The organism is Mycobacterium sp. ML4 (genome assembly GCF_054515735.1).
The window spans coordinates 1-57,671 of record NZ_JBTNSY010000027.1 but is presented as its reverse complement, the minus strand read 5'-3'; the positions used below and the strand labels follow the sequence as shown (position 1 = coordinate 57,671).

Annotated in this window: 46 protein-coding genes and 4 pseudogenes (1 of these 50 running past the window's edge); 32 read left to right on the top strand and 18 right to left on the bottom strand. The window is 67.4% G+C overall.

Annotation, left to right across the window (positions count from 1 at the left end; all coding sequences use genetic code 11):
* The 9 genes and pseudogenes from ACX9NE_RS24745 to ACX9NE_RS24705 form a co-directional block, all read left to right on the top strand.
* Positions 1-955, top strand: partial view of an NAD(P)/FAD-dependent oxidoreductase gene (locus ACX9NE_RS24745; RefSeq protein ID WP_459364380.1) — the 3' portion only. The gene continues 221 nt to the left of window position 1, outside the view; the window shows 955 of its 1,176 coding nt (coding positions 222-1,176); the start codon falls outside the window, past its left edge; its stop codon occupies positions 953-955.
* Positions 956-1,025: 70 nt separating this feature from the next.
* Positions 1,026-1,796, top strand: a pseudogene (mddA, locus tag ACX9NE_RS24740) (methanethiol S-methyltransferase).
* Between the two features lie 127 nt (positions 1,797-1,923).
* Positions 1,924-2,298, top strand: coding sequence for an ArsR/SmtB family transcription factor (locus ACX9NE_RS24735; RefSeq protein WP_459364379.1), 375 nt, complete (start codon positions 1,924-1,926; stop codon positions 2,296-2,298).
* Complete coding sequence (locus ACX9NE_RS24730) at positions 2,295-2,999, top strand: cation transporter (RefSeq protein WP_459364378.1); 705 nt, start codon at positions 2,295-2,297, stop codon at positions 2,997-2,999. The genes ACX9NE_RS24735 and ACX9NE_RS24730 overlap by 4 nt, the downstream gene beginning before the upstream one ends.
* 1,200 nt (positions 3,000-4,199) lie before the next feature.
* Positions 4,200-4,630: pseudogene (locus ACX9NE_RS24725) on the top strand (ArsR/SmtB family transcription factor).
* The gene (locus tag ACX9NE_RS24720; RefSeq protein ID WP_459364377.1) at positions 4,627-5,673 is read left to right on the top strand and encodes a cation diffusion facilitator family transporter; all 1,047 of its coding nucleotides are present in this window, start codon (positions 4,627-4,629) and stop codon (positions 5,671-5,673) included. Before ACX9NE_RS24725 ends, ACX9NE_RS24720 begins: the two are co-directional and overlap by 4 nt.
* Before the next feature lie 586 nt (positions 5,674-6,259).
* Complete coding sequence (locus ACX9NE_RS24715; RefSeq protein ID WP_459364376.1) at positions 6,260-10,363, top strand: PE family protein; 4,104 nt, start codon at positions 6,260-6,262, stop codon at positions 10,361-10,363.
* Positions 10,364-10,467: 104 nt separating this feature from the next.
* Positions 10,468-11,025: pseudogene (locus ACX9NE_RS24710) on the top strand (NUDIX hydrolase); the annotation flags it as partial.
* A 99-nt stretch (positions 11,026-11,124) separates the two neighbouring features.
* A pseudogene (locus ACX9NE_RS24705) lies at positions 11,125-11,198 on the top strand (hypothetical protein); the annotation flags it as partial.
* 13 nt (positions 11,199-11,211) lie between these two features.
* Here ACX9NE_RS24705 and ACX9NE_RS24700 read toward each other — a convergent pair.
* On the bottom strand, positions 11,212-12,186 hold the full coding sequence (locus ACX9NE_RS24700; RefSeq protein WP_459364375.1) for a carbohydrate kinase family protein: 975 nt from the start codon (positions 12,184-12,186) through the stop codon (positions 11,212-11,214).
* A gap of 189 nt (positions 12,187-12,375) precedes the next feature.
* Between ACX9NE_RS24700 and ACX9NE_RS24695 the strand changes: the two genes are divergently transcribed.
* Complete coding sequence (locus ACX9NE_RS24695; RefSeq protein WP_459364374.1) at positions 12,376-13,035, top strand: Rv0361 family membrane protein; 660 nt, start codon at positions 12,376-12,378, stop codon at positions 13,033-13,035.
* 4 nt (positions 13,036-13,039) lie between these two features.
* Here ACX9NE_RS24695 and ACX9NE_RS24690 read toward each other — a convergent pair whose 3' ends face one another.
* The gene (locus tag ACX9NE_RS24690; RefSeq protein WP_459364373.1) at positions 13,040-13,396 is read right to left on the bottom strand and encodes an iron-sulfur cluster assembly accessory protein; all 357 of its coding nucleotides are present in this window, start codon (positions 13,394-13,396) and stop codon (positions 13,040-13,042) included.
* Positions 13,397-13,473: 77 nt separating this feature from the next.
* Positions 13,474-14,550 carry a glycerate kinase family protein gene (locus tag ACX9NE_RS24685; protein ID WP_459364392.1) on the bottom strand — a complete coding sequence of 359 codons (1,077 nt, stop codon included), beginning with the start codon at positions 14,548-14,550 and terminating at the stop codon, positions 13,474-13,476.
* Positions 14,551-14,708: 158 nt separating this feature from the next.
* Between ACX9NE_RS24685 and ACX9NE_RS24680 the strand changes: the two genes are divergently transcribed.
* Genes ACX9NE_RS24680 through ACX9NE_RS24665 form a run of 4 tightly spaced genes read left to right on the top strand, consistent with a single transcriptional unit; the run spans position 14,709 to position 17,705 of the window.
* Complete coding sequence (locus tag ACX9NE_RS24680) at positions 14,709-15,377, top strand: DUF3043 domain-containing protein (RefSeq protein WP_459364372.1); 669 nt, start codon at positions 14,709-14,711, stop codon at positions 15,375-15,377.
* Positions 15,378-15,391: 14 nt separating this feature from the next.
* Entirely contained in the window at positions 15,392-15,925 is a 534-nt protein-coding gene (locus ACX9NE_RS24675) for a bifunctional adenosylcobinamide kinase/adenosylcobinamide-phosphate guanylyltransferase (RefSeq protein ID WP_459364371.1), read from the top strand.
* A complete protein-coding gene (gene cobT, locus ACX9NE_RS24670; protein ID WP_459364370.1) occupies positions 15,922-16,968 on the top strand; it encodes a nicotinate-nucleotide--dimethylbenzimidazole phosphoribosyltransferase in 1,047 nt (348 codons plus the stop codon). The genes ACX9NE_RS24675 and cobT overlap by 4 nt, the downstream gene beginning before the upstream one ends.
* Positions 16,965-17,705: an adenosylcobinamide-GDP ribazoletransferase gene (locus ACX9NE_RS24665; protein ID WP_459364369.1), complete on the top strand. Its 741-nt coding sequence runs from the start codon at positions 16,965-16,967 to the stop codon at positions 17,703-17,705. Before cobT ends, ACX9NE_RS24665 begins: the two co-directional genes overlap by 4 nt.
* Before the next feature lie 72 nt (positions 17,706-17,777).
* On the opposite strand, the gene ACX9NE_RS24660 is transcribed toward ACX9NE_RS24665, so the two are convergent.
* Positions 17,778-18,884: a branched-chain amino acid aminotransferase gene (locus ACX9NE_RS24660; protein ID WP_459364368.1), complete on the bottom strand. Its 1,107-nt coding sequence runs from the start codon at positions 18,882-18,884 to the stop codon at positions 17,778-17,780.
* A 52-nt stretch (positions 18,885-18,936) separates the two neighbouring features.
* Positions 18,937-20,040 carry a glycine cleavage system aminomethyltransferase GcvT gene (gene gcvT, locus ACX9NE_RS24655; protein ID WP_459364367.1) on the bottom strand — a complete coding sequence of 368 codons (1,104 nt, stop codon included), beginning with the start codon at positions 20,038-20,040 and terminating at the stop codon, positions 18,937-18,939.
* Positions 20,041-20,117: 77 nt separating this feature from the next.
* Between gcvT and ACX9NE_RS24650 the strand changes: the two genes are divergently transcribed.
* The gene (locus ACX9NE_RS24650) at positions 20,118-21,227 is read left to right on the top strand and encodes an adenylate/guanylate cyclase domain-containing protein (RefSeq protein WP_459364391.1); all 1,110 of its coding nucleotides are present in this window, start codon (positions 20,118-20,120) and stop codon (positions 21,225-21,227) included.
* A gap of 31 nt (positions 21,228-21,258) precedes the next feature.
* On the top strand, positions 21,259-22,809 hold the full coding sequence (locus tag ACX9NE_RS24645; protein WP_459364366.1) for a leucyl aminopeptidase: 1,551 nt from the start codon (positions 21,259-21,261) through the stop codon (positions 22,807-22,809).
* A gap of 12 nt (positions 22,810-22,821) precedes the next feature.
* Here ACX9NE_RS24645 and ACX9NE_RS24640 read toward each other — a convergent pair whose 3' ends face one another.
* Both ACX9NE_RS24640 and ACX9NE_RS24635 read right to left on the bottom strand, forming a co-directional pair.
* Positions 22,822-24,417 carry a phytoene desaturase family protein gene (locus ACX9NE_RS24640; RefSeq protein WP_459364365.1) on the bottom strand — a complete coding sequence of 532 codons (1,596 nt, stop codon included), beginning with the start codon at positions 24,415-24,417 and terminating at the stop codon, positions 22,822-22,824.
* 2 nt (positions 24,418-24,419) lie between these two features.
* Positions 24,420-24,884 carry an SRPBCC family protein gene (locus ACX9NE_RS24635; protein WP_459364364.1) on the bottom strand — a complete coding sequence of 155 codons (465 nt, stop codon included), beginning with the start codon at positions 24,882-24,884 and terminating at the stop codon, positions 24,420-24,422.
* 143 nt (positions 24,885-25,027) lie between these two features.
* Here ACX9NE_RS24635 and ACX9NE_RS24630 point away from each other — a divergent pair, with 143 nt between their 5' ends.
* A complete protein-coding gene (locus ACX9NE_RS24630) occupies positions 25,028-25,372 on the top strand; it encodes an aminopeptidase (RefSeq protein WP_459364363.1) in 345 nt (114 codons plus the stop codon).
* On the opposite strand, the gene ACX9NE_RS24625 is transcribed toward ACX9NE_RS24630, so the two are convergent.
* Positions 25,369-27,150, bottom strand: coding sequence for an SDR family oxidoreductase (locus ACX9NE_RS24625; RefSeq protein ID WP_459364362.1), 1,782 nt, complete (start codon positions 27,148-27,150; stop codon positions 25,369-25,371). The two genes, ACX9NE_RS24630 and ACX9NE_RS24625, sit on opposite strands and share 4 nt — an antisense overlap.
* Before the next feature lie 239 nt (positions 27,151-27,389).
* Here ACX9NE_RS24625 and sucB point away from each other — a divergent pair, with 239 nt between their 5' ends.
* From sucB to ACX9NE_RS24595, 6 genes are all read left to right on the top strand, one after another.
* Complete coding sequence (gene sucB, locus ACX9NE_RS24620; protein WP_459364361.1) at positions 27,390-29,189, top strand: 2-oxoglutarate dehydrogenase, E2 component, dihydrolipoamide succinyltransferase; 1,800 nt, start codon at positions 27,390-27,392, stop codon at positions 29,187-29,189.
* 4 nt (positions 29,190-29,193) lie between these two features.
* The gene (locus ACX9NE_RS24615; protein WP_459364360.1) at positions 29,194-30,105 is read left to right on the top strand and encodes a TIGR01777 family oxidoreductase; all 912 of its coding nucleotides are present in this window, start codon (positions 29,194-29,196) and stop codon (positions 30,103-30,105) included.
* A 91-nt stretch (positions 30,106-30,196) separates the two neighbouring features.
* A complete protein-coding gene (locus ACX9NE_RS24610) occupies positions 30,197-30,949 on the top strand; it encodes a flavodoxin family protein (RefSeq protein ID WP_459364359.1) in 753 nt (250 codons plus the stop codon).
* The gene (locus tag ACX9NE_RS24605; RefSeq protein WP_459364358.1) at positions 30,946-31,827 is read left to right on the top strand and encodes a hypothetical protein; all 882 of its coding nucleotides are present in this window, start codon (positions 30,946-30,948) and stop codon (positions 31,825-31,827) included. Before ACX9NE_RS24610 ends, ACX9NE_RS24605 begins: the two co-directional genes overlap by 4 nt.
* Positions 31,828-31,843: 16 nt before the next feature.
* The gene (locus tag ACX9NE_RS24600; RefSeq protein WP_459364357.1) at positions 31,844-32,503 is read left to right on the top strand and encodes an RraA family protein; all 660 of its coding nucleotides are present in this window, start codon (positions 31,844-31,846) and stop codon (positions 32,501-32,503) included.
* Entirely contained in the window at positions 32,500-34,167 is a 1,668-nt protein-coding gene (locus ACX9NE_RS24595) for an acetolactate synthase large subunit (protein ID WP_459364356.1), read from the top strand. Before ACX9NE_RS24600 ends, ACX9NE_RS24595 begins: the two co-directional genes overlap by 4 nt.
* Position 34,168: 1 nt before the next feature.
* On the opposite strand, the gene ACX9NE_RS24590 is transcribed toward ACX9NE_RS24595, so the two are convergent.
* The gene (locus ACX9NE_RS24590) at positions 34,169-34,525 is read right to left on the bottom strand and encodes a DUF1622 domain-containing protein (RefSeq protein ID WP_459364355.1); all 357 of its coding nucleotides are present in this window, start codon (positions 34,523-34,525) and stop codon (positions 34,169-34,171) included.
* Between the two features lie 58 nt (positions 34,526-34,583).
* On the opposite strand from ACX9NE_RS24590, the gene lipB reads away from it, so the two are divergent.
* The 4 genes from lipB to ACX9NE_RS24570 all read left to right on the top strand — a co-directional run bounded on the left by lipB (position 34,584) and on the right by ACX9NE_RS24570 (position 39,702).
* Positions 34,584-35,282, top strand: coding sequence for a lipoyl(octanoyl) transferase LipB (gene lipB / locus ACX9NE_RS24585; RefSeq protein ID WP_459364354.1), 699 nt, complete (start codon positions 34,584-34,586; stop codon positions 35,280-35,282).
* Positions 35,279-36,214: a lipoyl synthase gene (gene lipA, locus ACX9NE_RS24580; protein WP_459364353.1), complete on the top strand. Its 936-nt coding sequence runs from the start codon at positions 35,279-35,281 to the stop codon at positions 36,212-36,214. Before lipB ends, lipA begins: the two co-directional genes overlap by 4 nt.
* A 26-nt stretch (positions 36,215-36,240) precedes the next feature.
* Positions 36,241-36,993 carry a DUF4191 domain-containing protein gene (locus tag ACX9NE_RS24575; protein WP_459364352.1) on the top strand — a complete coding sequence of 251 codons (753 nt, stop codon included), beginning with the start codon at positions 36,241-36,243 and terminating at the stop codon, positions 36,991-36,993.
* A gap of 369 nt (positions 36,994-37,362) precedes the next feature.
* Positions 37,363-39,702, top strand: coding sequence for a PE family protein (locus ACX9NE_RS24570; protein ID WP_459364351.1), 2,340 nt, complete (start codon positions 37,363-37,365; stop codon positions 39,700-39,702).
* A 3-nt stretch (positions 39,703-39,705) separates the two neighbouring features.
* Here ACX9NE_RS24570 and ACX9NE_RS24565 read toward each other — a convergent pair whose 3' ends face one another.
* Entirely contained in the window at positions 39,706-40,128 is a 423-nt protein-coding gene (locus tag ACX9NE_RS24565; protein ID WP_459364350.1) for an RDD family protein, read from the bottom strand.
* 226 nt (positions 40,129-40,354) lie between these two features.
* Between ACX9NE_RS24565 and glnA the strand changes: the two genes are divergently transcribed.
* The 3 genes from glnA (at position 40,355) to ACX9NE_RS24550 (ending at position 44,567) form a co-directional block, all read left to right on the top strand.
* On the top strand, positions 40,355-41,791 hold the full coding sequence (gene glnA, locus ACX9NE_RS24560; protein ID WP_459364349.1) for a type I glutamate--ammonia ligase: 1,437 nt from the start codon (positions 40,355-40,357) through the stop codon (positions 41,789-41,791).
* 212 nt (positions 41,792-42,003) lie between these two features.
* Positions 42,004-42,552, top strand: a complete 549-nt coding sequence (locus tag ACX9NE_RS24555) for a serine/threonine protein kinase (RefSeq protein ID WP_459364348.1) — start codon at positions 42,004-42,006, stop codon at positions 42,550-42,552.
* 131 nt (positions 42,553-42,683) lie between these two features.
* Positions 42,684-44,567 carry a PPE domain-containing protein gene (locus ACX9NE_RS24550; protein ID WP_459364347.1) on the top strand — a complete coding sequence of 628 codons (1,884 nt, stop codon included), beginning with the start codon at positions 42,684-42,686 and terminating at the stop codon, positions 44,565-44,567.
* A gap of 25 nt (positions 44,568-44,592) precedes the next feature.
* Here the strand turns inward: ACX9NE_RS24550 and pdxR are convergent, their stop codons facing one another.
* Positions 44,593-46,002: a MocR-like pyridoxine biosynthesis transcription factor PdxR gene (pdxR, locus tag ACX9NE_RS24545; RefSeq protein ID WP_459364346.1), complete on the bottom strand. Its 1,410-nt coding sequence runs from the start codon at positions 46,000-46,002 to the stop codon at positions 44,593-44,595.
* 47 nt (positions 46,003-46,049) lie between these two features.
* On the opposite strand from pdxR, the gene ACX9NE_RS24540 reads away from it, so the two are divergent.
* On the top strand, positions 46,050-46,943 hold the full coding sequence (locus ACX9NE_RS24540; protein WP_459364345.1) for a class I SAM-dependent methyltransferase: 894 nt from the start codon (positions 46,050-46,052) through the stop codon (positions 46,941-46,943).
* A 10-nt stretch (positions 46,944-46,953) separates the two neighbouring features.
* Here the strand turns inward: ACX9NE_RS24540 and ACX9NE_RS24535 are convergent, their stop codons facing one another.
* The 7 genes from ACX9NE_RS24535 to ACX9NE_RS24505 form a co-directional block, all read right to left on the bottom strand.
* Positions 46,954-47,175 carry a hypothetical protein gene (locus ACX9NE_RS24535; protein WP_459364344.1) on the bottom strand — a complete coding sequence of 74 codons (222 nt, stop codon included), beginning with the start codon at positions 47,173-47,175 and terminating at the stop codon, positions 46,954-46,956.
* Between the two features lie 22 nt (positions 47,176-47,197).
* Positions 47,198-48,058 carry a TIGR03619 family F420-dependent LLM class oxidoreductase gene (locus tag ACX9NE_RS24530; RefSeq protein WP_459364343.1) on the bottom strand — a complete coding sequence of 287 codons (861 nt, stop codon included), beginning with the start codon at positions 48,056-48,058 and terminating at the stop codon, positions 47,198-47,200.
* Positions 48,055-48,708, bottom strand: coding sequence for a PaaI family thioesterase (locus ACX9NE_RS24525; RefSeq protein WP_459364342.1), 654 nt, complete (start codon positions 48,706-48,708; stop codon positions 48,055-48,057). Before ACX9NE_RS24525 ends, ACX9NE_RS24530 begins: the two co-directional genes overlap by 4 nt.
* Positions 48,705-51,629, bottom strand: a complete 2,925-nt coding sequence (locus tag ACX9NE_RS24520) for a bifunctional [glutamine synthetase] adenylyltransferase/[glutamine synthetase]-adenylyl-L-tyrosine phosphorylase (RefSeq protein ID WP_459364390.1) — start codon at positions 51,627-51,629, stop codon at positions 48,705-48,707. Before ACX9NE_RS24520 ends, ACX9NE_RS24525 begins: the two co-directional genes overlap by 4 nt.
* A gap of 231 nt (positions 51,630-51,860) precedes the next feature.
* The gene (locus ACX9NE_RS24515) at positions 51,861-53,201 is read right to left on the bottom strand and encodes a glutamine synthetase family protein (protein WP_459364341.1); all 1,341 of its coding nucleotides are present in this window, start codon (positions 53,199-53,201) and stop codon (positions 51,861-51,863) included.
* 67 nt (positions 53,202-53,268) lie between these two features.
* Positions 53,269-54,834, bottom strand: coding sequence for an alpha/beta hydrolase (locus ACX9NE_RS24510; RefSeq protein ID WP_459364389.1), 1,566 nt, complete (start codon positions 54,832-54,834; stop codon positions 53,269-53,271).
* Between the two features lie 152 nt (positions 54,835-54,986).
* A complete protein-coding gene (locus tag ACX9NE_RS24505) occupies positions 54,987-56,546 on the bottom strand; it encodes an alpha/beta hydrolase (protein ID WP_459364340.1) in 1,560 nt (519 codons plus the stop codon).
* A gap of 258 nt (positions 56,547-56,804) precedes the next feature.
* Here ACX9NE_RS24505 and panB point away from each other — a divergent pair, with 258 nt between their 5' ends.
* The gene (panB, locus tag ACX9NE_RS24500) at positions 56,805-57,647 is read left to right on the top strand and encodes a 3-methyl-2-oxobutanoate hydroxymethyltransferase (RefSeq protein WP_459364339.1); all 843 of its coding nucleotides are present in this window, start codon (positions 56,805-56,807) and stop codon (positions 57,645-57,647) included.
* Positions 57,648-57,671 lie beyond the last annotated feature (24 nt).

The window sequence follows — 57,671 nt, the reverse complement described above, 5'->3', positions numbered from 1 at the left end:
GACGGCGGAAGTGGACCGCATCGACGACGCTGAGCAGACGGTGCACTGCCACGGCGCGGGCCCGATCCGCTACGACGCTCTGGTGATCGCCCTCGGCGCCGCCCTCGACGTCGCGGCCTTGCCCGGCCTATCGGACGCGCTCGAATCTGGTGTCGCGGACCAGTTCTACACCCTCGACGGTGCCGCGGATCTGCACCGCAAGATCGGGGTGATGGAGTCGGGACGGGTAGTGGTGCTCGTCGTCGGGGTGCCGTTCAAGTGCCCGGCCGCACCATTCGAGGCGGCGTTCCTCATCGCCGACCAACTAGGCGCCAAGTACTCCAGCGGCGCGGTGCGAGTTGATACGTTCACCCCGGATGCGCTGCCGATGCCGGTCGCCGGTCCGGAAGTCGGCAACGCTCTACTCGCCATGATGGAAGCGAACGGTATTGGTTTCCATGGTGGTAAGTCCGCGACTCGCATCCATCCGGATACCCGCAGCGTGGAATTCGCCGACGGCACTACGGAATCATTCGATCATCTCGCAGTGGTTCCGCCACACCGGTCCCCAGCCGCAGGGGTGATGTCGACTGGAATCGGCCCTACCGGCTGGATCCCTGTCGATTCGCAAACCCTCGCCACCAGCATTCCGAGTGTTTGGGCGATCGGTGATGCCACGGCACTGATGCTGCCCAACGGTAAACCGCTACCGAAGGCGGCGGTCTTCGCGCAAGCCGAAGCCGAGGTCGCCGCACACCAGGTGGCCCGTCATTTGGGTTATGACGCGCCCGACACCCGCTTCACCGGCGAGGGCGTGTGCTATGTCGAGATCGGCGGCGGCCTGGCTGCTAAGGGTGAAGGCAATTTCCTCACCCCACCCGCACCCCAGATCGCATTGCGCGGCCCATCACCGTCGTATCACGCGGAGAAGGAGCAGGAGGAGCGAGATTGGCTGGCGCGCTGGAACGGTGGCTAGGCCATCCCGAGACATCGAGGCGACAGAGGTCGCAACCCGAAACCGTATGAACCGGAAAACGGAGGACATGATGAAGCGCTTACTCACCATCGCTTATGGCGTCGCGTGCTATCTCATCTTCCTGGCGGCGTTTCTATACGCCATTGGCTTCGTGAGCAACCTTGTCGTGCCGCGCAGCATCGACAACGGTGTTGCGGCGGCGATCGGGGAGGCGGTTGTCGTTAACGTAGTCCTGCTGGCTTTGTTCGCCGTCCAGCACAGCGTGATGGCACGACCGGCGTTCAAGCGCCGGTGGACGCGGTTGGTACCCGAGGCTATCGAGCGCAGCACTTATGTGCTGTTGTCGAGTTTGGTTCTGTTCCTGTTGTTCTGGCAGTGGCGGACGATGCCGGCGGTCGTCTGGAACGTCACATGGCCACCGGGACGGATCGGACTGCAGGTGCTGTTCTGGCTCGGTTGGGCTACGGTCCTGGCGTCGACGTTCATGATCAGTCACTTCGACCTGTTCGGGCTGCGGCACGTGTAGCTGGCGTGGCACGCAAAACCGTACAGCCACATTGCATTTCGTGCCCCCCTCTTATACCGAGTGGTGCGGCACCCTCTGATGCTGGGGTTTGTCATCGCTTTCTGGGCCGCGCCCAGGATGACGGCGGGGCACTTACTCTTCGCGCTCGCGACAACCGGCTACATCCTCATTGCGCTACAACTAGAAGAGCACGATCTAATCGCGGCGCTCGGCGATCAGTACCGCCAGTACCGCCGTCAGGTGCCAATGCTCATCCCAGGGCTTCAACGGCCCGGCCGCCGTACCGCTGCAGAAAAGAGTACTAAACCGATTTGACGCGACAGAATCCGAATTAGCCGGCACTGCTTGCCTATGAGTGGCCGCCGCCGCCAACCCGGCCCTGCTCTGGCCTACTTGGAAAGGTTCGCCGGACGTTGGGTAAGTTTGGCGATAATATCGCTAGATGGCAATGACTACCACAACAGCTTCAGTGGCGCGGGTGGAGCTGGCGCCGGCAGCGGCCTTGTTTCGTTCTCTGGGGGATCCGACTCGGCTGGCCATCGTGCGACGGTTGGCGGAGGGGCCGGCGCGGGTGGTTGACCTTGTCGAGGCCGTTGGGTTGGCCCAGTCAACCGTGTCAAAACACCTTGCCTGCCTTCGAGACTGTGGCCTCGTAGCGTTCGATCCAGTCGGGCGCGCGTCCCTGTTCCGTTTGAGTCAACCTGTGCTCGTCGATGTGCTCACCTGCGCCGAGAAGGTTTTGGAGGCCACCGGTCAAGCGGTGGCCCTTTGCCCGAATTACGGCATGGCCAACTGTTCACAGGAGAGCATCCGATGACTGCTACCGGACCCCCGAGCAACCAGGCTGCGATCGATCACCACATCTGCTGCGAGGCAACCCCGTCCGCACCGTCGAGGCCACTTGCACGGGATGCGCAGTGGCACCGCGCAGCTCGATCGGCGCGATGGCTGTCATGGGTCAGCCTGATTTGGATGCTCACCGAGGCTGCAATCGGGCTGTGGCAGGGCCTGATCGTCAGCTCGATCGCCTTGACCGGGTGGGCACTGGGCAGTGCGGTCGAGGGTCTAGCCAGTGTGATTGTGATATGGCGATTCACCGGCTCGCGCACTCTGTCGGAGACCGCCGAACGGCGCGCCCAACGCGGCGTCGCAGTGTCGTTTTGGCTGCTGGCCCCCTACATTGCCGCTGAATCCATCCATCATCTGCTTGACGAGCACCGCGCGGAACCCACCGTGATTGGCATCGTGCTTACCGCTATCGCGCTACTTGTCATGCCGATCCTCGGCCGCGCCAAACACAAACTCGGCACACAGCTGGGCTCGAGCGCCACCGCCGGCGAAGGCACCCAGAACTACCTATGCGCCGCCCAGGCCGCCGCAGTCCTAACCGGCCTCGCGATCACCGCCGTCTGGCCAGGCAGCTGGTGGCTCGACCCGGTTATCGGACTAGGCATCGCTGCCGCCGCGGTATGGGAAGGCATCCAATCCTGGCGCGGCGACGACTGCTGCGCCTGCTAATCCGCACACCCTGGAAACATCCGGCCGCCGTTAAGGAATCCTCGACCAAACCGACACTAGAAACGCACTGCGCGCATGGAGGCGGGATTAATTCCGGCCGTCACGCCGGAGCCGCCCCGAGTTGACACTGCGACTACCGAGAAGTTACCAACCCAGGGAACGGGATCAATTTTCGCCCGTCGCCCCTAAATTGCGCTCGTTGCCAATCGACGTCCGCGACTAAGTTGGAGGTGTCTGGATTAAGGAATCGGGTGGGTCGATGAATGAGACGAGAGACGCGGTAAGGGCCGAATTAGCATGGTTTGCTGGGGATTTCGCTTTTGTACTTGGCTCGGCCCAATTCAATGAGCTTGATGCCCCGAGTCTAGGAACCCGTTGGAGCAACAGACAGCTGTTGTTCCATACTCCTCGGCCAACGCATCACACGAATCGTCATCGTCATTACGGGCGGCTTCTCCCGCCTGCCACCCGGAGCGTCTGAGGGCTTTAGCCGGGTCCTGGCTGCCTCCACCCGAACCTACAACGAGCTCAACTGGTTTGGTGGTGTCGTCGGCGGACGCATCAACAGTTTTGCGTCGACGCGGCGACAGATGTACCGGGGCACACGCGCGATCCTGGATTGGTATGACCATGCAGATGCGCAGGCCCTTCACAGCGGAATGACAGTCCCCTCGTCCTGGGACCCCTGCTTCACGCTGTGGATGGACCGCGCTGACCTGCTCCAATGGGGCACCGCGGCACTACCGCCACCATCGCGGGCAGCTCTCGCTGGGGCAGCATCCCGCTGAAGTCCCCAATGAGGGGAGGGGGCGCACAGGGGCACACCGGGTCGCCAGACCAAGGTCGTAGCCCGGCATCGGGCAACCCGCGCCTATGAGCGAACCGGCCGGGCTTCGAGACACACAGGCGGTCCTCGAGGGGCAGCTGCGGCGCGGCTGACTGCCGATTGTCGATTCCCGGGGACAAATGATGTGCGTGAGATCGATTGCAGCACAAGATCTTGGTGCGTTACCTGCACACTGACGTATGCGGCCTCAGTGCCGCTACGTAGGGCTCGACGTGAGCCGCGGAAATGCCGGATGGCAGCCACCAGGTTTTCGAGGTGGTCTGCTCGGCCCGCGTGATGCCAGCCGACGAAGCCCTCCTCCCCCTCCCCTTTGCCCGTTGCCTTGAGGTCTTGGAGCCGCCTATTATCTGCGTATGAATGCAGGTACGGAAGCGTTCAGGTGCAGACTGCCCGGCGATCAGGTGGATCTGGTGGTCGAGGTGTTCCGGATGCTGGCCGATGCCACCCGCGTCCCGTTGCTGCGGGCGTTGCTGAAAGGCGCGAAATGTCGGTCAACGACCTAGCCACCCATATCGGCAAACCAGCACCGTCGGTGTCGCAGCATTTGGCGAAGTTGCGGATTGCGCGGCTGGTCCGCACCCGCCGCGAAGGCACCAGGATCTTCTGCGGCCTGGACAACGACCACGTCGGGCCGCTCGTCACCGACGCTGTGTTTGACGCCCAGCATGCCGGTCCGGGTGTGCCCGGACATCACCGAGAGGCCACCGAGCTCGCCACCCTGTGCCCCGGTGCCACCTTCACCGCCGATTCGACTCCGATCCGATCGGCAGGACGCCGCGCATGATCCACGATGCAGGCCACACGGCCGCGGGCAGCCACGACCACTTGCGCCACGGCCACACTCACGGCCACGGCCACGGCCACGGCCACGGCCATCCGCAGGGTCTGCTGGGGGTGATCAAGGCGACTTTCACTCCGCACAGCCACGACGCGTCCGACAGCATCGACGGGGCGCTCGAGTCCAGCGCCGCCGGGATCCGGGCGGTAAAGATCAGCCTGCTCGCTCTCGGCGCGACCTCGATTGCGCAGCTGGTGATCGTGGTGATCTCCGGGTCGGTCGCGTTGTTGGCGGACACCATCCACAACTTCTCGGACGCGTTGACCGCGATCCCGCTCTGGATCGCGTTTGCCTTGGGTACCAAGGCCGCCACGCGCCGCTATACCTACGGGTTCGGCCGGGCCGAGGACCTTTCCGGGTTGTTCGTGATTGCGATGATCGCCCTCTCGGCCATCATCGCCGGGGTCGAATCGGTCCGGCGGTTGATCAATCCGGTCCTTATCCAGCATGTCGGCTGGGTCGCGGCGGCCGGGTTGGTCGGGTTCATCGGCAATGAGCTAGTCGCCGTATACCGGATCCGCGTCGGGCGGCGCATCGGATCGGTCGCCCTGATCGCCGACGGCCTGCACGCCCGCACCGACGGCTTCACCTCGCTGGCCGTACTTTTCGGCGCCGGCGGCGTCGCGCTTGGATTCCCGCTGGCTGACCCCATCATCGGGCTGCTCATCACGGCGGCGATCCTCGCCGTGCTGCGCACCGCCGTCCGCGACGTGTTCTGTCGCCTCATGGACGGTGTAGACCCTACGCTGGTCGACACCGCCGAAGCGGCGCTGGCCGCCGAGCCCGGCGTGACAGGGGTTCGCAGTGTGAAGATGCGCTGGCTCGGCCACCGCTTGCACGCCGATGCGGAACTCGACATCGATCCGGCGACCAGCCTGTCTGACGCCCACCGGATCGCCCATCAGGCCGAGCACGCGCTCACCCACGCAGTGCCCAAGCTGTCGAGCGCACTCGTCCACGCCTACCCCACCGGCGTCGATAACCCGTGAGCGATCGACGGCCGATGAGGTCGGGTTGGCACGAGTGGACTGTTCTCGCCGTCGGTCGCTGTGCGCCGCGCCCTACCGTGCCCAGCACGGGTGGCGCCCCAAGCGGCCCTCGAGAAAATTCTTCTACCGTTCGAACTGCGCGCTGTGCGCGACACGATCGGTAAATCAACTTCTGACATCTGTTGGCAGCCTTGTCAATCGTGCAAATGCGCGTCGCCTTACGACGATAGTCAAGCGAGCAGGTCCGCCTGCGCTAGCGACGGGCCAGTCTCTGTCGAGGAGCGTTCCGGCCGCTAAAGACCTCCGGTTGGTTTGCTGTTGGGGCTCGATACCCCTGAAGTGGATCGTGCTAGGCGATCATTTCGACCGGAGTTTTCGCCCAACAAGTGTCGCCTCCCGTTTACCTGGCGACGTTGTGAAGGTTGCCGTGACGGCAACGGAGTCGGCTGCTGGCGGGTGATCGCTCCAATAAGGCACGCGGAAAATCGAATTTCTCGACCAAGAACGATATTCGCGCTACGCTCACGATCTTTCGTTCTTGACCTTGTCAAATTATTTCGCAAATTTCTCCGGCGGGAGCCCCAGTATGTCGTATGTGATCGCAGTTCCGGACCTGTTGGCCGCGGCGGTAGCGGACCTCACGGGGATTGGGTCCTCGTTGGGCGTGGCCAATCTCGCGGTGGCGCTGCCCACCACCGGGGTGATGGTTGCTGCCAGCGATGAGGTGTCGGCGGCGATCGCCTCGTTGTTTTCCGGCCACGCTCGGGAGTATCAGGCGCTCAGTGCGCAGGTGGCGGCGTTTCATGATCGGTTCACGCAGGCGTTGACGGGGGTCGGGGGGTCGTATGCGGCCGCGGACGCGGCCAGTGTGTCGCCGTTGCAGATGCTCGAAGAGGGCTTGTTCGGAGTGATTAACGCGCCTACGAATTTGTTGTTGGGGCGTCCGTTGATTGGTCCGGGCAGCAATGGGGCGCCGGGGACGGGGCAAAACGGTGGCGGTGGCGGGATTTTGTGGGGTAACGGCGGGAATGGCGGGTCGGGGGCGCCGGGGCTGGCCGGCGGTGCTGGTGGAGCGGCCGGGCTGATCGGCGCCGGCGGTCTCGGGGGTGTCGGTGGGGTCGGTGGCGGGGCTGGTGGGGTCGGGGGCGCCGGCGGGTGGCTGTGGGGCAACGGCGGTGTTGGCGGTACCGGCGGGATTGGGAGCGCCACGATAAGCGGCGGCATCGGCGGTGCAGGTGGTAGTGCGCTGCTGTACGGCAACGGCGGGGCCGGCGGAGCGGGCGGGGCGGGTGCGGCAGGTGCTGCCGGCACCGCCGGGGCGCCGGGCAACCCGCTGGTCTCGAGTGGTGGCACCGGTGGCCCCGGCGGCGAGGGCGGTAACGCGGGAATTGGTGGGGCGGGCGGTAACGGCGGACTGGTACTGGGTGCTGGCGGGGCCGGCGGTCAGGGCGGCGTCGGTGGGGCCGGCGGTGTTGGGGGGGTCGGCGGAGCCGGCTGGGACAACCCGCTTGTTGGCGCCACCGGAGGTCACGGCGGCAACAGCGGCACCGGTGGCCAGGGTGGTACCGGGGGTATGGGCGGGGCCGGTGGGCAGGGTTCGGCGGTGTTCGGCCAGGCGGGCGCAAACGGGTATGGCGGGGCAGGCGGTGCCGGCGGCAACGCCGGAGCACCCGGTGACGGCGGCATGGGCGGGCCCGGCAGCGCCGCCTCCCTCGGTGGTATCGGCGGCAACGGGGGCGACCCCGGCACCGGCGGCGTAGGCGGCACGGGCGGCGCAGCCGGTGGTCCTGGCGCCGGTGCCGGAGCGACCGGCGCACTCGGCTCAATAATCCCCGGTAACGGGGGTAAAGGCGGCACCGGTGGCCACGGCTTTGACGCCACCGACGCCATCGCCCTCAACATACCGGGCGGCACTGGCGGCGCGGGCGGCGACGGTGGCAGCTACGGCAACGGTGGCACCGGAGGGGCCGGTGGCAACGCCGGGCCCAGCAATGCGGCCGGCGGCAACGGCGGCGCGGGCGGCACGAGTGGGGTGATCGCCGGGGTCGGCGGCACCGGCGGTCACGGCGGCAATGGCAGTGGCAGCGGCGCCGGCGGGACCGGCGGGATGGGGGGAGCCGGGATCAATGAAGGACCGGGGAACGCGGTAGGCGGCGACGGCGGGGCCGGCGGTGCCTCACCCAACGGCCTCGGTGGTAACGGCGGGGTCGGCGGTGCGGCGACCAACGACGGCACCGGCGACGCGAGCGGCGGCAGCGGCGGGGTCGGCGGCACCGGCGCTGCGGGTGGCGGGAATGGCGGTGCCGGCGGACTTGCGACCAACATCGGAACCGGGAACGCCACCGGCGGTGCGGGGGCCGACGGCACCAGCGGCGGGGTCAGTGGCGGTAGGGGCGGGACCGGTGGCATCGCGAACATCACGAACGCCGTCTCTACGGGCACCGCGACCGGCGGCATCGGCGGCGCCGGGGGTGACGGGACCGCCGAAGGCGGCTCCGGCGGTTCTGGCGGGGCGGCGATCACATCCGGAACCGGGAACGGGATCGGCGGCGCCGGGGGTGACGGTGGCAGTGGCGGCACCACCGGCAAAGGCGGCATCGGCGGAAGCGGCGGCGAGGGGGGCATCAACAACGCATTTTCTTCGGGTACCGCAATCGGCGGCAATGGCGGGGCCGGCGGCGACGGCATCATCGGTGGAAATGGCGGAACCGGGGCTTCGGCCCAGATCGCAATTGGGGGCTCCGGGGACGCCATCGCCGGTGCCGGGGGAAACGGTGGCGCTGGTCCCAGTGGTGGCGGGCGAGGCGGGGACGGCGGTAGTGCGGGAGCGGGTTCATTCGTCGCTCCCGCGAGCGGCAAGGCGATCGGCGGCAGCGGTGGGGCGGGCGGCAGCGGTGGCACCACCGGCGCCGCGGGCATCGGCGGTACCGGCGGCGGCGCCAGCGTCAACGGCATTAATTCGACGGGTACCGCCACGGCCGGCAACGGCGGGGCCGGTGGCGACGGCACCAGCGGTGGAGTGGGTGGTAACGGCGGTTCTGCATCGAACCAAGGATTCGGGGTCGCAAGCGGCGGCGCCGGTGGTGCCGGCGGCGACGGCGCGATCGGTGGGTTGGGGGGCGCAGGCGGTGCTGGCGGCGGAGCGACCCTCAGCAACATCGCCGCCACAGGTACGGCCCAGGGTGGCAACGGAGGGGGCGGCGGCTCCGGAGCCGCCGGGGGTAACGGCGGGGGCGGCGGTACTGCGACGCACTCAGGAACCGGGAACGCCGTAGGCGGCGATGGCGGGCTCGGTGGAGGCGGCGCCGCCGGAAAGGGCGGGGCCGGCGGGACGGGCGGCAGCGCGGTCACCGGTAACACCGCCTCCACGGGTACCGCCACCGCCGGCGACGGCGGAGCCGGTGGCGACGGCACGAGCGGCGGCAACGGCGGTGGGGGCGGCTTTGCATCCACTACCGGACTCGGAACCGTCACGCCCGGCAGTGGCGGGGCCGGCGGCACGGGCGTCGCAGGTGGCGGAGGCAGCGGCGGCCGGGGCGGCAATGCGGTCGTCGGCAACAGTGCCTCAACGGTGGCCGTTGTCGGGGGCACCGGCGGTGCGGGCGGCCGGGGCGTCGACAACGTCGGGTTCACTTTGGGAAGCGGCGGTGCCGGCGGCGATGCACAGACGATCAACGCGACGGCGCAGTCCGTCGGCGGAGCCGGCGGGGACGGCGGGGACGCCACCACCGGCACCGGCGGACATGGCGGCGGCGGTGGTACGGGGTTCAACTTCGCGAGCCAACCCGGAACTGGGAAAGCGATCGGTGGCGCAGGGGGCTCGGGTGGCAGTGGCGGAACCATCGGCGCGGGTGGGAACGGCGGCGCGGGCGGCGCCGGGGACATCGCTAACACCGCTTCTGCGGGCACCGCGGTAGGCGGCGACGGCGGGGCCGCGGGCATCGGCGCGGCAGGCGGCGGGTCCGGCGGCAGCGGCGGCGCCGCGATCAACAGCGGAACCGGAAACGCGATGGGCGGCGCCGGGGCGGACGGCGCCAGCGGCGGCACCGGCACCGGAGGAAACGGCGGCGCAGGCGGTACCGCGACCATCGGCAACGGGTCGTCTGTGGGTACCGCCACCGGAGGCAACGGCGGGGCCGGAGGTGGCGGCACCCTCGGCGGCACCGGCGGAGGTGGCGGTACGGCCCAGGTCACCGCGGGTGGGTCCGGAACCGCGCTCGGAGGCCTCGGCGGGAGCGGCGGCGACGGCGTCAGCGGCGGAATCGGTGGAAGCGGTGGCGCAGCCACTACGAACGGAATCGGTGCTGCCACCGGCGGACACGGAGCTGCGGGGGGCGCCGGCACCACAGGCACCGGCGGCAAGGGCGGTGCCGGCGGGGCCGCAACCATCTCGAACGGAACCTCGGCTGCTGCCGCGACCGCTGGTGCCGCCGGGCACGGCGGCTCTGGTGCCGCCGGTGGGGCGGGTGGGGACGGCGGCAACGCGTCTACCAGCGGGACCGGAATTGCCGGTGGAGGCGATGGCGGAGACGGCGGCGACAGTTCGGCAATCAACGCCCAGGGTGGGGCGGGCGGGGATGGTGGCGACGCCCACTCCGCTGTTCTGGCCAACGCAACACCCGGCGTCGGCGGAACCGGCGGACTGGGCAGCCCCCCAGGCGTAGATGGGTCGGACGGATTGGCGTCGTGACGAGTCGTCGCCGAGCAGGCGCCCGGGAGGATTCCCATGGGTACAGGTGCGTTCCGTGCGGCAGATGGTCGAGCGGTGACCATCTCCTACGACGACGTGCACAGATCCGGGTGCGCTCAGCTGGCCACGACCGACGTACCGTGACGGACCCGACGAGGCGGCACGCGGCCGTCGCGGTGGTGCTGGCGGATTCCGAGGTCGGTGAAGGCCGCGTGCATACCGCTCCGGTGGACGATTGAATCAGCGGCCGCCGCCTGCCCGAGGAGGCCCTCGACGGCCAGCTGATCGACGTGGCGGGAGGTGCGGCATTCCTGTTGTGCCGCACAGCATCCCGTTTGAGATATCACGCCGCGCAAGTGGGCACTGCCGGGGCGGCGGTCTTGATCCGGGCGAAACGGCGACCCACGCCGCGTTGGGGGAATTGGACGAAGAGGTCGGGGTGCGGCCGCCGGAGTCCGCGGTGTTGGCTCTGCTCGACGACCATCCGACACGGTCCGGATACGTCATTACGCCCATCGTCATCTGAGGAGGCGGCCGGCTTGATGTGCGCCCGGCGCCCGATGAGGTGCTGGCCCTCTACCGGGTGGGATTGCACCAACTTCAGCGAGACGACTCGCCGCGCTATCAGCATCGAGGAAAGTCGCCGTCCGGTCGTGCAGATCCGCCAACAACTGTCAGCGGCATGTGGGGCGCGGGCCGGGCTGGGACCGGCGTCGCTGGTGCTCTACGACGTCGCCGACTCCCCGATAAGTCGAGGCCGGCTGTGGCACGCGATCTTCGTCGAGCACAGCGTTGTGCCCCAGACAGCGAGCCGGTGTACCCGGTCGAGTTATGACGCCCAGCGGGACTTAAGCGAGCACTGCGGCGATCTCGGACGCCGCCTCGTCGCCGTAGGCGCCGGCCAACCGCGCGTTCGCGCTCGCACGGTCCCACTCCCAGTTCTGGGTCCCGGTCGACTCGAGCACCAGCACGGCAACCAGCGAACCGAGCTGCGCCGAGCGTTCCAGGCTCAGCCCCGCGCTGCGTCCGGTCAGGAAACCGGCCCGGAAGGCGTCGCCGACGCCGGTCGGGTCAGTCTGACTCGTCTCGGGCACCACGCCGACGTGCACGGTCGTGCCGTCACGCTCGAAGATGTCGACTCCGTCGGCACCCAGCGTGGTGACCCGCAAATCCACCTGAGACATCACGTCGGCTTCGGTCCAGCCGGTCTTGGACAGCAGTAGGTCCCACTCGTAGTCGTTGGTGAACAGGATGGCGGCACCGCCGATCAGCCGCCTGATCTCTTCGCCCGACAACCGGGCCAGCTGCTGGGAGGGGTCAGCGGCGAACGCCAGCCCGAGCTTGCGGCACTCCTCGGTGTGCAGGAACATCGCCTCGGGGTCGTTGGCGCCGATGATCACCAGCTCCGGCGTGCCGACGGCAGACACCACGTCGGCGAGTTTGATGTCGCGGGCCTCCGACATCGCGCCGGGGTAGAACGACGCGATCTGCGCCATGTCGACGTCGGTGGTGCAGGTGAACCGTGCGGTATGCGCCGTCTCGGAGATCAGCACGTGATCGCAGTTGACGCCGTGGGCTTTCAGCCAGTCCCGGTAGTCGGCGAAGTCGGCACCTGCCGCACCGATCAACGCGACGTCGCTGCCGAGCACACCGATGGCGAACGCCATGTTCCCGGCCACTCCCCCGCGGTGCACGACCAAGTCGTCGACCAGGAAGCTCAGCGACACCTTGTGCAGGTGTTCGGGCAGCAGTTGTTCGGAGAATTTGCCGGGAAAGCGCATCAAATGGTCTGTGGCGATAGAACCGGTCACCGCGATGGTCACGAAAAATCCACCCTTCGTTTATTCAGTCGTCTAGCTTCTCATGTATGGCAGCTTGGCGACCAACGCTGTCGCCGCGAGGCAGCGCGCAGCCGTTGCGCTAGCCTGCCTAGAGACTCATGTGGCTGCCGCGGCTGGACATCCGGACGGCAACCCGATCTCGCCTCGTCCCCACAGCGTAGGAGAACAACGATGGCCGGTCCGCACCCGCCGAACCCTGCTGTGGGCGCGCACGAACCGCAACGAGCGCAGCCGTACGGGCCAAATCCGCCCGAGACGCTGAATTTCCCGCACGGCGAACCGTCCTTCGGGCCCGGCAACGCAAGCCCGGCAACCGGGTACCCCGGTTCGCCACAGCCCCCGCGGCGGCGGCCGAAGCGCCTGCTCATCGGCATACTGCTGGCCGTTGCGCTGGTCGCCGCGTTGACGACCGCCATCGTCTACGGGGTCCGCACCAATGGCGCCAACACCGGCGGCAGCCTCTCGGATGCCTCGGCCAAGACGGCGATCCAGAGCTACCTCAACGCCCTGGCGCACAAGGACATCGACGGGATCATGCGCAACACACTTTGCGGCATCTACGACGCCGTCAAGGACAAACGCTCCGACCAGGCACTGGCCAAGCTCAGCAGCGACGCCTTCCGCAAACAGTTCTCCGAGGTGGAAGTGACGACGATCGACAAGATCGTCTACCTGTCGCAGTACCAGGCCCAGGTGCTGTTCAGCATGCAGGCGACACCCGCCGCGGGCGGTCCGTCACGCGGTCAGGTACAGGGCATAGCCCAGCTGCTGTTCCAGCGCGGGCAAATTCTGGTGTGTTCCTACGTGCTACGCACCGCAGGCCAGTACTAGCGCGTTAGTTGAACGAGTCGCCGCACGCGCACGAACCGGTGGCGTTCGGGTTGTCGATGGTGAAGCCCTGCTTCTCGATGGTGTCGACGAAATCGATCGACGCGCCTTCGACGTACGGTGCGCTCATCCGGTCCACGGTCAGTGTCACACCGCCGAACTCCACGGTCAGGTCGCCGTCGAGGGTGCGGTCGTCGAAGAACAGGTTGTAGCGCAGGCCCGCGCATCCGCCCGGCTGGACGGCGATGCGCAGTGCCAGGTCGTCGCGTCCCTCCTGATCCAGCAGGGCCTTCGCCTTCGCAGCAGCGGCCTCGGTCAGGATCACGCCGTGGGTCGTGGCGGTCGGCTCGTTCTGCACCGTCATTGCTTCTCCTACATGCTCATCGTCGGGTGGGCCTGGCCAGCGGGATATCTGGGGCCTGCTCGAGGAAACCCACTAGGTCAACGGTACCCCGGCGGGCCGGTATTCCCGAGTCGTGCCGCTGTCTCCGAGGCAAGTCCCATCAGCTGATTGGCGGCATCAGCCAGTGCCAGACGCACCGAACCTGCGTATTCGCTCATGGCAAGGGCGGACATGATGCCTGACACACGGGTGGTGGATTTGTCCACCGACACCTGACCTGCCAGCACGATCACCGGGATACCCAGCGGACGAGCCGCTGCTGCGATCTCACCGACCACCTTGCCGTGCAGTGATTGCTCGTCGAAGTGACCTTCGCCGGTGACGATCATGTCGGCGTCTTCCAGGTCGTCGGCGAAGTGGGTGAGTTCGGCGAAGATCGCCGCGCCCGACTCGCAGCGCCCTCCCAGCGCGAGCAGCCCGGCCCCGATGCCGCCGGCGGCCCCCGCGCCGGGTTCCGCACTCACGTCGCGTCCGGCGACGGTGTCCAGCACCATCGCCCATGCCTCCAGCCGGACTTCCAGCTTGGCGACGGTCGCCGCGTCCGCCCCTTTCTGCGGGGCGAAAACCCTGGCCGCCCCCCAGGGTCCCAGCAGCGGATATTCCACGTCCGAGGCGGCGATGAGCTCGATCCCGGACAGCCATTGGCGGGCCGTGTCCAGGCCGCCCAGCTCATCAATCATGCCCTTACCGCCGTCGGTACACGCACTGCCGCCCAAACCGACCACGATGCGCACCGCGCCGGCCTTGAGGGCGGCGGCGATCAGCTGACCGACGCCCTTGCTGTGAGCCGCCATCGCCGTCTCCGGCGTCGGCGGGCCGCCGAGCAACGCCAGACCACAGGCCTGCGCACATTCCAGATACGCCGTCCGCGACTGCTCCTCGAACACCCACTGGGCGTCGACGTCGGTGTCCAGCGGCCCGGACACGCGCAGGCGTCGCAATCCCCCGATCCGATTGGCCAGCACCTCGACAAACCCGGGGCCGCCGTCGGATTGCGGTGCCACGATGAAGGAATCGCCGGGTCGAGACCGTGTCCAGCCAGTGGCGATGGCAGCGGCGGCCTCCACCGCCGACAGGCTGTCGCCGTAACAGTCAGGCGCCACCAGCACCCGCATCGCGGGCAGCTGCAGCCTGCCGGGCCCGAAGGCACCGGCAGCACCACCCCCCGCCTGCGCCACGTTCATCACAGGCCAGCGTAGGTCTCCGCGAAGTTTGCCGTGGGCAATACAGCCGCAATTAAGGATGCTCACGCAATCGAAGTAACCTGACGAGTGTGAAGCTGCTGGGCCGTAACAAGGGCCGTGACGAGGGTGATGACGCGCCGGGCGGGCCGGACCAGGATTCGCCGCCGGCGCCGGCGCGGGGAACGCGCACCGGACCCAAGGGCCGGCCTACGCCCAAGCGCAGCGAGGCCCGCGGCAGGAAGGGTCCCGTGGCGCCGGCGCCGATGACGGCGTCGGAGGCCCGGGCGAGGCGCAAGTCGTTGTCCGGCACGAAGCTCAGCCGCGAGGAACGCCGCGCCGATCGCACGGCCAACCGGGCCCGGATGACCGAACGCCGGGAACGGATGATGGCCGGAGAAGAGGCATACCTGCTGCCGCGCGACCAGGGTCCGGTGCGCCGTTACGTCCGCGACGTGGTGGACGCCCGGCGCAATGTGCTCGGACTGTTCATGCCGTCTGCCCTGGGCCTGCTGGCCGTCATGTTCGCGCTGCCGCAGCTGCAGTTCTACATGTCCCCGGCGATGTTGGTCTTGATGGCTTTGATGACGATCGACGGGATCGTCCTCGGGCGCAAGGTCGGCCGGTTGGTGGACGCGAAGTTTCCGAAGAACACCGAAAGCCATTGGAAACTCGGTCTTTACGCCGCAGGGCGGGCCTCCCAGATGCGCCGGATGCGAGCACCCCGGCCTCGGGTGGAACGCGGCGCCCATGTCGAATGACCCGTTGATCTGACGTGCGCACGCTGGTACTCGGCGGCATCAGGTCGGGCAAATCCCGGTGGGCGGAGGACGCAATCACAAACGCACTGCAACCAGATCGACCGGTCCGCTATCTGGCCACCGGCGGCCTTGACCGGGCCGATGCGGACTGGCTGCAGCGGATCGCCGCGCACCGCGACCGTCGGCCCCGGCACTGGACAACGGAGGAAACCGACGACATCGGCCGCGTCCTGCAGCAATCCCCAGCGGTACCGACGCTGGTCGATGACCTCGGCACCTGGCTGACCGGCGCTCTGGATCGCCACCGCGGATGGGACGGCGGCTCGGTGGACGTGCCGGTACAGCGGCTGCTTTGGGCAATCGAGGCGTTCGATTCGACGCTGGTGCTGGTCAGCCCGGAGGTGGGCTTGACCGTCGTGCCGGCCACCACATCGGGGCGGCGCTTCGCCGACGAACTCGGCAGGCTCAATCAGCGGGTTGCGGCGCTGTGTGACCGGGTGGTGCTGGTGGTGGCCGGACAGGCCCTGACGATCAAGGCGCCGGCGTGAGAGGCTTCGGCCCGGTGTCACCGCCCGACCCGGGCGTCGAGGCGGCCGCCCGGGCCCGCCAGGACACCCTGACCAAACCGCGGGGTTCGCTGGGCCGGTTGGAAGACCTGTCGGCATGGGTAGCGTCGTGCCAGGGCCAGTGCCCGCCGCATCAGTTCGAACGGGCGCGGGTGGTGGTCTTCGCCGGCGACCACGGCGTCGCGCGGTCCGGGGTCTCGGCGTACCCGCCCGAGGTGACCGCGCAGATGGTCGCCAACATCACGGCCGGCGGAGCCGCGATCAACGCGCTTGCCGATGTCGCCGGCGTGACGGTGCGGGTCGTCGATCTGGCTGTGGACGCCGACGAGCAGCCAGTCTCGGTGAGCGACAAGATCCGTCGCGGCAGCGGCGACATCGCGGTGGAAGACGCGCTGACCGAAGAGGAGACAGCGCGGGCCATCGCGGCCGGACAGCAGATCGCCGACGACGAGGTGGATGCCGGAGCCGACCTACTCATCGCCGGCGACATGGGAATCGGCAACACCACTCCCGCAGCGGTTCTGGTGGCGGCGTTGACGAACAGCGAACCCGTCGCCGTGATCGGCTTCGGGACCGGCATCGACGACGCCGCCTGGTCACGCAAGACGGCAGCGGTACGCGATGCCCTCTTCCGCGCCCAGCCGTTGATCGACGATCCGGTGGCTCTGCTGCGCTGCTGCGGCGGCGCGGACTTCGCGGCCATGGCCGGCTTCTGCGCGCAGGCCGCGATACGCCGCACCCCGCTGTTGCTGGACGGAATGGCGGTGACGGCCGCGGCGCTGGTCGCCGAACGGCTGGCCCCGGGTGCGCGGCAGTGGTGGCGGGCCGGTCACCGGTCCACCGAGCCGGGTCACACACTGGCGCTGGCGGCTCTCGAACTGGAGCCCATTGTGGACCTGCGCATGCGGCTCGGAGAGGGCACCGGCGCTGTGGTGGCTCTACCGGTGCTGCGCGCCGCGGTGGCCGCACTGTCGTCGATGTCGACGTTCACCGAGGCCGGGGTCTCCGGCGCGATCAGCCCGTGATCCGATCGCTGGCAACATCTTTCGCGTTCGGCACGGTGCTGCCGGTTCCCCGGTCCCGGACCGGCCCGATGGGTCGCGGCGCGCTGAGCGCACTGCCGGTGGTCGGTGTCGCGCTCGGCGCGCTGGCCGCGGCCGTGAAATGGGGAGGCGTGGCGGCGTTCGGCCAGTCCAGCGCACTGCCGGGGTTGCTCGCGGTGACGGTGCTGCTGCTGGCCACCCGAGGGCTGCACCTTGACGGTGTGGCAGACACTGCCGATGGGCTGGGCTGTTACGGACCGCCGCAGCGCGCGCTGGCCGTGATGCGCGACGGGTCCACGGGGCCGTTCGGGGTCGCCGCCGTCGTCCTGGTGATTGCGTTGCAGGCGGCCGCCTTCACCCGGCTCGGGTTCCCGGCGATCGTGCTGGCGGTGTTCGCCGGCCGGGTCGGTGCGGTGTTGGCTGGTCGGCGGCCGGTGCCGGCGGCCGAAGGCAGCGCGCTGGGCGTTCTGGTCGCGAGCACCCAGCCGCCGCCGGTGGTAGCGGCGTGGCTGGTCGCGCTGTTCGCCGGCTCGGCACTGGCCACCCCGCGGCCCTGGCAAGGGCCGATAGCGGCTGTGCTGGCGATATGCTGCGGAGCCGCCCTGGTCAGGCACTGTGTGCGCCGGCTCGGCGGTATCACCGGTGATGTGTTGGGCGCCGCGATCGAGCTGACCACCACGGTGTGCGCAGTGACGCTCGCGGGCTTTGCGCCCCTGTGAGGCCGCCGAGCGTGAAGCTGGCTTCACGCTCGCGTCCCAGCGTGAAGCCAGCTTCACGCTCGGCGGGACAGACTAGCCCAGCCGCGACATCCACCCGTGGGTGTCGGCGAAGGTGCCGCGCTGAATCCCGGTCAACGTGTCGCGCAACGCCATGGTCACCTCGCCCGATCGGCCGTCGGCGATGGTGAACTCCCCGTCGCCGTACTTCACCCGAGAGACGGGGGTGATGACGGCAGCGGTGCCGCAGGCAAACACCTCGGTGATCTCACCGGAGGCGGCCTTCTTCTCCCACTCGTCGATATCGATCTTGCGTTCCTCGACTGCAAACCCGGCATCAGTTGCCAACTGCAGCAACGAATCTCGGGTAATCCCGGGTAGCAGCGAACCCGACAGCTCGGGGGTGACCAGCCGTGCCGAGCCGCCGCTGCCGAATACGAAGAACAGGTTCATGCCACCCATCTCTTCGACGTAGCGACGCTCTACTCCGTCCAGCCACACCACCTGGTCGCAGCCGTGTTCGGCCGCTTCGGCCTGAGCCAGCAGGGAGGCGGCGTAATTACCGCCGAACTTGGCCGCTCCGGTGCCGCCCGGGCTGGCCCGCACGTACTCGGTGGACACCCAGACGGTGACCGGGCTGATGCCGCCCTTGAAGTACGCACCGGCGGGCGAACCGAACAGCAGATAGCGGTACTCCTTGGCGGGCCGCACGCCGAGGCCGGGCTCGGTGGCGATCATGAACGGCCGCAGGTACAGCGCCTCCTCGCCGCCGGCCTTGGGCACCCATTGGTTGTCGACGGCGACGAGCTGGCGCAACGACTCGAGGAACAGCTCGTCGGGCAATTCCGGCATTGCCAGCCGGCGCGCCGAGGAGCGCATCCGCGCGGCGTTGGCATCAGCGCGGAACGCCACCACGGAGCCGTCGGCCCAGCGATAGGCTTTGAGGCCCTCGAACACTTCCTGGGCGTAGTGCAGCACGATGGCCGACGGATCGAGTTCGATCGGGCCATACCCGAGGACGCGCGCGTTGTGCCAGCCTCGGCCTTCGATGTAATCGATGGAGACCATATGGTCGGTGTGATATTTGCCGAAACCTGGGTCGGCCACGATCGCTACCCGCTCGGCCTCGGTGGCGGGGTGCTCCGCGCGCGTAACCGAGAACTCGAGTGGGCCGCTGGTCATGGCGCTGATTCTATAACCGTGCGCGAACGGGTTTTTGCCACGCGCACCGACTCTAACGCGTCTTCAGCTCAACAAACGGCGGACGTACCACTTCACACGCGACCGCACGGCCGCGGACATCGACGGTGATTTGCTGGCCATCCTGAACCCCGGCGTCGGAGTCGATCAGCGCCAGCGCGATGCCCAGCTGCAGGGTCGGCGAGAAGGTGCCCGACGTAGTGGTGCCCACCGGGTTGTCACCGTCGAGCACCGTCAGCCCCGGCCTCAGCACCCCGCGGCCGGTGGTGCGCAGACCGCGCAGCAGTCGTCGCGGGCCGGCCTCTTTCTCGGCCAGTAGCGCATCACGGCCGAAGAAAGCGTCTTTCTTCCACCCGATTGCCCAGCCGCAGCGAGCCTGCAACGGCGAGATGTCAAATGACAGCTCATGTCCATGCAACGGATAGCCCATCTCGGTGCGCAGGGTGTCGCGTGCACCCAGACCGGCAGGCTGACCACCGGCCTCGGCGACGGCCTGGGCCAGCGCGTCGAACACGACTCCCGCCGAATTCCACGGCGGCAACAGTTCGTAGCCGTGTTCGCCGGTGTAGCCGGTGCGGCAGACCCGCACCGGCACATCGGAATACGTCGCGTCCGCGTAGCCCATGTAGTCCATCTCCGTCGGCAAGCCCAGTGCGGCGAGCACCTCCGAGGACCGGGGCCCCTGCACAGCGAGCACGGCGTGGTCGCGGTGCAGGTTGGTGATGGTGACATCGGCCGGGGCGGCGGCCTGCAGCGCCTGGACCACGGCAGCGGTGTTGGCAGCATTGGGCACCAGGAAGATCTCGTCTTCGGCGACGTAGTAGGCGATCAGATCGTCGATGACGCCGCCGGATTCGGTGCAGCACAGCGTGTATTGCGCCTTACCCGGGCCGATGCGGCACAGGTCGTTGGTGAGCGAGGCGTTCACGAACTGCGCCGCCCCGGGACCGCGCACCAGCGCTTTGCCCAGGTGGCTGACGTCGAACAGCCCCACAGCGTTTCGGGTGGCGTTGTGTTCGGCGACCGTGCCGGCGTATGACACCGGCATCAGCCACCCTCCGAACTCAGCGAAACTCGCACCGAGCTCACGATGGCGTGCTTCCAGCGGTCCATGCAGCAGTTCCGGCGCGTCGCTCACGGCGTCCCACCCTAGCTCGGACCCGTCCCGCTCGCCCGGCGGGTGGCACACTTGGGCACGTGTTTGATTGGGATGCGATGGAAGCCGCCGGAATCGCCAACGCGCGCGAGCGCGCCGATCTCATCAAGTATCTGGACGGACTCGGGTTCAGCCTGGACGAGATGGTGGAAGCCGAACGGCGCGGCCGGCTGTTCGGGCTGGCCGGCGACGTCCTGCAGTGGTCCGGCCCACCGATCTACACGGTGGCCGCGGCTGCCGAACAACTCGGGTTGTCCGCGAATCAGGTGGCGCAGGCGTGGGCGCTGTTGGGTTTGACCTTCGCCGGTCCCGACATTCCGGCGCTGAGCCAGGCCGATGTCGACGCCCTGGCGACCTGGGTCGCCCTCAAGGCGGTGGTGGGCCAGGAGGGCGCGTTCGGCCTGCTGCGGGTGCTCGGTGCCGCGATGGCCCGGCTCGCCGAGGCGGAATCGACGCTGATCCGGGTCGGAACTCCGGACATCCAGATGACCCACACCAACGACGAGTTCGCCACGGCGCAGGCCTACCGCTCGGTCGCGGAGTTCGTTCCCCGGATCGGGGCGCTGATCGACATCGTGCACCGTCACCATCTGACCAGTGCCCGAACCCACTTCGAGGGCGTCATCCGGGACACTTCGTCGAGTGTCGTTTGCGGCATCGGTTTTGCCGATCTGTCCGGCTTCACGGCGCTCACCCAGGCGCTCACTCCTGTCCAGTTGTCGGAGTTGCTCAACGCGTTCTCCGGCGCGGTGTCCGACGTTGTCCATGCCGACGGTGGCCGAGTGGTGAAGTTCATCGGTGACGAGGTGATGTGGGTGAGCGCTTCGCCACGGCAGCTGATCACCGCCGCCGTAGATCTCGTCGAACACCCCGAGGCGCGCGAAGAGGGATTGCAGGTCCGCGCCGGTCTCGCCTTCGGCACCGTCCTGGCAATCAACGGCGACTATTTCGGCAATGCGGTCAACCTGGCCGCGCGTCTGGCGGCAGCCGCCGCGCCCGGGCAGATCCTGGCCGATTCCGCACTGCACGACCAACTGCCCGATTGGCCGGCGAAATCGTACGGTCCGTTGACGCTCAAAGGTTTCGACGCACCCGTCCCGGCCTTCGAATTGCGCGCCGGCGGCAATCAGCTCGACACCGCTTGGCCGCGGCCGCGCTGCGACACGTAGACCTGATCGGCGCCGACTAGGGTAATTGCCCGTGACCACCTCCTCATCGGGCTACCAGGCTCCTGCTGTCAATGTCGCGACATCCCTGCCCAAACGTGGAGTCGGTTCGTCGGTCTTGCTGGTGCCGGTCGTCTCGACCGGCGATAAGGACGAACCCGGCGCCTCCGTCGCCGGGGATACCGCACTGCTGCCCACCGAAGCGGTCACCGAAATCGAGGCGGCCCTGCGGGCCCTTGGCGCCACCGGCAGCCCCGAGCAGGCGCACCGTCTCGTGGTGTCCTCGTTGCCGGTGGCCAGCGTCGTGACGGTCGGCCTGGGTAAGCAGCGCGATCAGTGGCCTCCGGAAGCGATCCGTCGCGCGGCCGGCGCCGCGGCACGCTCGCTCGGCACCTCCGAGGGTGTGATCACCACATTGCCCGCGTTGCCGGGCGAGGGCGTCTGTGAGGCCGCGGTTGAGGGCCTGATCCTGGGCAGCTACCGGTTCAACGCCTTCCGCAGCGCCAAGACGGCTCCCAAAGACCCGGGTTTACGCAAGATCACCGTGTTGTCGTCCGCGCGGGAAGCCAAGAGGCAGAGCGCGCACGGCGCAGCCGTCGCCACCGCCGTCGCCACCGCCCGCGATTTCGTGAACACCCCGCCCAGCCACCTGTTTCCCGCCGAATTTGCTTCGCGGGCAAAGGTTCTGGCGGAGTCGGTAGGTCTGGAAGTCGAAGTGCTCGACGAGAAGGCGCTCAAGAAGGCCGGCTTCGGCGGAGTGATCGGGGTCGGCCAGGGTTCGTCACGGTTGCCCCGGTTGGTCCGGCTCGCTCACCGGGGGTCGCGGCTGGCCAAGAATCCGAAACGGGCCAAGAAGGTGGCGCTGGTCGGCAAGGGAATCACCTTCGACACCGGCGGGATCTCGATCAAGCCGGCCGCGTCGATGCACCACATGACCTCGGACATGGGCGGGGCCGCCGCCGTTATCGCCACGGTGACGCTGGCCGCTCAGCTGCAACTGCCGATCGACGTGATCGCCACCGTGCCGATGGCCGAGAACATGCCGTCCGGGACGGCGCAGCGGCCCGGTGACGTTTTGACCCAGTACGGCGGTATCACGGTCGAGGTGCAGAACACCGACGCCGAGGGCCGGCTCATCCTGGCTGACGCCATCGTGCGGGCTTGCGAGGACAAGCCGGACTACCTGATCGAGACGTCGACGCTGACCGGAGCGCAGACGGTCGCATTGGGCACCCGCATCCCCGGAGTCATGGGCAGCGATGAGTTCCGTGACCGCGTCGCCGCGATCTCGCAGCGGGTCGGCGAGAACGGTTGGCCGATGCCGCTGCCCGACGAGCTCAGGGACGACCTGAAATCCACGGTGGCCGACCTGGCCAATATCAGCGGTCAGCGATTTGCGGGCATGTTGGTGGCCGGGGTGTTTCTGCGCGAGTTCGTCGCCGATTCGGTGCAGTGGGCGCATATCGACGTCGCCGGCCCTGCCTATAACACCGGCAGCGCGTGGGGGTACACGCCCAAGGGCGCCACCGGTGTGCCGACCCGCACCATGTTCGCGGTGCTCGAAGACATCGTCACGAACGGGTAGACCCCTCGGGCTTCAGTTGGTCAGCAGCGACCGCAGGACCCGGTTCGCGGTGCGACGGGGCCAGCCGTGCCACCCGTCGGCGGCCAGCGCCGCGTTGGCAGCGTTGCGACCACAGGCCCCATGCACGGAGCCGCCCGGCGTCGCCGACGCACTACCCAGGTACAGGCGTTCGATCGGCGTCTCGGCCCGGCCCATACCGGGTGCCGGGCGGAAGATCAGCATTTGCTGCAGCTGCGCGGTGCCACCGTTGAGCGCACCCAGGTGCAGGTTGGCGTCGCTGGCCTCGAGGTCCGACGGGCGTTGCACGAACCGGTGCAGAACGCGGTCTCCAAATCCCGGCGCGTGGTCCTCGATGACGTCATCCATTGCCTTTGCCAGCTGTTCGGCCGACCCGTCATCGTGCACGTTGCGCGGCAAATGCGTGTAGGCCCAGACACTTTCGGTACCGGTCGGCGATCTGCTCGGATCGGCGGTGGTGGTCTGGCCCAGCAGCACGAATGGCCGCTCGGGCACCACCCGAGTGTTGATGTCGGCCATCCAGCGAACCAGTCCGTGCCCGTCGGCCCCCAGGTGTGCGGTGCCCACCTCCCGCAGATTCTCGGCCCGCCACGGAATCCGGCCGTCCAGGGCGTAATTCACCTTCACCACCGGCGGATCCCAGACGAAGTGCTCGAGGTCTTCAAGCAACGAAGCGGGCAACGCGTCGGCGGGCAGCATGTCGCAGAATAACCGGGGCGCAGTCACGTCGGCGACGACCGCCCGCCGGGCTTTGACCGCCCGTCCGCCTTCGGTCATCACACCGACCGCCCGCCCGCCACGCACGGCGATTCGGGAAACGTTGTGGCCGTATTCGATTCGCGCGCCGGCCGAGCACGCCCGACGCACCAGGGCCGCGGTGAGCTGACCGGAGCCGCCGACGGGCACCGGCCAGCCCCGATCCTGGGCGAGCATGCACATCAACAGGCCCATCACGCCACTGCCGGGTGCATCCAACGGGATGTCGGCGTGCAACGCGTTACCCAGCAGCATGGCCTTCGGCGCCTCACCGTCGAACAATCGGTCGGCCATCGTATTGGCCGGCTGCACAAGCAGATTGGCCAACCGGACCGCCTCGGCGGTACCGAGTTTGGCGAGCAGCTGAGCAAGGGGAAGCATCGGCGGAAAAGGCGCCAGCAGTGCCTTCATCAATGGAGTCTTGATCTTCTCCCACAACTCCACCACCCGCCACCAGTTGTCGCCATCGGCCCGCTCGCGACGTTCGAACTCCGCCGCGGTACGGGCGGGATCGTGGTAGATGACTGCAGGATCCTCGTCGGCGGCGCTCAGCGGATGACCGACCACCGCCGGCGCGTGCGACCATCGCAACCCGTGGTCCTCCAGTTGCAGGGCGGCGATGGCAGGTGACGCCACCGTCATCGGATAGAACGAGCTGAACAGATCGGTGATGTAGCCCGGCGTCAGCTCGGCGCTGCGCACCGCGCCTCCGGGCTCCTGTTGCGCTTCGAGTACCAGCACGTCCCAGCCGGCGTCGGCCAGCATCGCCGCGGCAACCAGCCCATTATGACCGGCCCCCACCACCACCGCATCGACCGCGTCGGACGCGGTCACGGCTATTTGACCTGGCTTGGCTTGAGCCGTTCGGCCAGCGCCCCGAGGCGCCACAGGCACTCACGGTTGCGTGGGTAGACCGCCGTCAAAGCCACCCGGTCGGGCAACAGCCTGGCCGGGCCCGTGACCGGCACCTCGATCATCTCGATCCGGCATCCGTCCGGAATATCACTGAGCCGCAGCGTGATTCGCGCGGCACCGAACAGCCCGATGCGGGCCTTCAGCACCAGTTCCTCCCCCGGCGTGCAGCTCTCGACCTCCGTCTTGTCGTCGATCACCAAAGGCCACACCCCCACCGAGTGCTTGATGGCGGAGCCCGGCTCGGGCCAGTTCGGGTCTACGGCGCGAGTCCGGCTGTTGCCGACCACCCACTGCGAGTACGTCCAGCCATTGGCTATCACGTCCCACACGGCCTGCCGGGACGCCGACACGTCACGGATGGTGGTCAGTTCTTTGGTCAAAGTCATGGCATGTCCTTCCGCATTGCAACCTCCAACGCGGAGTACCCAGCCCGCCGCAAAGTACCGCAGGCAAAGGTTGCCAGGTTTAGCCCCGAACCCTCACGGCTACTACAGCAACCAGCAAGATCCTCCTCAGGAAAGGCCGAGAAGTGACTGTCAGACGGTTGATCATCGCGGTAAGCGCCGTGCTCCTGGTGGTCGGCGTTATCGGTTTGCTGGTACCGGTCCAGGTGTCCAACAGCAACGGCGGAACGGTGTCCTGCGGGAACGGATTGGCCTCGGACCTCTCCGGAGCACGGGCCGCCAATGACCGCAACGGCGCCAATATCCCGGTCCTCAACGAGATCATTCCGCACACCGACTTCGTGACCCAGTGCGAGTCGTCGTTGTCGAGCCGGCGGATGTGGACGATCCCGCTCACCGTGCTCGGGATCGCAGGCGTCGCCGGGGCATTGCTGGTGCGCCGCACCAGCGACACGACGGTGAAGGTCTAAATCACCTTCATTCGCGCGGTGCTGCGCAAGGCCTGGGGCAACACCCGGGACACGCCGTAGAGGGCATAGGCCTCGAAGGTGACCGGCCGGATCGGCTTGTTCTTCTTGACAGCGGAGACGATGGCGCCGGCGACCTTGTCCGGTCCGTAGCTGCGCAGGTCGAACATCCTGTCCAGCTGTCCGCGCCGGCCGTCGACCTTCTCGTCGTCCTTGCCGCGCGCGTCGAACCGGGTGGTCGCGATGATGTTGGTGTCGATGACGCCGGGGCAGATGGTGGTCAGCCCGACGTCGGCAGCGTCCAACTCGGCTCGCAGGCAGTCCGAGAACATGTACGTGGCCGCCTTGGAGGTGCAGTACGCGCTGAGCGACTGCAGCGGTGCGTACGCCGCCATCGAGGACACGTTGACGATGTGCCCGCCGGTGCCGCGCTCGACCAGCCGCCGCCCGAAAGCCCGGCACCCGTTGACCACGCCACCGAGATTGACGTCGAGCACGCGGTCGAACTGCTCAGCCGGGGTGTCCAGGAACGCGCCCGCCTGACCGATTCCGGCGTTGTTGACGACGATGTCGGGCACGCCGTGCTCGGCGCAGACCCGCTCGGCGAAGGCCTCGACGGCGTCCGCGTCAGACACATCGAGCACGTAGCAGTGTGCGACCCCGCCGCGTGCAGAGATCTGCTCGGCCGTTTCCTTCGCTGTGGCCTCATCGATGTCACTGATGACCAGCTCAGCGCCCTCGCGCGCGAACGCGATCGCGGTTTCGCGGCCGATGCCGCTGCCGGCCCCGGTCACCGAGACCAGCGTGTCGCCGAAGTAGCCGCGCGGTCGGCCTACCTGCGCCCGCAGCATCGCCCTACTCGGTTGCCTGCCCTCGGTCAGGTCGGCGAAGTCGCGCACCGCAGCGGCCATCACCTGCGGATGCGACATGGGTGAGAAATGACCGGCGCGGATGTCGCGGCGCCACAGCCTCGGCACCCAGCGTGCGGTCTCGTCGTATCCATGCGGGCGCACGTACTTGTCCCTGGTGTTGACGATGAGCTGCACCGGCGTGTCGATGATGTGCACACCCCGGCGGCGGAACTCGCCGGAGAACGAGCGCCAGTAGTTGGCGGGATACGTCTTCACCGACGTCGCAGCGTCACTCGGCATTTTGTCGGAGTGGTGTATCTGTTCGGCGGGGATGTTGTCGACGATGTTGCGCCGCACGGCCGCGCTGGACAGCGCCAGCCGCAGCAACAGCGGCGCCAGCACCGGGATCGAGAAGAAGGCCATATACGTCAACCGCAGGATCTGGCTCAGCGCGCGGGCCAGACGTCGCACCCGCCACGGTTGGCGCAGGGCACCGAAGATGAAGCTGACCAACTGGTCCTGAGCCGGGCCGGACACCGAGGTGAACGACGCGACGCGGTCACCGGCGCCGGGACGGCTGAGGTATTCCCAGACCGCCACCGAACCCCAGTCGTGGGCCAGTACGTGCACCGGCTCACCGGGGCTCAACTCGGCGATGACCGCGGCGAAGTCGTCGGCCATCCGGGCGGTGCGGTAGGCGGAGACAGGTTTCGGGGCCGACGACAGGCCGACACCGCGGTTGTCGAAACGCAGAATCCGGAACCGTTGCGCCAACAGCGGAACCACGCCGTCCCACAACACATGTGAATCCGGCCAGCCGTGCATCAGGACAACGGTCGGCCCGTCGGGATTGCCCTCTTCGAAGACCGCGATCCGGACACCGTCCGCGCTGTCGACGAACCGTTGTGGTGCATGTTGTGTTGCCGACATCAAACCTCCGCACCCGTCACGCGTCGTCGGGATTAATTCGGGATCAGTGGCCACACGGTAGCAAGGCCGGCCATCCCGACACGCACCCGAAGTCGCAGCGCCCTGACTGTAGGTCCCCGGTGGCAAAGTGAAAGGATAAGTTTTGACCTCGACGTGGGTTACCCACCCGGTTCGCGACGGTGTGGTATGCCAGAGGTCGACCTGCGCCGATCCGACGACCGTTCGAGGAGTCAACAGAGATGGCCTTCTCCGTTCAGATGCCGGCACTTGGTGAAAGCGTCACCGAGGGAACGGTCACCCGCTGGCTCAAGCAGGAAGGCGACACGGTCGAAGTTGACGAGCCACTCGTCGAAGTCTCGACTGACAAGGTCGACACCGAGATCCCCTCCCCGGCCGCAGGCGTACTCACCAAGATCATTGCTCAGGAAGACGACACCGTGGAGGTCGGCGGCGACCTGGCGGTCATCGGCGATGCCGACGACGACGGTGGTGAAGGCTCGTCCGAGCCGGCTCAGGAGGAACCGGCACAGGAATCCGCGGCCGAGGAACCGGCACAGGAAGAGCCCGCCGGCGAACCCGAGCAGGAAAAGCCCAGCAAACCGTCGGGTGGCGGCGGCGACGCCACGCCGGTGCTGATGCCCGAATTGGGTGAATCGGTCACCGAGGGAACGGTGACGCGGTGGTTGAAGAAGGTCGGTGATTCGGTCCAGGTGGACGAGCCGCTGGTGGAGGTGTCGACGGACAAGGTCGACACCGAGATTCCGTCGCCGGTGGCCGGTGTCCTGGTCAGCATCACCGCCGAAGAAGACGACGTCGTCCAGGTCGGCGGCGAGCTGGCCAAGGTGGGCAGCTCCGATTCCAGCGCATCCTCGGCCGCCAAGCCGAAAGCCCAGCCCAGTGAAGAAAAGGCCGCAGCCGAGCCGGAACCGGAGCCGGAGCCAGAGCCGGAGCCAGAGCCCGAGCCGGAACCAGAGCCGGAACCCGAGGCGAAGAAAGAACCGGAGCCCAAGCCCGAGCCGAAAGAAGAGCCCGAGTCCGCACCCGAGCGGGAGTCCAAGCCGCAACCGCAAGCCGACACCGCATCAGAAGGCGGGCCCTATGTGACGCCGCTGGTGCGGAAGTTGGCCGCCGAGAACAACATTGACCTGGCCGAGGTGACCGGCACCGGTGTGGGCGGACGCATCCGCAAACAGGACGTGCTGGCGGCCGCCGAGAAGAAGAAGCAACCCCAGGAACCCGCCAAACCGGCCGTCCCACCGTCGCCGCCCGCCGCCCAACCGGCAGCCGCGGCCAGCGCTGCCCCGTCCCTGGCCCATCTGCGCGGAACCAAACAGAAGGCCAGCCGGATCCGTCAGATCACCGCCGCGAAGACGCGGGAGTCTCTGCAGGCCACCGCGCAGCTCACCCAGACCCACGAGGTCGACATGACCAAGATCGTGGCGCTACGGGCAAGGGCCAAAACAGCCTTCGCGGAGCGCGAAGGGGTGAACCTGACCTACCTGCCGTTCATCGCGCGCGCGGTCATCGACGCCCTGAAGATCCACCCGAACATCAATGCCAGCTATAGCGAGGAAACCAAAGAGATCACTTACTATGACGCCGAGCACCTCGGGTTCGCCGTCGACACAGAACAGGGACTGCTCTCCCCCGTAATCCACAACGCCGGCGATCTGTCCCTGGCCGGGTTGGCCCGCGCCATCGCCGACATCGCCAACCGTGCGCGATCGGGCAACCTGAAACCCGACGAGTTGTCCGGTGGCACCTTCACCATCACCAACATCGGCAGCCAGGGCGCTCTGTTCGACACACCCATCCTGGTGCCGCCGCAAGCCGCGATGCTGGGCACCGGAGCCATCGTCAAACGTCCGCGGGTGATCGTCGACAACGCGGGCAACGAGTCGATCGGTGTCCGCTCTATCAGCTACCTGCCGCTGACCTACGACCACCGGCTCATCGACGGCGCGGATGCCGGACGTTTCCTCACCACGATCAAGCACCGGCTTGAAGAAGGCGCCTTCGAGGCCGATCTAGGGCTGTGAACCAGTGGCCAAAGCCGTTATCGCCATAGCGGGTTCGTCTGGCCTCATCGGTTCGGCTCTGACCGCGGCGCTGCGCGCCAATGACCACGACGTGTTGCGCATCGTGCGGCGAGCGCCGGCCAATTCCGAAGAGCTGCAATGGAATCCGGAAAGCGGTGTATTCGATCCGGACGCACTGACCGATGTCGACGTGGTGGTGAACCTGTGCGGCGTCAACATCGGACAGCGTCGATGGTCCGGCGCATTCAAGCAGAGCCTGCGCGACAGCCGCCTGGCCCCGACTGAAGTGCTGGCCGCCGCCGTCGCGGATGCGGGGGTCGGCACGATGATCAACGCCAGCGCGGTGGGCTACTACGGCGACACCAGAGACCGGGTGGTCGACGAGACCGATGCCGCCGGCCGGGGATTTCTGGCCCAGTTGTGCGTCGACTGGGAAGCCGCAACGCTACCGGCGCAGTACGGCGGCGCCCGGGTGGTGCTGGCCCGCACGGGCGTGGTGCTTGCCCCGGCGGGCGGCGCGCTGCGGATGATGCGGCCGGTCTTCTCGGTGGGACTGGGCGCCCGGCTCGGTGATGGGCGTCAGTACATGTCGTGGATCAGTCTCGAAGACGAGGTGCGGGCGCTGCTGTTCGCGATCTCCCACTCCACCCTGTCCGGGCCGGTGAACATGACCGGGCCGGCGCCAGTGACCAACGCGGAGTTCACCACCGCCTTCGGCCGGGCAGTCAAGCGCCCGACTCCGATGGTGGTGCCTGGCTTCGCGGTGCGCGCGGCGCTCGGGGAATTCGCAGACGAGGGCCTGCTCGCCGGTCAGCGCGCTATTCCGACGGTCTTGGAGCAAGCGGGCTTCCAATTCCACCACAACACAATTGGCGAGGCACTCGATTACGCCACCGCCCGCCGCGAGCAGGATTAAATACCTTCCCCGTACCCATTTCGCACCAGCGACTTCTGCGGTATCTTCCTTTCCGGCGCGTACCAGCCGACACGACGGACAATGGAGAAGCGTGACTGCCTCGGTTTTTCATGACGTGAAAAAGGAGGGGCCGCTTTACGCGCTCTTCCTGAACTGCACCCTGAAGAAGGGGCCAGAGGTTTCCAATACCGAGGCACTGTGCAATTTGCTCATCGAACGACTGCGGGCCCACGAACCGGACATCGAAACCGAGATCCTCCGCGTGGTGGATTACGACGTGAAGCCCGGCATTGGAAACGATGAAGGCGACGGCGATGAGTGGCCTGCCATCTTGGAAAAAGTCAAGCGCTGCAACATCATCGTGCCCGCCATGCCGATCTGGATGGGGGTGCGCTCCTCAGTGATGCAGCGCGTGATCGAGCGTCTGGACGGCACCACCAAAACCGTGATGTGCGAGCGCACCGGACAGTTCCCGCTCTATGGAACGGTCGCCGGGTGCGTGGTCACCGGCAATGAGGACGGCAGCCACGACTGCGTCGCCAATACCTTCGCCAACCTGTTGCACTTCGGAGTGACGGTGCCGCCCAATACCGATCTCTACTGGGTCGGCGATGCCGGGCCGGGGGCCAGCTATATCGAGGCGGGCGGCGAGCTTTCGCCGTACGTCCGGCGCAACGCCGAACTGACCGCACTCAACCTGCTCTTCGGCGCGAAGCTGCTGCGCGACAACCCTTACACCATCAACATCGCACGCCACAACGCAATTATGATGCAGCGCAACGAAGTCAAGACCGCTGCGATGAACCTCGCCATCAGCTATATGCGCGACAACATGCCGGAGTGATCATTCGTCGACTCACCGACACAGCAATGCAGGGTGATCCGCTCCCCAGTATCAGCGAGGTTGAAGCGACCGGACACATCGCCGAGCTCTACGACGACATCCGGAAGACACTGGGGATGTCGTTCGTCAATCTGGTGTGGCGCCACCTCGCATCGATCCCCGGCGGCCTGGACTGGACCTGGGCGACGATGAAGCCGCTCTATGCCAACGGCGCCGTGCACTCGGAGGCCGACGCGCTGCGCGCCACACCGGATCTGCCGCCGGTGCCCCGGTTCTCCACTGCAGCGCTCCGCTCGATCGGCCTCGAGGCTGACCACGAAACAACAATCAGGGCAACGCTTTACGGCTACGACAGGGGAAACCCGTTGAATACCGTGGCGTTCTGCGCCGTCCTGGCCCGTCTGCACGGCGCCACGCCACCGCCGTGCCCACCGGTGCGCCCACCGTCCCGTCCGCCCTCGGCGTCACCCGTGCCTCCCCCGCTGAACTTCGAACAGATGCCGGCCCACGTCGCGGAATTGGTGCGCAGCGTCAACCTGATCGGAGCTCGCGGGCAGGGTCGGACCCTGCAGGTCAGCTTGCCCCGCCATCTGGCTCGCTGGCCCCCCATGTTGGTCCTCTACTACGCGGTCCTGCAGCCGCTGCACGACAGCGGATCGCTCCTGCACGCCGTGGACAGCGTGGTCGAGGACGGCAGACGGCGCGGCGTCGCAGTCAGCGGAGCCCTCGGCGCCACCGGCCTCCCCGACGTCCCAACGGCGGCAGCGGTGCGAACGTCGCTGGAACAGCTGATTCCCCACGCGATGGGGCGCATGATTCCGGTTGTGAGCCTGCTGCTTCGGATGCTGCCCGTTGGTCCGACAGGATTTATCCGTTGATTGGAGAGGTAAAGGCATGAAGCTGACCGAGTTGATCGCGGGTCTCGGCGTCGCCGATGTGGTCGACGCCATGACCATGACACACACGCACCGCGCCCACATCATTGAACTCGACAGCCCGGATCCGAGCCGGGTGCTCATCGGGCCGGCCGTGACCATTTCCTATCTCCCGGTGCGTCAGGACCTGATGGATCCCCAGAGACACAGCCTCGGCCCGGCCATCTACCGCGCCATCGAAAACCATGACGCCCCAGGGGCGGTGCTGGTAATGGCCTCCAACGGCTACACCCACACCTCGCTGGGCGGCGGCACCAAGCTCAGTCGGGTGGAAAACCTCGGAATGGCAGGCATTCTCGCCGACGGCATGCTACGGGATTACGAGGAGCTGAACACCTACGGGTTCGCCACGTACAGCCGCGGCGAAACGGTGCGCGCCGGTGGCAATGAAGTCCAGCCCTACCTGGCCGACGTGCCGATCGCCGTCGGCGGCGTCACCGTCGTACCCGGCGATGTGGTCTTCGCCAAAGGCTCGACGGCCGTGGTCATTCCGGGCGGCGAGGCCGAAGCGATCTTGACCAAGGCACGCAACATCATGCACAAGATGGACGGCGCCAAGGAAAGCTTGAAGAACGAAGATCCCGAGACCGTCCTTCGCCAGGGCAGCAGCGAACTATGAGCGCACCGGCAAACACCAGCGAACAGTTGGTCAGTGCGCTGGCGGCCGAAGGCGTCCGATACGTTTTCGGCATTCCTGGCGATGAGAACCTGCACTTCATGGAGGCGCTGCGCAACGACGGGCGGATCACGTTCATCCTCTTCCGCCACGAGCAGGCCGCCGGATTCGCCGCCGCGGCATACGGACGGCTCACCGGCAAGCTGGCGGTAGCGATGTCGACACTGGGCGCCGGCGCGATGAACCTGACCACACCGGTAGCCCACGCGTATCTGGCGGCGATGCCGATGCTGGTGATCACCGGCCAGAAGGCGGTGCGAGACAACCGAATGGGCCAGTACCAACTCGTCGACGTCGTCGACGTGATGCGCCCGATCACGAAGTTCGCCGCCAAGATCCCCTCCGGCCCGATGGCCGGTGCTCTGGTGCGCCAAGCGATGATGTCGGCGCTGGACGGCCGTCAGGGTCCTGCCCACCTGGAGTTGCCCGACGACGTGGCTCGCGACACCGAGCTCGGGCCGTCGGTTCCGTGCCGGCACAGCGACGTACCCGTCGCGACGCAAGAAAGCATTGTTGCCGCGGCGGAATTGATCCAACAGGCCCGTCGGCCGCTGATCATGGTCGGCGGCGGCACCCGCGCCAACCGGCCCGAGGTGGCGGCGGCGGTGCGTGCCCTGATCGATAAGACCCAGATCCCGTTCGTCGCAACCATGATGGGCAAGGGCGTCGCCGACGAGGATCACCCGCGCTACATCGGATGTTCGATCATGCCCGCCGACTATCCCAACTGCGCCATCCAGGCCGCCGACGTGATCCTCAACGTCGGCCACGACGTCATGGAAAAGCCCACCCTGTTCATGAAGGCCGACGGCACACAGTCCGTAATCCATCTCAATCCGTTCGCGGCTCAAGGCGACAACAGCTATTTTCCGCAGGCTCAGGTAGTCGGCGAAATGGCCGACGCGCTGAACCGGCTCACCGCGCAGCTGACCCCTGATCCCGGCTGGGACCACGGCGGCTTCTGCCGACTCGCCGACGCGACGCGGGACAGCATCACACGGTCGGCAGCGGACACGTCGTTTCCGGCAAAACAGGGTTACCTGATCGCGACGTTGCGCGACTTCATGGCCGACGACGACATCCTTTCCCTCGACAACGGCATCCATATGATGTGGGCGACAAGGAATTTCAACGCGCGCCAGCCCAACACCATGCTGATCGACCACGCGCTCGGATCGATGGGAATCAGCCTGCCCGCCGCCATCGCGGCCAAGCTCGTCCATCCCGAACGCAAGGTGGTGGTGCTGACCGGCGACGGCGGATTCGCGATGAATATTCAGGAGCTCGAGACGGCGGTGCGGCTGCAGCTGGATCTCATCGTGGTGGTCTTCAACGACAAGAGCCTGGGCATGATCGCGATGAAGCAGATCGCCGACGGCTACCAGCGCTACGGGGTCGATTTCGCCAATCCCGATTTCGTTGCCCTGGCGCGTAGCTACGGCGCCACCGGGCATCGCCTCGACGACCCGGCACAGTTCCGTGCCCTGCTCGACGAGGCAGCCGCCGCGGGCGGAGTGCACATCATCGACGCCCCGGTCGACCCGCACGCGAACATCGCCCTGATGCAGGAGATGCGGTCGGTCGACTGTTCGCGCGTCGGCGGTTAACTCACGCGACGTCCGCCTTCGAGTCACTGTCGCGCCAGGGCCATCGCCCGGTCATTTCCACGGTCAGCGAGAGGCTCAAGAAGGTCCGGATCGCCACCACACCGGCCAGCGCCGCGACGTGCTGCGCGTTGGGCGTGACGACGATTGTCTTGACGATGTCGCCGGCCACCAGGAATTCCAGGCCGATCAGAATTGAACGTCCCAGGTTGTTACGCAGGTCGCGATAAGCCTGGTCCGGCTGGCGTGCCACCCGTGCAAGGAACAGCGAACAGGCGATGATGCAGCCGATCACGATCACCGAGACACCTGCGACATCGATTGCCGAGCCGACGTGGTCCACGATCTGCAGCAGACTCATGGCAGGCAGATTAGCGGGTGGTGAAGCCGTGGGAGGTGCTTCGCGTAACGTCGCTGAAGTGACGGGTTCAATTCGGGCCAGCTCCGCCCCGATCGACATCCGGCAGCTCGGAACGATCGACTACCAGAACGCCTGGCAGCTGCAGCGCGACCTGGCCGATGCCCGAGTGGCCGGCGGAGCCGACACCCTCCTGCTGCTGCAGCACCCCGCCGTCTACACCGCCGGCCGGCGCACCGAACCGCAGGAACGGCCCTCAGAATCCGCGCATGGCACCCCCGTCGTCGACACCGACCGGGGCGGCAAGATCACCTGGCACGGCCCCGGGCAATTGGTCGGATATCCGATCATCGGTTTGGCCGAGCCCCTCGACGTGGTGAATTACGTGCGGCGTCTCGAGGAGGCCCTGATCACCGTGTGTGGCGATCTGGGCCTGGAAACCGGACGGGTGGACGGACGCTCCGGGGTCTGGGTTGCCGGCCGGCCCGCCCGCAAGGTCGCCGCGATCGGGGTGCGGGTGGCGCGCTCGACGACGTTGCACGGCTTCGCGCTGAACTGCGATTGTGACCTGTCGTCGTTCACCGCGATCGTGCCGTGCGGCATCAGCGATGCCGGCGTCACCTCATTGTCCGCCGAACTCGGCCGCCGAGTTGCCGTGGACGACGTCAGAGCCGCCGTCGCCGATACCGTGTGCGACGCCCTGGACGGGTTGTTACCGGTGCGGGATCATGTGGCCGGCCGCGTAGCATCGACCATGTGACTGTCGCACCTCAGGGCCGGAAACTGCTGCGCCTCGAGGTGCGCAACGCGCAGACTCCGATCGAGCGCAAGCCGCCGTGGATCAAGACCCGGGCGCGGATGGGACCGGAATACACCGAGCTCAAGAGCCTGGTGCGGCGCGAGGGCCTGCACACCGTGTGCGAAGAAGCCGGCTGCCCCAACATCTTCGAATGTTGGGAGGACCGGGAGGCCACCTTCCTGATCGGTGGCGACCAGTGCACCCGTCGCTGCGACTTCTGTCAGATCGACACCGGCAAGCCCGCTGAGCTGGACCGCGACGAGCCGCGCCGGGTGGCCGAAAGCGTCCATGCCATGGGCCTGCGCTACGCCACGGTCACCGGCGTCGCCCGCGACGACCTGGCAGATGGCGGAGCCTGGCTGTACGCCGAAACGGTGCGGGCGATCAAGGAGCTCAACCCGTCGACCGGCGTCGAATTGCTGGTTCCTGATTTCAACGGCGAACCCACCCGCCTCGCCGAGGTCTTCGCGTCCCGCCCGGAAGTGTTGGCGCACAACGTCGAAACGGTGCCACGCATCTTCAAACGGATCCGGCCGGCGTTCACCTACCCACGCAGCCTTGAGGTGCTTACCGCGGCCCGTGATTTCGGTCTGGTCACCAAGAGCAACCTCATCCTCGGCCTGGGTGAGACGCCCGACGAAGTGCATACCGCGCTGACCGATCTCAACGAGGCCGGCTGCGACATCGTCACCATCACCCAATACCTGCGGCCGACCGCGCGCCATCATCCGGTCGAGCGCTGGGTGACGCCGGATGAGTTCGTCGAGTTCGCCCGATTCGCCGAAGGGCTGGGCTTCGCCGGGGTGTTGGCCGGGCCGCTGGTGCGCTCCTCCTATCGGGCCGGGCGGCTCTACGAGCAGGCCCGGGCGGCGCGAACCTCGAGCGCTGGATAAGCGGCACGTACGTATCCTTAGTGACTATGGCGAAACCCCGAACTGCTGCGGCAAACAAGGCCGCCAAGGCCGAGGCGGCGGCCGCCCGCAAGGCTGCTTCCAAACAACGCCGGGCCCAGCTGTGGCAGGCGTTCAACATGCAGCGCAAGCAGGACAAGCGCCTGTTGCCGTACATGATCGGCGCGTTCGTACTGATCGTGGCCGCCAGCGCGGCAGTCGGCGTGTGGGCCGGCGGCCTGACCATGATCATGATGATTCCGATCGGTCTGCTGTTGGGCGCGTTGGTGGCCTTCATCATCTTCGGCCGACGGGCCCAGCGCAGCGTCTTCCAGCAGGCCGAAGGTCAGACCGGTGCCGCTGCGTGGGTGCTGGATAACCTGCGGGGCAAGTGGCGGGTGACTCCCGGGGTGGCAGCGACCGGTCACTTCGACGCGGTGCACCGGGTGATTGGCCGCCCCGGCGTCATCCTGGTCGGGGAAGGCTCGGCCACCCGCGTCAAACCGCTGCTGGCGCAGGAGAAGAAGCGCACCGCACGGGTCGTCGGCGAGGTGCCGATCTACGACATCGTCGTGGGCAACGGCGAAGGCGAGGTGGCGCTGGCCAAGCTGGAGCGCCACCTGAACCGCCTTCCGGCCAATATCACGGTCAAGCAGATGGACACGCTCGAGTCACGGTTGGCCGCGCTGGGTTCGCGAGCCGGCGCGGCGATGATGCCCAAGGGGCCACTTCCCAACTCCGGCAAGATGCGTGGCGTACAGCGCACGGTACGCCGCAAATAATTAGCACTGCCCTGCTGGACCGCCGACAATTCGGTGATCTGAATTCAATCGACCGGAATACACCATGCCCGGTGGATGTCCGGGCGCCGGCAGCCGCGGCCGCCGGCCAGCGACCGTGCTGCCAGCAGTTTCTGTGACCGCCGAGTCCTGCCGCAGTGTAAAGCTCATTTACAGGTGGTCCAAAAAACAGCACCTATTCGCCATTCTGTATAGGGACTTAACATTGACGACGACGGAAATATCCAGTTTTATAACATTTTGATAAACAAGCGTGAATTCCGCCGTACTCCCCCGTACGTTTGCGCGTGATATTTCGGGCAATTCAGCGCGACTCGTCGGAAGCCGGGTCTCGACGGTGGGAGGACAGCAGTGTCGTTTGTGATCGTGTCGACGGAGACTGTGGCGGCGGCGGCCTCGAATCTGGAGGGCATCGGGTCGGCCCTGAGCGCGGCCAACAGCGCGGCGGTGACATCGACGACGGAGCTGGTGGCCGCGGGCGCCGATGAGGTGTCGGCGGCGATCGCAGCGTTGTTCAACGGGCACGGCGAGATGTATCGCTCCGTCAGCGCCCAGGCGACGGCACTTCACGAAGAATTCGTGCGCATCCTGAGCGCGGGCGGGATCGCCTACGGCAGCGCGGATGCGGTAAACGCCTCGTTGCAGACGATCCAGCAGAACCTGCTCGGCGCTATCAACGCCCCCACCCGGACGCTGCTGGGACGCCCGCTGATCGGCAACGGCGCCAACGGATTGCCCGGTACCGGCCAGAACGGCGGAGCCGGTGGGCTGCTGTTCGGCAATGGCGGCAACGGGGGGTCCGGGGCGACCGGTCAAAACGGTGGCAGCGGTGGCGCTACGGGCCTGTTCGGTAACGGCGGGGCCGGCGGCGCCGGGGGCAAGGGTGCGAACGGCGGCGCCGGGGGCACCGGCGGTTGGTTGTACGGCAACGGCGGGTCGGGCGGCATCGGCGGACTGGGCCTGCCCGGGGCCGGCGGAGCCGGTGGTGCCGGTGGCAACGCGATGGGGCTAATCGGAACCGGCGGCGCGGGCGGAACCGGCGGGCTCGGCGCCGTCGGGGGCGCCGGTGGCAGCGGCGGCAGTGGCGGCCTGCTCTTCGGTGTCGGGGGCAACGGTGGCGCCGGCGGGGTCGGCGCCGGTGGGGTCGGCGGAGCCGGCGGTCACGGCGGCAACGTCTTCGGGCTCATCGGCAACGGAGGCGCGGGCGGCGTCGGCGGACAAACCGGCAACGGGACCGTAGCGGCGCCGGCCGGTGGCAACGGCGGCACCGGTGGCTGGCTGTTCGGCAACGGCGGCGCGGGCGGCGCCGGCGGCTACAACATCTTCGGCGGCCCGGGTGGCGCGGGTGGCGCCGGCGGCAACGTGCTCGGCCTCATCGGTGACGGCGGTGCCGGTGGCGCCGGCGGGTACACCACAACCGGCGTGGCCGGGGCCGGGGGTGTCGGCGGCGGCAGCGGGCACCTGCTGGGCAACGGCGGAATCGGCGGAAACGGCGGCATGGCGACCGCCGCCGGAGGCACCGGCGGGGCCGGCGGCGCGGGGGGCAACGCGCTCACCGTCATCGGCAACGGCGGGGCCGGCGGTCTGGGCGGCAACGGTGTCGCCGGCAGCGGTGGAGCGGGCGGCAGCGGCGGTAACGGCGGCCTGGTGATCGGCTTCGGCGGTAACGGCGGAGCCGGCGGCCTCGGTGCCGCAGGGGTCGGTGGTGCCGGTGGCAACGGTGGCAATGCCATCGGGCTGATCGGCGACGGCGGCGCCGGTGGCGTCGGCGGGCAAAGCGCTACCGCGGTCACCCAGACGGCGGCCGCCGGAGGTAATGGCGGCACCGGCGGCCTGCTGTTCGGCAACGGCGGCGCCGGAGCCGCCGGCGGGTACAGCACCCTCGGTGGCGCGGGCGGCGCCGGCGGTCGCGGCGGCAGTGTACTGGGGCTCATCGGCGACGGCGGGGCCGGCGGCGCCGGCGGGGCCACCACGAACGGAACGGGCGGCACCGGCGGCGGCGGTGGCGTCAGCGGGCGCCTATTCGGCAACGGCGGACTGGCCGGCAACGGCGGCACCGCAACCAGCGCCGGAGGCACCGGCGGGGCCGGGGGCACCGGCGGCGACGCGGTTGCGCTGGTCGGCAACGGCGGAGCCGGCGGGGTCGGCGGTTACGGCGTCTTCGGCAGCGGCGGGGCCGGCGGCAACGGCGGCACCAGCGGTCTGTTGTTCGGCTTCGGCGGCAACGGCGGACTCGGCGGACTCGGCGGCGGCGTAGCCGGGGTCGGCGGGGCCGGCGGCAACGGCGGCAGCGCGGTCGGGCTCATCGGCAACGGTGGCAACGGCGGTCTCGGCGGTTTCGGCTTCACCGGCGGCGCGCACGGCGGTAGCGGCGGCAACGGCGGCGTGCTGTGGGGCAACGGCGGTTACGGTGGCGGCGGCGGCCAACTCGGCGGTGCCGGCGGCAACGGCGGCAATGCCGGCATGTGGTTTGGCACCGGCGGCGCCGGTGGTGACGGCTATGCCGGCGACGGCGGCGTCATCAAGGGCGGTAACGGCGGCAGCGGCGGTCGTGCCGGCTCAGGCATCGGTTTCGGCGGCAACGGTGGCAGCGGCGGTCTCAACGGGGGTGCCGGCGGCGGCACCGGTGGTGCCGGCGGCCAGGGCAGTACGCTGCCGGGCACATCCGGCAGCGCCGGCGCCAACGGGTGAGTATCAGCGGCGTAGCACCGCGGTGCTGGTCAACCGGTCCTGCAACCCTCGCCCGTCCGTATCGGTGAACAGCGGCGGGACCACCAGGAAGATCAGCAGTCCGCGGGCCAGGGCGCGACCGATGCCAATCGGCAATCGGCCATCGGTCGCCGCCACCTGGATACGCAGCGCAAGCTGGCCGGGCGAGAACCCAAAGAGTCGCACCGACACCGCGCCGATCGCCAGCCACACCACCGCTTGCACCGTCGACAACAACGTATCGGAGATCGCGCCGAACGTCAGCGCCAACAGCGCCAGCCCTCCGGCGATCAACCAGTCGACAAGCAACGCCAACAGGCGGCGTCCCATCGGCGCCACCGAACCCGGACCGGTCCGTGGCAGGCCGAGCGTTTCGCCGGGGTAACCGGCAGATGATTGCGGTGTCATCGCACGTGTCCGGTGATCTCGGGTGTCCCCGGATGGCACAGCCCGTTCAGCATCGACACCGGACCAGTTACGATCTTGCGGGCCATGGCCTTCACAATAGGCCCGGCGCTCATCCGGGTTCTGTTGCGGCCGCTATGGTGCGTAACCTCTGCGCAATACGGGGTTGACTGACGGGCAACAACTGCTCCCTAGCGTCGGCCGCGATCACCAAGTAAAGGAGCCTTCTGTGACGGATAAGACGCCCGACGACGTCTTCAAACTTGCCAAAGACGAAAACGTCGAGTTTGTCGACGTCCGTTTCTGCGACCTGCCCGGCATCATGCAGCACTTCACCATCCCGATCTCGTTCTTCGATGAGACCGTGTTCGACGAGGGCCTGGCCTTCGACGGCTCCTCGATCCGCGGTTTCCAGTCCATTCACGAGTCCGACATGCTGCTGCTGCCGGACCCCTCGACGGCGGTCATCGACCAGTTCCGCGAGGCCAAGACGCTGAACCTGAACTTCTTCGTGCATGACCCGTTCACCCTCGAGCCCTACTCCCGGGACCCGCGCAACGTCGCCCGCAAGGCGGAGAACTACCTCATCAGCACCGGGATCGCCGACACCGCCTACTTCGGCGCCGAGGCCGAGTTCTACATCTTCGACTCGGTGGCCTTCGATTCGCGCACCAACGGCTCGTTCTACGAGGTCGACGCCATCTCGGGCTGGTGGAACACCGGTTCGGCCACCGAGGCTGACGGCAGCCCCAACCGCGGGTACAAGGTGCGCCCCAAGGGAGGCTACTTCCCCGTTGCCCCGGTGGACCACTACGTCGACCTGCGCGACAAGATGCTGACCAACCTGATCAACGCCGGCTTCAGCCTGGAGAAGGGCCACCACGAGGTGGGCACCGGCGGGCAGGCTGAGATCAACTACAAGTTCAACACGCTGCTGCACGCGGCCGACGACATGCAGCTGTACAAGTACATCGTCAAGAACACCGCCTGGGCCCACGGCAAGACCGTCACGTTCATGCCCAAGCCGCTGTTCGGTGACAACGGCTCCGGCATGCACACCCACCAGTCGTTGTGGAAGGAAGGCAGCCCGCTGATGTACGACGAGACCGGCTACGCCGGCCTGTCGGACACCGCCCGCCACTACATCGGTGGCCTGCTGCATCACGCGCCGTCGCTGCTGGCGTTCACCAACCCGACGGTGAACTCCTACAAGCGTCTGGTGCCCGGCTACGAGGCCCCGATCAACCTGGTCTACAGCCAGCGCAACCGCTCGGCGTGTGTGCGTATCCCGATCACCGGCAGCAATCCCAAGGCCAAGCGCCTGGAGTTCCGTTGCCCCGACTCGTCGGGTAACCCGTACCTGGCCTTCTCGGCGATGCTGATGGCCGGCCTGGACGGCATCAAGAACAAGATCGAGCCGCAGGCGCCGGTCGACAAGGACCTCTACGAGCTGCCGCCGGAGGAGGCGGCGAACATCCCGCAGGCTCCCACCCAGCTGTCCGCGGTGATCGACCGGCTCGAAGACGACCACGAATACCTCACCGAGGGCGGCGTGTTCACGCCTGACCTCATCGAGACGTGGATCAACTTCAAGCGCGAGAATGAGATCCTGCCGGTCCAGATCCGGCCGACCCCCTACGAATTCGCCTTGTACTACGACGTATAACCACGTCTGGTCGTGAGCGACAGCCCGCTTGGTCATGCCAGGCGGGCTGTTTGCTGTGCGCGCCGAACCGAACCGACGCACACCCCCGTATGGTCGGCCTGCAACAACCGCCGATTCACCGCACTCGGCGACGCGGACGCCCCGGAGATTGCCGTCACGGTCGGACAGGTCACCAACGCCAACTCGACGTTGACCAGCAGCTCACCGGGAACATGACCAAGAACGGCAAGAGCCTCACCATCGCCTGTGGGCGGGCGCTGACCGCACGCGACAACGTCGTGATTGACACCAGTGGCTGCCGCCGAGACCCGGGCGACCTGGCGGTCAAGGTCGCTAATCAAATCGCCGGCAAAGTCGACTCGGCAAACACCAACTTGCTGGCCACCTCGCTGTCGAAGGGCTACGGTCTGAACAATTGCCAACCGACGGCAATGGACAAATTGACCGGTCTCGCTCTTGCCGAGTTCGTGTGCGGACTTAGCCCCGACCCCAGCGGACCGGTCTCCGCGATCTATCGTCTGCTGCCGGACACCGACGGTCTGGGTAGTGACTTCAAGAGCATCACTCAAGACATGATCATGACTCCGTGCAGCCCGGAAGCCGCTCAATCACCGGGCACCTGGCAGCAAGGCCAGACGGGTGGACAGCGGGCCTGCGGAACCCAGAAGAACGTCGCGACAATCACCTGGACCACCGACGGAAAAAACGTGTTGGGCTCCATCCGCTCGTCCAACTCCGACACGAGCGCCCTGCACCAATGATGGCTGTCCAACGGCTGAGCAGCTGAAAGTTCGGCGATTGCTGACATCGTCGCGGCCGGGCGGGTTAGTTTGAATGCGCCCAGCCCGGCACATCGTTGCTACGGTGCCGTCGAGCCAACCGGAGAGTGAAGATGCCAAGTTTCTCGATACTGCCGCCGGAGATCAATTCGGCGCTCATGTTGTCCGGCGCTGGCTCGGAGCCTTTGTTGGCAGCGGCGGCTGCCTGGCAGACGCTGGGCGACGAGTTGGGCTTGTCAGCCGCCTCGTTTTCGTCGGTGACGTCTGGCTTGACGGCCGCAGGGTGGCAGGGTCCAGCGTCGGCGTCGATGGCTGCGGCCGCCGCTCCCTATGCCGCGTGGCTCAATGCTTCAGCGGCGCAGGCGGCCGGAGCCGCAGTCCAGGCCCGGGCGGTCGCCGGGGTGTTTGAGTCGGCGCGGGCGGCCATCGTGGACCCGGTGCTGGTGGCGGCCAACCGTTCTCGGATCGTGTCGCTGGTGTTGACGAATCTCTTCGGTCAAAACGCTCCGGCGATCGCGGCCGTTGAGGGTATGTACGAGCAGATGTGGGCCCAGGACGTGACCGCGATGTTCGGATACCACGCCGCCGCCGCTGCCGCCGTCGCGCAACTGGCGCCCTGGCAGCAGTCGCTGCAAAACCTGCTCGGGACCGCCGGACTCGGCAACCTGGGCGTCGGCAACAAGGGCGACAACAATGTCGGCAACGGCAACACCGGCAACCAAAACGCGGGCAACGGCAACATTGGTAACTCCAACATAGGGAGCGGAAACACCGGCAGTTCCAACGTGGGCAGCGGAAACACCGGCGATTCCAACGTGGGCGCCGGAAACCGCGGTAACTCGAACCTAGGCGCAGGAAACCGCGGTGACCTGAACGTCGGCGGCGGCAACAGCGGCAACCAGAATCGTGGCTTCGGCAACAGTGGGAACGGAAATATCGGCGGCGGAAACAAGGGTGACGGGAATCTTGGCTTCGGGAACGTAGGCCCTACGGAAACCGCGGCTCACTCCGATATCGGTAATGGCAACACCGGGAGCTTCAACCGGGGTTCGGGGAACACCGGCAACGGAAACTGGGGCTTCGGCAACACCGGGGACGGCAACATCGGCTTCGGCAACACCGGTAAGGGCAACATCGGCTTCGGTCTCACCGGCGACAATCAAATCGGTATCGGCGCCCTCAACACCGGCAACGGCAACATTGGCATCGGTAACTCCGGCAGCAACAACATCGGCTTCTTCAACTCCGGCTCCAACAATGTCGGCGTCTTCAACTCCGGCTTTGCGAACATAGGCTTCGAGAACGCCGGAACCAACAGCACCGGTTTCCAGAACATCGGCGGAACTAACACCGGCTTCTGGAACACCGGCCTGGAAGGCACCGGCTTCGCAAACACCGGTGGCGAAGCAACGGGCGCATTCAACTCGGGTCGATACAGCACAGGCTTTTTCAACTCCGGTGACCAATCCACCGGCATGTTCAATTCCGGTCGCTCTGACACCGGCTTCTTCAACTCGGGCCGGGCCAACACCGGGTTCTTCAATGCGGGATCGTTCAACACCGGGTTCGGGAACTCCGGCGACATCAACACGGGCGGCTTCAGCGCGGGCAACCTCAACACCGGATTCGGCAGCGCAGTCAACGGGCCCGGTCCCAGCTCGGGCTTCGGGAACACCGGAGTCGGAACGTCGGGCTTCTTCAACCACGGCAACAGTTCCTCGGGCTTTGCCAACGCCGGCGACGAGGCTTCGGGCGCCCGTAACAGCGCATCCAATACGTCGGGCGTTGAGAATTCGGGCTTCGGAGGCTCGGGATTCCGCAATGAAAGCGACAGGGGCTCAGGCTTCTTCAACACCGACAACAACGGCGCCGGGTTCCAGAACTCCGGATTCTTCAACACCGGTATCCGAAATTCCGGAGTAGGGAACGTCAGCGACTTCGCTGTCGCCGACTTCGGGCATTCAGGTTTCTTCCACAGAACACCCCCGGCCCCGTAGTAGCCGCTCTGGCACTCGCCCACGATCAACCGCCCGGCCCCACCGGTTGCAGCAACCGACCGAAATGATCGAGCGCAGCCGCGAATTGATGCTCAACGGGCGTCCCGTAGCCGACCACGATGCCGGTCGTCGTACGGCGTGTCCCGTGCCAGAACGGGGCAAGACCGGTCAAGGCGATGTCGCGTTCGCGGGCAAGATCCACCACATCGTCCTCGATGAGGTTCTCGGGCAGGGTGACAACGGCATGCAACCCGGCGGAAATACCGTGGACCGCCGTCATGGGTGCGTAGTGATCCAGTGTTTCCACCAGCCGGTCGCGTCGATCGCGATAACGGCGGCGCATCCGGCGCACGTGTCGATCCAGGGCTCCGGACTCGATCAACTCCGCCAACGCCAACTGTGCCATCACCTCGGAACCGCGGTCAGCCCGGCGCTTGGCCTCGATCACCGCATCGACAAGGTCGGCGGGCAGCGCGAGCCAGCCGAGTCTGAGACCGGGGGCCAGGCTCTTACTCGCACTGCCCGCATAGATGACGTGCTCGGGCGCCAGGGCCTGCAACGCGCCGATGGGATGGCGGTCATACCGGAACTCCCCGTCGTAATCGTCTTCGATCAGGTACACACCGCGGGTGGCGGCGATCCGAGTGAATTCGGTGCGTCGTTGAGAGCTCAGCGTCACACCGAGCGGCGCCTGATGTGCCGGGGTGAGCACCACGACGGCCGCAGAATCCGGCCAGCCCTGCGGCCGGGCTCCGTTTTCGTCGACGTCCAACGGATGGACGGCGAGCCCGGAGGCTTCGGCGATCGCGCGGTGATCGGGAAGACAGGGATCTTCCAGCGCCACTGACCGGAGCCCGCGGGCAGCCATCGCGTCGCAGATCAAACGCAACCCCTGAGTGAAACCGCTGCAGATCACGATCCGTTCGCTGCTGGTCAGCACGCCGCGTACGCGGCCCAGGTAGTCGGCCAGGACTCGGCGCAGGCGCGGGGAACCGCGGGGGTCCACCGGTCCCAGTTCGACGTGCGCGGTGACATTCAATGCGCGCCGCATTGCCCGCAACCACTCGTCGCGGGGAAACATGCTCAGGTCCGGACGACCGAGGCGGAAGTCGGCAACGATGCGTCGGGCGGTGACCGCGGGCTCGACCCGGGCCGGCGCCAAGGCACCGTGTGCCACCTCGGTAGCCGCACCGGGCCGGGTTCGGAGGTATCCCTCGGCCGCCAGTTGGGAGTACACCTCCACGACCGTTCCGCGAGCAAGCCCGAACTGCGCGGCCAGCGCTCGCGAAGACGGCAGCCACTGCCCGGGAGCCAGACGACCATCCCGGATAGCTTGTCGCAGAGCACTTTCCAAAGCCACTCGGCGGCCCCGGCCGGGTGGCAGGTCCAGGTGGAGATCAGGTCCGCCGGGCTCACTGGTCCATGAAACAGCCATCGAATTGGACCTTATCGATGAACTGATTACTTCGTAAGGTCGCAGACATGACGGCCTCCACCGCGACAGATCGGCGACTCGACCGGACCGCGAGCCTGACCGCACAGGTCAACGCCGCTCAACGCGCCGCGGAGTCCATGCGCCCAGCGGGCCGCCGGCTCATCGACGACCCGCTGTCCCGCCACTTCGTCGAGCACCCGGCGTTACGGGCGGTGTTGGCACACCCGCTGCCGGCGAATGCCGCGCTTCGGGTGTTCGATCGGCTATGGGGCGGTCTGCACGCTCACATCGCGCTACGGGTGCGCTACGCCGACGACGCCCGCTCTGCGGCCATCGCTGCGGGCGTCGACCAGCTGGTGCTGCTCGGCGCCGGCTTCGACACCACCGGCCTGCGCATTGACGACGCATCGGTCACGGTGTTCGAGGTCGACGCACCCGCCACCCAGGCGCACAAGCGCCCGGTCACCGAGCGGCTCGGATCGAATCGCCAAACCGTCTGGGTGCCATGCGATTTCGAGCACGACAAGCTGTGCCACCGGCTTGTCGCGGCGGGCTTCGAACCCACCCGGCCCAGCCTCATCATCTGGCTGGGCGTCACGATGTACCTCACCGGTGACGCCATCCATGCCACCTTGAGCGACCTCGCGCAACTCTGCGCACCGGGCAGCCGTCTGATCGTGGACTACATCCGCGACGGTGTCGTCGAGGCCCGGACCCGATGGCCGGGCGCCAACCGCATCACCCGGTTCGTTGCCCGGCGCGGCGAGCCCTATCGCAGTGACTTCACCGAGCGCGGCTTCGACGCAGTCCTCAGCGCGCACGGGTTCCAGCCGCAGGAACACCTGGGCGTCGCCGGGCTGCTGAGGCGCTACGACCCGACGAACACCAGCCGCTTGGCCACCGATGACTGGCTGGCCGTGGCGACCGCGTACCGGCACTGACGCCAGGGCCTCAGAATTTGGGGCGATGCGCGATGACGCCACGCGACATTCGCACCGGCGTCCCGTCCACCACCTCGACGACCTCCAGCCAGGCGCCCGGCGCCACGAAGTGTGTGCTGATGTCCTCACGCTTCATCGAAATGATCAGCACGCCCGCGTCGGTCACCTCGAAGGCGTCCAGCGCGCCATAGTCGCGCGCTTCTCCGTTGGCGAAAACCACCGTGAAAGCCATGCTGGGAGTATCGCGTGCGGCCTCAGCCGTCGAGCGCGAGGTCCTTGCGGAAGCGTCGCAGCCCGTCGATCTTCTCGGCCAGGGTCGCATCCGGCCCGGCGTAGAACATCCACGGCATGGTGATGATGCCGGTGATGCCCGCCTGCTCGGCGCGCCGGTAATGCTCGCGGGTGAACGCGTCGGTCAGCGGGGTCAGGACGGTGAAACCGTCCATCGACAAACCGTTTTCGGCGCGTAACCTGCGTAGCGTGTCCACCGCCGCGATCGCGCGTTCGGTGTTGATCAGGTCCCCGATCCACCCGTCATAGCGGGCCGCGCGGCGCAGCGCGATGTCACTGAGCCCACCGACGTACACCGGGATCGGGGGCGGCGTCGGCTGCATCTCCAGGCGCGGCGCGCGGTAGAACGTGCCGTCGAATTCGGTCCAGCCCGGTGACCAAAGCTCCCGCATCAGATCGATCATTTCCTCGGTGCGCTTGCCCCGGGCCGCGAACTGCTCCCCCATCAGCTCGAACTCCTCGCGGCACCAGCCCACCCCGATTCCGAGTTCGATCCGCCCCGATGCCAAAAGTGCTGCGGTGCCAATCGCTTTCGCCGCTGAATACGGGTTGCGCATTGCCGGGATGTAGACCGTGGTGACGAACTTCAGCCGCGTCGTGACCTGCGCGAGAGCACCGACGAGCACCCACGGGTCGGGCCAGTCGGTGAACGGCTGCCAGCGCCGCGACCCGTCCCTGGTGTACGGGTAGGGCGTCTGCAGCGTCTCCAGATTGACGACGTGGTCGGGTATCCCGAGGCCGTCGTAACCGAGTTCGTCTGCGGCCTTGGCGATCTCGATGATGTCGGGGGTGTTGAGGAAGGCGCTGCTGACGTAGAACCTCACTGCCCGTTCCCGCCGTCCCGCGCCCAGGCCGGTTCGATGAAGACCCCTTCGGATTCGACAGTGACCCCTTCGGCATCCGAAATGAATCCGCGCGCAAACACTTTGACGCCCTCTCTGCGCTCTATCCAGGCTTCGGAGCGCAGCGGTCCCAGTGGAGTGCCACGCAGGTACTTCACCGTGATCGTTCCGGTGAATCGCGCCTTGGACAACCCCTCGCTGGCCGCCTCGCCGAGCATGTGGTCGAGCACCAGCGCACTGACTCCACCGTGCACCAGCTTCGGCGGGCCTTCGTAGGCCGCGCCGAGCACGAAGTCGGCCCAGCACCGTCCGTCGCCGTCGTGGTGTACGACCAGCGGCGGCGCGATCGGATTGCACGCGCCGACGACGGCGTTGCCCAGCGGGAGCGGACGGCCGTCGACGCGGTAGCTCACCCCGACGGGCCGGGTGCGCTGCCGCAGCGATTGGGTAGCCGTCTCGATCGCTGCTCGTGCCTGCGCGACGGTGTCGGCGTCGACCTCGGTGCGGACGGTGGCGTCCAGGAGATCGCGGACGGCATCGGCGAGCGGGGCATACAGGGCGGTCACCCGGTCAGCTTCAGGCGCGCTCAACACCTCGAACAGGGCGCCCAGCGCACCGGCATCCTGGGTCAACTTCCGAACACCCTGCGCACCACGGCTTTTGCCCGCCTTGTCACCCGCAGATAGTTGTCCAGGAATTCTCCACCATCGTCGTTGTGCCAGCCGGCGGCGACGGCGACTGCGTTCAGTTGACGCCCCGGCCCGGGCAGCTGGTCGGTCGGCTTGCCACGGACCAGTACCAGAGCATTGCGGGCGCGGGTCGCCGTGAGCCATGCCTGCCGCAACAGATCGACCTCTTCCTGATCGACGAGACCGTGTTCGGCGATGACGTCCAGGGACTGCAGCGTCGATGTGTTGTGCAAAGCCTGGATCTCGTGAGCGTGCCGTAGCTGCAGCAACTGCACGGTCCATTCGATATCAGCCAATCCCCCGCGACCCAACTTGGTGTGGGTGTTGGGGTCGGCGCCGCGCGGCAGCCGCTCGGACTCGATCCGTGCCTTGATGCGGCGGATCTCGTGCACCGCTTCGGCCGAGACCCCGTCGGGGGGATAGCGCGTCGTGTCGACCATCAGCAGGAAACGCCTTCCCAGTTCCGGGTCGCCGGCCACCGCGTGCGCCCGCAGCAGCGCCTGGATCTCCCACGGCTGCGCCCACTGCGTGTAGTACGCCTCGTAGGAGGCCAGTGTGCGGACCAGTGGACCGTTACGCCCTTCCGGCCGCAGGTTGGCGTCGACCTCCAGCGGCGGATCGACACTGGGCTGGCCCAGCTGCTTGCGGACCTGCTCGGCGATCGTGTTCGCCCATTTGACGGCCTGGGAGTCCTCGGCGCCGTTGGCCGTCTCACAGACGAACATCACGTCGGCATCTGAGCCGTAGCCCAGTTCGGCTCCACCGAGGCGGCCCATGCCGATCACCGCGATCGCCGCAGGGGCTCGGCCGTCCTCGGGGAGATTGGCCCGGATCGTGGCATCCAGCGCGGCCTGCAGCACGGCCACCCAGATCGAGGTGAGCGCCGCGCACACGTCGGTCAGTTCCAGCATGCCGAGCAGGTCCGCGGAGCCGATGCGGGCCAACTCCCGTCGGCGCAGGGTGCGCGCTGCGGCGATGGCCCGGACGGGGTCGGCGTGGCGGCCGGCCGAGGCGACCAGCGCGCGGGCGACCGCAGCAGGCTCGGCTTCCAGCAGCTTCGGCCCGGACGGACTGTCACCGTAGTTCTGAATGACTTCGGGCGCGCGCATCAGCAGGTCCGGCACATAGGCGGAGGTGCCCAGCACGTGCATGAGGCGCTTACCCACCGTGTGCTTGTCGCGCAGCGTCGCCAGGTACCAGGTCTGCGACGCCAGCGCCTCACTGAGTCGCCGGTAGGCCAGTAGACCGGTGTCGGGATCGGGGGCATACGACAACCAGTCCAGCAGTCGCGGCAGCAGCACCGCCTGCACCCGGCCGCGCCGACCACTCTGATTGACCAGGGTCGACATGTGCTTCAACGCCGTCTGCGGACCCTCGTAACCCAGTGCAGCCAGCTGACGTTCGGCGGCCTCCGCGGTCATGCGACCACCGACGATCTCCAGCCCGGTGGGACCGATCGATTCCAGCAGCGGCTGGTAGAACAACTTGGCGTGCAGCCGGGATACCCGGATGTTCTGGTGTTTGAGTTCCTCGCGCAACACCCCGGCCGCGTCGTGGCGGCCATCGGGCCGGATGTGCGCGGCGCGCGCCAACCAGCGCACCGCCTCCTCGTCGTCGGGCTCGGGCAGCAGGTGGGTGCGCTTGAGCCGCTGCAGCTGCAGGCGATGCTCGAGCAGACGCAGGAATTCGTAGGAGGCGATCATGTTCGCCGCGTCCTCACGCCCGATGTAACCGCCCTCGCCCAACGCGGCCAGCGCGTCCACCGTGGACGCGACGTGCAGCGACTCATCGCCGCGTCCGTGCACCAGTTGCAGCAACTGCGCCGCGAACTCCACGTCGCGCAGGCCGCCGCTGCCGAGTTTGAGTTCGCGACCGCGAATATCGGCAGGCACCAGCTGCTCCACCCGACGCCGCATGGCCTGCACTTCGGTGACGAAATCCTCGCGCTCGCAAGCGGTCCACACCATCGGCCGCAACGCCTCGAGGTAACGACGGCCGAGTTCGGCATCACCGACCGCGGCCCTGGCTTTCATCAGCGCCTGGAACTCCCAGGTCTTCGCCCAGCGCTGGTAGTAGGCGATGTGCGATTCGACCGTGCGGACCAGTTCCCCATGGCGACCCTCTGGACGCAGCGCGGCGTCCACCTCAAAGAACGCCGACGACGCCAGCCGCATCATCTCGCCGGCCACCCGGGTGGTGATCGCGTCCGCGCGCTCCCCGACGAAGATCACGTCGACGTCGCTGACGTAATTCAGCTCACGCGCACCGCATTTCCCCATCGCGATGACGGCCAGCCGCGGCGGGGTGCGGTCGCCGCAGACCGTCTGCTCGGCGACTCGAAGTGCCGCCGCCAGCGCGGCGTCCGCGGTGTCGGCCAGCTGGGCGGCCACGGTGACGAACGGCAGCACCGGCTCGTCTTCGACCGTCGCCGCCAGATCGAGCGCGGCCAGCACCAACAGCTGGTCGCGGTACACCGCGCGCAGCCGGTGCACGATCGTGCCCGGGGCGCCCGAGCATTCCTCGACACACTGCATGAACGTCTGGTGCAGCTGCTCGTGCGTCGGCAATTTGACCTTGCCGCGCAACAGCTTCCAGGAATGCGGGTTGGCGATGAGATGGTCGCCCAGCGCCAGTGAGGAACCCAGCACGGCGAACAGCCGACCGCGCAGACTGCGCTCGGTCAGCAGCGCCGCATTCAGCTCACTCCAACCGGTGTCGGGGTTCTCCGACAGCCGAACCAGCGCGCGCAGTGCGGCGTCGGCGTCCGGGGCCCGCGACAGCGACCAGAGCAGATCGACGTGGGCCTGGTCGTCGTGCTGATCCCAGCCCAGCTGCGCCAGGCGCTCGCCGGCCGGAGGATCCATCAAGCCGAGCCGGCCGACGCTGGGCAACTTGGGTCGCTGCGTCGCGGGCCTGGTCACGACATGCGCCCACGACGATGCATCGCGAAGCGATGAGGTGGGGGCACCTCCCGCTTGCGGGGGAGAGTGGCGCCCACGACATCGCGCCGACGACGATGCATCGCGAAGCGATGAGGAGTGGCGCCCACGACATTGACGGTAGCGCAATCGCTCCGACGTGCCGGCTACCCGGGTTTACAGCGACAGGTAGGAACGCAATTCGAACGGCGTGACGTGGCTACGGTAGTTCTCCCACTCGGTGCGCTTGTTGCGCAGGAAGAAGTCAAACACGTGCTCTCCCAACGCTTCGGCGACCAGCTCCGAGGCCTCCATGGCACGCAGCGCGTTGTCCAGACTCGACGGTAACTCCCGGTAGCCCATGGTGCGGCGTTCTTCGGGCGTGAGGTCCCAGACGTTGTCCTCGGCCTGCGGGCCCAGCACGTAACCCTTCTCCACTCCGCGCAGACCGGCGGCCAGCAGCACCGCGAACGTCAGGTAGGGGTTGCACGCCGAGTCGGGGCTGCGCACCTCGATGCGCCGCGAGGAGGTCTTGTGCGGTGTGTACATCGGCACCCGGACCAACGCGGAGCGGTTGGCCGCACCCCAGGACGCCGCGGTGGGCGCCTCGCCGCCGTGCACGAGCCGCTTGTAGGAGTTGACCCACTGGTTGGTGACGGCGCTGATCTCCGAAGCGTGCTCGAGAATTCCGGCGATGAAAGACTTCCCGACCTCGGACAGCTGCAGCGGGTCGTCGTCGCTGTGGAATGCGTTGACGTCGCCCTCGAACAGGCTCATGTGGGTGTGCATCGCCGACCCGGGATGCTGGCCGAACGGCTTGGGCATGAAGGTCGCCCGCACACCTTCTTCCAGCGCAACCTCTTTCATGATGTAGCGGAATGTCATCACGTTGTCAGCCATCGACAGCGCATCAGCGAACCGCAGGTCGATCTCCTGCTGACCGGGCGCGCCCTCGTGGTGGCTGAACTCCACGGAGATGCCCATGAATTCCAGCGCCTCGATGGCGTGGCGGCGGAATTTCGACGCGGACTCGTGGACCGCCTGATCGAAGTAGCCGGCGTTGTCGATCGGAATGGGTTCGGTGCCGTCCTCGGCGCCGGGCTTGAGCAGAAAGAACTCGATCTCGGGATGCACGTAGCAGGAGAAGCCGAGGTCGTTGGCCTTCTGCAGCTGCCGGCGCAGCACGTGCCGCGGGTCGGCCCACGACGGTGAACCATCCGGCATGGTGATGTCGCAGAACATCCGCGCCGAGTGGTGGTGGCCGGCCCTGGTGGCCCAGGGCAGCACCTGGAAGGTCGACGGATCCGGGTGTGCGACGGTGTCGGATTCCGAGACCCGCGCGAAGCCCTCGATGGACGACCCGTCGAAGCCGATGCCTTCCTCGAACGCGCCCTCGAGTTCGGCGGGTGCGATCGCAACCGACTTGAGGAATCCGAGCACATCCGTGAACCACAACCGGACGAAACGGATGTCGCGCTCTTCCAGGGTGCGCAGGACGAATTCCTTCTGCCGATCCATACCCGAACACTAGGCACGCTCTGTTAAATCGAAGTTACGGATGCCACGCCAGGCACGTTGCGGGTGGTCAAGCCTGGCACCGCAGGTTGGGGGGCGGCGGGATCAAATCCAGGAAGTAGCGGACGATCGCGGTGTCCACACACTGGTTGCCGTCGAACACCACCGTGTGTTGGGTCCCGTCGAAGGACATCAGCGTGCCTCCGAGCTGCCGGGCCAGGTCCACCCCGGCCTGATAGGGCGTGGCCGGGTCGTGGGTGGTGGATACCACCACGACCGTGCCCGGCGGGGCCGGCGACGCGGCGTGCGGTGTCGAGGTGGCGGGTACCGGCCACAGCGCGCAGATGTCGCGGGGTGCCGCGCCGGTGAACTGGCCGTAGCTCAGGAACGGGGCCACCTGCCGGATGCGCTGATCGGCCGACACCCAGGCCGCGGCATCCGTGGGCGTCGGAGCGTCGACACATCGAATCGCGTTGAACGCATCCTGGCCGTTGTCGTAGTGACCCTGTTTGTCGCGCCCGTTGTAGTCGTCGGCCAGCAACAGCAGGTCACCGGCGTCGGTACCGCGTTGCAGTCCGAGCAGCCCGCTGGTCAGGTACTTCCAGTGCTGCGGGGTGTAGAGGGCGTTGATGGTGCCGGTGGTCGCGTCGGCGTAACTCAGGCCGCGCGGATCCGAGGTCTTGCCGGGCCGGGTGGCCAGCGGGTCGATCAGGGCGTGGTAGCGGGCGATCCACTGGGCCGGGTCGGTGCCCAGCGGGCAGCCCGTCGACTTGGCGCAGTCGGCGGCGTAGTCGTTGAAGGCGGTCTGAAATCCCGCCATCTGGTTGACCGTTTCGTCGATGGGTCCGATCGTCGGGTCGATCGCGCCGTCGAGCACCATCGCCCGGACGTGGGGTGCGAATCGCTCGATGTAGGCGGTACCCAATTCGGTGCCGTAGCTGTATCCGAGGTAATTGATCTGCTCGTCGCCCAGGGCCTGCCGGATCACGTCCATGTCACGCGCCGCCGACGCCGTGCCCGTGTTGGCCAGGAATGCAATCCCCATCCGGTCGGCGCAGTGCTGGGCCAGCTCGCGGTAAACCTGCTCGATATGGGCCACCCCGGCGGGGCTGTAGTCGACCATCGGGTCGCGCCGGTAGGCGTCGAACTCGGCGTCTGAGCGGCATCGCAACGCCGGCGTGGAGTGACCGACCCCGCGGGGGTCGAATCCGACGAGGTCGAAATGCTGGCTGATCTCGGAGTTCTTGAGGTCGGGCGCCATCCCGGCCACCATGTCGACCGCAGACGCGCCGGGTCCGCCCGGGTTGACCAGCAACGACCCGATGCGCTGCCCGGTCGCCGGGATCCGGATGACCGCCAGCTTCGCCTGTGCCCCCGTGGGTTTGTCGTAGTCGACCGGAACCGAGACCGTTGTGCAGCGGGCGGTGGGAATGTCGGCGGTATCGCCGACGAAGGTGCTGCAGGGGCCCCAGCTCAGCTGCGGCACCGCCGCCGCGACGGGGACCTGGGTCTGGCCGGTACCGGTATCGGGTTCGGGAGTCGCTGCGGCGAGCGGGAGCGCCGCGGACTGCAGAAGTACCAGTCCAGACGACACCAGCGCCGAGCTCACCAGTCTCAGGCGCAACATGGCGGAAATCGTCTCATTTTCGAATACCGCCGTAGGACGCGAAACGATCACGCCTTGGTCTCTAATCGATACGGGCGGCGCGTCGCGTCGAGCGTGAATCTCACGACCCGACACGCCGAAGAGCCGTCGTGGATTTCACACTCGGCGCAAGTGCCGACGTGTCAGCAGGTCGCGCCGTTTGGTGGTGTGGTGCCGTTGATCAGATAGGCGGTGACGTAGTCGTCGACGCAGTTCTCGCCCTGGAACACCACGGTGTGCTGGGTTCCGTTGAAGGTCAGCAGCGAACCCTTCAGCTGACTGGCCAGGTCCACCCCCGCCTTGTACGGCGTCGCCGGGTCATGGGTGGTCGACACGACGATGGTCGGCGCCAGCCCGGGGGCGGAGACGAGGTGTGGGCGGCTGGTCGGTGGCACCGGCCAGAATGCACAGGTCCCCAGCGGCGCGTCGCCGGTGAACTTGCCGTAGCTCATGAATGGCGCGAGCTCGCGGGATCGGCGATCCTCGTCGATGATCTTGGCGCGATCGGTAACGGGCGGCTGGTCAACACAATTGATCGCCACGCGGGCGTCGGTGGAGTTGTTGTAGTGACCTTTGGAATCACGGCGCATGTACATGTCGGCCAGCGCAAGCATGGTGTCGCCGCGGTGCTCGTCGGCGAGTTCTTTGAGGCCGTCGGTCAGGTGTTGCCAAAGGTTCGGGGAGTACAGCGCCATGATGGTGCCCACGATGGCGTCGCTGTAGCTCAGGCCACGTGGGTCTTTCGTCTTCGCCGGCCGGCTCACCGAGAGGTTGTCCGGGTCCACCAGCGGGTCAACCAGGTTGTGGTAGGCATCGACGGCTTTGTTCGGGTCGTTGCCCAACGGACAGCTGGCGTCTTTGGCGCAGTCGGCGGCGTAGTCGTTGAACGCGTCCTGAAATCCCTTGGCCTGCCGCAGGTCTGCTTCGATCGGGTCGGCGTTTGGGTCGACCGCCCCGTCGAGAATCATCGAGCGCACGTTCTGCGGAAAGGCTTCGGCATAGGCCGATCCGATGCGGGTGCCGTAGGAGTAGCCGAGGTAGGTCAGTTTGGCGTCACCCAGGGCCTTGCGGATCGCGTCGAGATCTTTGGCCACGCTCACGGTCCCGACGTTGGCCAGGAAGTTCTTTCCCATCTTGTCCACGCAGCGTTGCACGAACTGCTTGGTCTCGTCCTCGATGTGTGCGACACCCGCCGGGCTGTAGTCGACCTGCGGTTCGGCGCGCAGTCGGTCGTTGTCGGCGTCGGAGTTGCACCAGATCGCGGGCCGTGAGCTGGAGACCCCGCGGGGATCGAAGCCGACTAGGTCAAAGCGTTCGTGCACGCGCTTGGGCAGGCTCTGGAAGATGCCCAGCGCGGCCTCGATGCCGGACTCCCCCGGGCCGCCGGGGTTGATCACCAGCGAACCGATCTTGTCACCGCTGGCCGGGAACCGGATCAGCGCGAGCGACGCCGTGCCGGCGTCGGGGTTTTCATAGTCGACGGGGACGGCGAGCTTGCCGCACATGGCGTGGCCGGGGATCTTGGCATTCGGGTTCGAGCTGCGGCACGGAGTCCACACCACCGGCTGACCCAGCCGCGGCTCGGCCATGTGGGCCCGACCGGCGACCACGCGCACGCAGCCCGCCAGGACCAGCACCACCGCGGACAGTGCGGTCCAGAGCAGCAGCAGGCGCGCGATCTTGTCGCGGCGAGTCAGGCACATGGCACCATATCGTGCCAGAGCAGACTCAAGCCGCTGGTGAGCGGCCGATTACCACGTCGGAACGCGGCGCCGGGCCCGGGGATCGAATTGTTCATGGATCACCTACTCCAATGCCTTCGCTCATCATGCGGAGGCATTTCCGTGGCGAACCACACGGTGCATCCGCGTGGACAAGATGGCAAACTGGGGAAGTCAGACGAACCCGGGGACCCTGATATGGGCCACGAGGATCGACCCGACCATCACCAAGGGACAACGATGTCTGAGAACGTTTACGGTTCGAGCCCTGCCGCCGCATCTGCGCCTCGGCCCAAGATTCGCACCCATCAGCTGCAGAAATGGAAGGCCGAAGGCCACAAGTGGGGCATGCTGACGGCCTACGACTACTCGACGGCGCGAGTATTCGACGATGCAGGCATCCCGGTGCTGCTGGTCGGCGATTCCGCGGCCAACGTCGTCTACGGCTACGACACGACGGTGCCGATCTCGATTGACGAGCTGATCCCGCTGGTTCGCGGCGTCGTCAGGGGCGCCCCGCACGCCCTCGTCGCGGCGGATCTGCCGTTCGGCAGCTACGAGGCGGGACCCGCGGCGGCATTGGCCGCCGCTACCCGGTTCATGAAAGAAGGTGGCGCCCATGCCGTCAAGCTCGAAGGCGGCGAGCGGGTCGCCGAGCAGATCGCGCACCTGAGCGCGGCCGGCATTCCGGTGATGGCGCACATCGGCTTCACTCCACAGAGCGTCAACACCCTCGGTGGGTTCAAGGTTCAGGGACGCGGCGACGCCGCCGAACAGACCATCGCCGACGCCATCGCCGTCGCCGAAGCCGGTGCGTTCGCGGTGGTGATGGAGATGGTGCCGGCCGAGCTGGCCACCCAGATCACCGGCAAGCTCACCATCCCCACGATCGGGATCGGCGCCGGGCCCAACTGCGACGGCCAGGTGCTGGTCTGGCAGGACATGGCCGGAATGAGCGGCGGCAAATCGGCCCGGTTCGTCAAGCGGTTCGCCGACGTCGGCGCCGAATTAGGCCGTGCGGCAAGGCAATACGCCGACGAAGTGGCCACCGGCGTGTTCCCGGCCGAGGAACACTGCTTCTAGCGGTGATCGCGAGCGCGGCGTCGC

Excerpts from the sequence above, each read along its gene's own strand:
- ACX9NE_RS24735 (WP_459364379.1), top strand. The coding sequence starts at position 1,924 with ATGGCAATGACTACCACAACAGCTTCAGTGGCGCGGGTGGAGCTGGCG.
- ACX9NE_RS24730 (WP_459364378.1), top strand. The coding sequence starts at position 2,295 with ATGACTGCTACCGGACCCCCGAGCAACCAGGCTGCGATCGATCACCAC.
- ACX9NE_RS24720 (WP_459364377.1), top strand. The coding sequence starts at position 4,627 with ATGATCCACGATGCAGGCCACACGGCCGCGGGCAGCCACGACCACTTG.
- ACX9NE_RS24715 (WP_459364376.1), top strand. The coding sequence starts at position 6,260 with ATGTCGTATGTGATCGCAGTTCCGGACCTGTTGGCCGCGGCGGTAGCG.
- ACX9NE_RS24695 (WP_459364374.1), top strand. The coding sequence starts at position 12,376 with ATGGCCGGTCCGCACCCGCCGAACCCTGCTGTGGGCGCGCACGAACCG.
- ACX9NE_RS24690 (WP_459364373.1), bottom strand. The coding sequence starts at position 13,396 with ATGACGGTGCAGAACGAGCCGACCGCCACGACCCACGGCGTGATCCTG.
- ACX9NE_RS24685 (WP_459364392.1), bottom strand. The coding sequence starts at position 14,550 with ATGCGGGTGCTGGTGGCGCCTGACTGTTACGGCGACAGCCTGTCGGCG.
- ACX9NE_RS24660 (WP_459364368.1), bottom strand. The coding sequence starts at position 18,884 with ATGACCAGCGGCCCACTCGAGTTCTCGGTTACGCGCGCGGAGCACCCC.
- ACX9NE_RS24650 (WP_459364391.1), top strand. The coding sequence starts at position 20,118 with ATGGAAGCCGCCGGAATCGCCAACGCGCGCGAGCGCGCCGATCTCATC.
- ACX9NE_RS24635 (WP_459364364.1), bottom strand. The coding sequence starts at position 24,884 with ATGACTTTGACCAAAGAACTGACCACCATCCGTGACGTGTCGGCGTCC.
- ACX9NE_RS24625 (WP_459364362.1), bottom strand. The coding sequence starts at position 27,150 with ATGTCGGCAACACAACATGCACCACAACGGTTCGTCGACAGCGCGGAC.
- sucB (WP_459364361.1), top strand. The coding sequence starts at position 27,390 with ATGGCCTTCTCCGTTCAGATGCCGGCACTTGGTGAAAGCGTCACCGAG.
- ACX9NE_RS24600 (WP_459364357.1), top strand. The coding sequence starts at position 31,844 with ATGAAGCTGACCGAGTTGATCGCGGGTCTCGGCGTCGCCGATGTGGTC.
- ACX9NE_RS24595 (WP_459364356.1), top strand. The coding sequence starts at position 32,500 with ATGAGCGCACCGGCAAACACCAGCGAACAGTTGGTCAGTGCGCTGGCG.
- ACX9NE_RS24590 (WP_459364355.1), bottom strand. The coding sequence starts at position 34,525 with ATGAGTCTGCTGCAGATCGTGGACCACGTCGGCTCGGCAATCGATGTC.
- ACX9NE_RS24575 (WP_459364352.1), top strand. The coding sequence starts at position 36,241 with ATGGCGAAACCCCGAACTGCTGCGGCAAACAAGGCCGCCAAGGCCGAG.
- ACX9NE_RS24565 (WP_459364350.1), bottom strand. The coding sequence starts at position 40,128 with ATGACACCGCAATCATCTGCCGGTTACCCCGGCGAAACGCTCGGCCTG.
- ACX9NE_RS24555 (WP_459364348.1), top strand. The coding sequence starts at position 42,004 with ATGACCAAGAACGGCAAGAGCCTCACCATCGCCTGTGGGCGGGCGCTG.
- ACX9NE_RS24550 (WP_459364347.1), top strand. The coding sequence starts at position 42,684 with ATGCCAAGTTTCTCGATACTGCCGCCGGAGATCAATTCGGCGCTCATG.
- pdxR (WP_459364346.1), bottom strand. The coding sequence starts at position 46,002 with ATGGCTGTTTCATGGACCAGTGAGCCCGGCGGACCTGATCTCCACCTG.
- ACX9NE_RS24540 (WP_459364345.1), top strand. The coding sequence starts at position 46,050 with ATGACGGCCTCCACCGCGACAGATCGGCGACTCGACCGGACCGCGAGC.
- ACX9NE_RS24535 (WP_459364344.1), bottom strand. The coding sequence starts at position 47,175 with ATGGCTTTCACGGTGGTTTTCGCCAACGGAGAAGCGCGCGACTATGGC.
- ACX9NE_RS24520 (WP_459364390.1), bottom strand. The coding sequence starts at position 51,629 with ATGGATCCTCCGGCCGGCGAGCGCCTGGCGCAGCTGGGCTGGGATCAG.
- ACX9NE_RS24515 (WP_459364341.1), bottom strand. The coding sequence starts at position 53,201 with ATGGATCGGCAGAAGGAATTCGTCCTGCGCACCCTGGAAGAGCGCGAC.
- ACX9NE_RS24505 (WP_459364340.1), bottom strand. The coding sequence starts at position 56,546 with ATGTGCCTGACTCGCCGCGACAAGATCGCGCGCCTGCTGCTGCTCTGG.
- panB (WP_459364339.1), top strand. The coding sequence starts at position 56,805 with ATGTCTGAGAACGTTTACGGTTCGAGCCCTGCCGCCGCATCTGCGCCT.